This window comes from Pseudomonas sp. I2, from assembly GCF_040984075.1.
Taxonomy (GTDB): domain Bacteria; phylum Pseudomonadota; class Gammaproteobacteria; order Pseudomonadales; family Pseudomonadaceae; genus Aquipseudomonas; species Aquipseudomonas guariconensis_B.
In genome coordinates this window covers 1-55,874 of the sequence record NZ_JBCGFQ010000018.1, presented here as the reverse complement: position 1 = coordinate 55,874, position 55,874 = coordinate 1, and the positions used below count along the sequence as shown (strand labels likewise).

Annotated in this window: 51 protein-coding genes (1 of these 51 running past the window's edge); 34 read left to right on the top strand and 17 right to left on the bottom strand. The window is 65.9% G+C overall.

Annotation, left to right across the window (positions count from 1 at the left end):
* On the bottom strand, positions 1-91 hold the 5' portion of the coding sequence (locus tag WCE05_RS11490; protein WP_368815951.1) for an aldehyde dehydrogenase family protein. 1,295 nt of this gene lie to the left of the window's left edge; the window shows 91 of its 1,386 coding nt (coding positions 1-91); it begins with the start codon at positions 89-91; its stop codon lies beyond the left edge, outside the window.
* A gap of 106 nt (positions 92-197) precedes the next feature.
* On the opposite strand from WCE05_RS11490, the gene WCE05_RS11485 reads away from it, so the two are divergent.
* The 3 genes from WCE05_RS11485 to WCE05_RS11475 all read left to right on the top strand — a co-directional run bounded on the left by WCE05_RS11485 (position 198) and on the right by WCE05_RS11475 (position 2,666).
* On the top strand, positions 198-1,064 hold the full coding sequence (locus WCE05_RS11485) for a LysR family transcriptional regulator (RefSeq protein WP_225787931.1): 867 nt from the start codon (positions 198-200) through the stop codon (positions 1,062-1,064).
* A gap of 79 nt (positions 1,065-1,143) precedes the next feature.
* Positions 1,144-1,890 carry a phytanoyl-CoA dioxygenase family protein gene (locus WCE05_RS11480; RefSeq protein WP_368815950.1) on the top strand — a complete coding sequence of 249 codons (747 nt, stop codon included), beginning with the start codon at positions 1,144-1,146 and terminating at the stop codon, positions 1,888-1,890.
* A gap of 254 nt (positions 1,891-2,144) precedes the next feature.
* Positions 2,145-2,666, top strand: coding sequence for an acyloxyacyl hydrolase (locus WCE05_RS11475; protein ID WP_368815949.1), 522 nt, complete (start codon positions 2,145-2,147; stop codon positions 2,664-2,666).
* A 174-nt stretch (positions 2,667-2,840) separates the two neighbouring features.
* Here the strand turns inward: WCE05_RS11475 and WCE05_RS11470 are convergent, their stop codons facing one another.
* Both WCE05_RS11470 and WCE05_RS11465 read right to left on the bottom strand, forming a co-directional pair.
* Positions 2,841-3,731, bottom strand: coding sequence for a universal stress protein (locus WCE05_RS11470; protein WP_225787928.1), 891 nt, complete (start codon positions 3,729-3,731; stop codon positions 2,841-2,843).
* A gap of 78 nt (positions 3,732-3,809) precedes the next feature.
* Complete coding sequence (locus WCE05_RS11465; RefSeq protein WP_253167760.1) at positions 3,810-4,400, bottom strand: NTP transferase domain-containing protein; 591 nt, start codon at positions 4,398-4,400, stop codon at positions 3,810-3,812.
* Positions 4,401-4,638: 238 nt separating this feature from the next.
* Here WCE05_RS11465 and WCE05_RS11460 point away from each other — a divergent pair, with 238 nt between their 5' ends.
* Positions 4,639-5,103, top strand: coding sequence for a (2Fe-2S)-binding protein (locus tag WCE05_RS11460; protein ID WP_225787926.1), 465 nt, complete (start codon positions 4,639-4,641; stop codon positions 5,101-5,103).
* A 1-nt stretch (position 5,104) separates the two neighbouring features.
* Positions 5,105-7,267 carry a molybdopterin cofactor-binding domain-containing protein gene (locus WCE05_RS11455; protein WP_368815948.1) on the top strand — a complete coding sequence of 721 codons (2,163 nt, stop codon included), beginning with the start codon at positions 5,105-5,107 and terminating at the stop codon, positions 7,265-7,267.
* A gap of 3 nt (positions 7,268-7,270) precedes the next feature.
* On the opposite strand, the gene WCE05_RS11450 is transcribed toward WCE05_RS11455, so the two are convergent.
* The 3 genes from WCE05_RS11450 to WCE05_RS11440 form a co-directional block, all read right to left on the bottom strand.
* Entirely contained in the window at positions 7,271-8,410 is a 1,140-nt protein-coding gene (locus WCE05_RS11450; protein WP_368815947.1) for an XdhC family protein, read from the bottom strand.
* A 167-nt stretch (positions 8,411-8,577) separates the two neighbouring features.
* Positions 8,578-9,504, bottom strand: coding sequence for a LysR family transcriptional regulator (locus WCE05_RS11445; RefSeq protein WP_225787923.1), 927 nt, complete (start codon positions 9,502-9,504; stop codon positions 8,578-8,580).
* Positions 9,505-9,612: 108 nt separating this feature from the next.
* Positions 9,613-10,515 carry a LysR family transcriptional regulator gene (locus WCE05_RS11440; protein ID WP_368815946.1) on the bottom strand — a complete coding sequence of 301 codons (903 nt, stop codon included), beginning with the start codon at positions 10,513-10,515 and terminating at the stop codon, positions 9,613-9,615.
* Positions 10,516-10,642: 127 nt separating this feature from the next.
* Between WCE05_RS11440 and WCE05_RS11435 the strand changes: the two genes are divergently transcribed.
* The 3 genes from WCE05_RS11435 (at position 10,643) to WCE05_RS11425 (ending at position 13,202) form a co-directional block, all read left to right on the top strand.
* Positions 10,643-11,473 carry an oxidoreductase gene (locus WCE05_RS11435; protein ID WP_225787921.1) on the top strand — a complete coding sequence of 277 codons (831 nt, stop codon included), beginning with the start codon at positions 10,643-10,645 and terminating at the stop codon, positions 11,471-11,473.
* Positions 11,474-11,565: 92 nt separating this feature from the next.
* A complete protein-coding gene (gene hisN, locus WCE05_RS11430; protein WP_225787920.1) occupies positions 11,566-12,357 on the top strand; it encodes a histidinol-phosphatase in 792 nt (263 codons plus the stop codon).
* A 113-nt stretch (positions 12,358-12,470) separates the two neighbouring features.
* A complete protein-coding gene (locus WCE05_RS11425; RefSeq protein ID WP_225787919.1) occupies positions 12,471-13,202 on the top strand; it encodes a hypothetical protein in 732 nt (243 codons plus the stop codon).
* 197 nt (positions 13,203-13,399) lie between these two features.
* On the opposite strand, the gene WCE05_RS11420 is transcribed toward WCE05_RS11425, so the two are convergent.
* A complete protein-coding gene (locus WCE05_RS11420; protein ID WP_225787918.1) occupies positions 13,400-14,407 on the bottom strand; it encodes a LysR family transcriptional regulator in 1,008 nt (335 codons plus the stop codon).
* Between the two features lie 452 nt (positions 14,408-14,859).
* Here WCE05_RS11420 and WCE05_RS11415 point away from each other — a divergent pair, with 452 nt between their 5' ends.
* The 17 genes from WCE05_RS11415 to WCE05_RS11335 all read left to right on the top strand — a co-directional run bounded on the left by WCE05_RS11415 (position 14,860) and on the right by WCE05_RS11335 (position 33,013).
* A complete protein-coding gene (locus WCE05_RS11415; protein WP_225787917.1) occupies positions 14,860-16,020 on the top strand; it encodes a glycine betaine/L-proline ABC transporter ATP-binding protein in 1,161 nt (386 codons plus the stop codon).
* A gap of 55 nt (positions 16,021-16,075) precedes the next feature.
* On the top strand, positions 16,076-17,026 hold the full coding sequence (gene proW, locus WCE05_RS11410; protein WP_225787916.1) for a glycine betaine/L-proline ABC transporter permease ProW: 951 nt from the start codon (positions 16,076-16,078) through the stop codon (positions 17,024-17,026).
* 57 nt (positions 17,027-17,083) lie between these two features.
* Entirely contained in the window at positions 17,084-18,103 is a 1,020-nt protein-coding gene (gene proX / locus WCE05_RS11405; RefSeq protein WP_368815945.1) for a glycine betaine/L-proline ABC transporter substrate-binding protein ProX, read from the top strand.
* A gap of 59 nt (positions 18,104-18,162) precedes the next feature.
* A complete protein-coding gene (locus tag WCE05_RS11400; protein ID WP_225787914.1) occupies positions 18,163-19,218 on the top strand; it encodes a GlxA family transcriptional regulator in 1,056 nt (351 codons plus the stop codon).
* Between the two features lie 275 nt (positions 19,219-19,493).
* Positions 19,494-20,456 carry an AraC family transcriptional regulator gene (locus tag WCE05_RS11395; protein WP_225787913.1) on the top strand — a complete coding sequence of 321 codons (963 nt, stop codon included), beginning with the start codon at positions 19,494-19,496 and terminating at the stop codon, positions 20,454-20,456.
* A 147-nt stretch (positions 20,457-20,603) separates the two neighbouring features.
* Positions 20,604-21,962, top strand: a complete 1,359-nt coding sequence (gene benA / locus WCE05_RS11390; RefSeq protein ID WP_253167755.1) for a benzoate 1,2-dioxygenase large subunit — start codon at positions 20,604-20,606, stop codon at positions 21,960-21,962.
* Positions 21,959-22,447: a benzoate 1,2-dioxygenase small subunit gene (gene benB, locus WCE05_RS11385; RefSeq protein WP_225787911.1), complete on the top strand. Its 489-nt coding sequence runs from the start codon at positions 21,959-21,961 to the stop codon at positions 22,445-22,447. The genes benA and benB overlap by 4 nt, the downstream gene beginning before the upstream one ends.
* A 73-nt stretch (positions 22,448-22,520) precedes the next feature.
* Complete coding sequence (benC, locus tag WCE05_RS11380; RefSeq protein ID WP_368815944.1) at positions 22,521-23,534, top strand: benzoate 1,2-dioxygenase electron transfer component BenC; 1,014 nt, start codon at positions 22,521-22,523, stop codon at positions 23,532-23,534.
* Positions 23,535-23,764: 230 nt separating this feature from the next.
* A complete protein-coding gene (locus WCE05_RS11375) occupies positions 23,765-24,526 on the top strand; it encodes a 1,6-dihydroxycyclohexa-2,4-diene-1-carboxylate dehydrogenase (RefSeq protein ID WP_368815943.1) in 762 nt (253 codons plus the stop codon).
* A 56-nt stretch (positions 24,527-24,582) separates the two neighbouring features.
* Complete coding sequence (locus WCE05_RS11370) at positions 24,583-25,911, top strand: aromatic acid/H+ symport family MFS transporter (protein WP_225787908.1); 1,329 nt, start codon at positions 24,583-24,585, stop codon at positions 25,909-25,911.
* Between the two features lie 28 nt (positions 25,912-25,939).
* Positions 25,940-27,061, top strand: coding sequence for a muconate cycloisomerase family protein (locus WCE05_RS11365; RefSeq protein ID WP_368815942.1), 1,122 nt, complete (start codon positions 25,940-25,942; stop codon positions 27,059-27,061).
* 28 nt (positions 27,062-27,089) lie between these two features.
* Positions 27,090-27,380 (top strand): muconolactone Delta-isomerase, encoded by a 291-nt coding sequence (gene catC, locus WCE05_RS11360; protein WP_225787906.1) that lies wholly within the window; start codon positions 27,090-27,092, stop codon positions 27,378-27,380.
* Positions 27,381-27,420: 40 nt separating this feature from the next.
* Complete coding sequence (gene catA / locus WCE05_RS11355; protein WP_253090829.1) at positions 27,421-28,347, top strand: catechol 1,2-dioxygenase; 927 nt, start codon at positions 27,421-27,423, stop codon at positions 28,345-28,347.
* A gap of 185 nt (positions 28,348-28,532) precedes the next feature.
* Positions 28,533-29,732 carry a benzoate/H(+) symporter BenE family transporter gene (locus WCE05_RS11350; RefSeq protein WP_368815941.1) on the top strand — a complete coding sequence of 400 codons (1,200 nt, stop codon included), beginning with the start codon at positions 28,533-28,535 and terminating at the stop codon, positions 29,730-29,732.
* Positions 29,733-29,807: 75 nt separating this feature from the next.
* On the top strand, positions 29,808-31,058 hold the full coding sequence (locus WCE05_RS11345; protein WP_253101398.1) for an OprD family porin: 1,251 nt from the start codon (positions 29,808-29,810) through the stop codon (positions 31,056-31,058).
* 165 nt (positions 31,059-31,223) lie between these two features.
* Positions 31,224-32,306 (top strand): metal-dependent hydrolase, encoded by a 1,083-nt coding sequence (locus WCE05_RS11340; RefSeq protein ID WP_225787902.1) that lies wholly within the window; start codon positions 31,224-31,226, stop codon positions 32,304-32,306.
* The gene (locus WCE05_RS11335; RefSeq protein WP_368815940.1) at positions 32,306-33,013 is read left to right on the top strand and encodes a TraX family protein; all 708 of its coding nucleotides are present in this window, start codon (positions 32,306-32,308) and stop codon (positions 33,011-33,013) included. The genes WCE05_RS11340 and WCE05_RS11335 overlap by 1 nt, the downstream gene beginning before the upstream one ends.
* Before the next feature lie 53 nt (positions 33,014-33,066).
* Here WCE05_RS11335 and WCE05_RS11330 read toward each other — a convergent pair whose 3' ends face one another.
* Complete coding sequence (locus tag WCE05_RS11330) at positions 33,067-34,077, bottom strand: aldo/keto reductase (protein WP_225787900.1); 1,011 nt, start codon at positions 34,075-34,077, stop codon at positions 33,067-33,069.
* Between the two features lie 354 nt (positions 34,078-34,431).
* Between WCE05_RS11330 and WCE05_RS11325 the strand changes: the two genes are divergently transcribed.
* The 4 genes from WCE05_RS11325 (at position 34,432) to WCE05_RS11310 (ending at position 37,762) form a co-directional block, all read left to right on the top strand.
* Complete coding sequence (locus tag WCE05_RS11325; protein ID WP_368815939.1) at positions 34,432-34,578, top strand: hypothetical protein; 147 nt, start codon at positions 34,432-34,434, stop codon at positions 34,576-34,578.
* A gap of 70 nt (positions 34,579-34,648) precedes the next feature.
* Positions 34,649-35,641 (top strand): SagB/ThcOx family dehydrogenase, encoded by a 993-nt coding sequence (locus WCE05_RS11320; protein WP_368815938.1) that lies wholly within the window; start codon positions 34,649-34,651, stop codon positions 35,639-35,641.
* A complete protein-coding gene (locus WCE05_RS11315) occupies positions 35,641-36,348 on the top strand; it encodes a diiron oxygenase (RefSeq protein WP_368815937.1) in 708 nt (235 codons plus the stop codon). Before WCE05_RS11320 ends, WCE05_RS11315 begins: the two co-directional genes overlap by 1 nt.
* A 220-nt stretch (positions 36,349-36,568) precedes the next feature.
* Complete coding sequence (locus tag WCE05_RS11310; RefSeq protein ID WP_368815936.1) at positions 36,569-37,762, top strand: MFS transporter; 1,194 nt, start codon at positions 36,569-36,571, stop codon at positions 37,760-37,762.
* A 24-nt stretch (positions 37,763-37,786) separates the two neighbouring features.
* Here WCE05_RS11310 and WCE05_RS11305 read toward each other — a convergent pair whose 3' ends face one another.
* Together WCE05_RS11305 and WCE05_RS11300 are read right to left on the bottom strand one after the other, a co-directional pair.
* Positions 37,787-39,319: an FAD-dependent oxidoreductase gene (locus WCE05_RS11305; protein WP_368815935.1), complete on the bottom strand. Its 1,533-nt coding sequence runs from the start codon at positions 39,317-39,319 to the stop codon at positions 37,787-37,789.
* Positions 39,320-39,488: 169 nt separating this feature from the next.
* Positions 39,489-40,817, bottom strand: a complete 1,329-nt coding sequence (locus WCE05_RS11300) for an MFS transporter (protein WP_225787898.1) — start codon at positions 40,815-40,817, stop codon at positions 39,489-39,491.
* A 158-nt stretch (positions 40,818-40,975) separates the two neighbouring features.
* Between WCE05_RS11300 and WCE05_RS11295 the strand changes: the two genes are divergently transcribed.
* Together WCE05_RS11295 and WCE05_RS11290 are read left to right on the top strand one after the other, a co-directional pair.
* Positions 40,976-42,073 (top strand): sugar diacid recognition domain-containing protein, encoded by a 1,098-nt coding sequence (locus WCE05_RS11295; RefSeq protein WP_253090825.1) that lies wholly within the window; start codon positions 40,976-40,978, stop codon positions 42,071-42,073.
* A 168-nt stretch (positions 42,074-42,241) separates the two neighbouring features.
* Positions 42,242-43,384 (top strand): glycerate kinase, encoded by a 1,143-nt coding sequence (locus tag WCE05_RS11290; protein ID WP_253090824.1) that lies wholly within the window; start codon positions 42,242-42,244, stop codon positions 43,382-43,384.
* Positions 43,385-43,489: 105 nt separating this feature from the next.
* Here WCE05_RS11290 and WCE05_RS11285 read toward each other — a convergent pair whose 3' ends face one another.
* The 5 genes from WCE05_RS11285 to WCE05_RS11265 form a co-directional block, all read right to left on the bottom strand.
* Positions 43,490-44,698, bottom strand: coding sequence for an MFS transporter (locus tag WCE05_RS11285; RefSeq protein WP_225787895.1), 1,209 nt, complete (start codon positions 44,696-44,698; stop codon positions 43,490-43,492).
* Positions 44,699-44,767: 69 nt separating this feature from the next.
* On the bottom strand, positions 44,768-45,814 hold the full coding sequence (locus tag WCE05_RS11280) for a DUF3445 domain-containing protein (RefSeq protein ID WP_225787894.1): 1,047 nt from the start codon (positions 45,812-45,814) through the stop codon (positions 44,768-44,770).
* A 17-nt stretch (positions 45,815-45,831) separates the two neighbouring features.
* On the bottom strand, positions 45,832-46,800 hold the full coding sequence (locus WCE05_RS11275; protein ID WP_253080153.1) for a PDR/VanB family oxidoreductase: 969 nt from the start codon (positions 46,798-46,800) through the stop codon (positions 45,832-45,834).
* Positions 46,797-47,402: a dimethylamine monooxygenase subunit DmmA family protein gene (locus tag WCE05_RS11270; RefSeq protein ID WP_225787892.1), complete on the bottom strand. Its 606-nt coding sequence runs from the start codon at positions 47,400-47,402 to the stop codon at positions 46,797-46,799. The genes WCE05_RS11275 and WCE05_RS11270 overlap by 4 nt, the downstream gene beginning before the upstream one ends.
* A gap of 235 nt (positions 47,403-47,637) precedes the next feature.
* Positions 47,638-49,062 (bottom strand): gamma-aminobutyraldehyde dehydrogenase, encoded by a 1,425-nt coding sequence (locus tag WCE05_RS11265; RefSeq protein ID WP_253101407.1) that lies wholly within the window; start codon positions 49,060-49,062, stop codon positions 47,638-47,640.
* 262 nt (positions 49,063-49,324) lie between these two features.
* On the opposite strand from WCE05_RS11265, the gene WCE05_RS11260 reads away from it, so the two are divergent.
* Positions 49,325-50,077, top strand: coding sequence for a FadR/GntR family transcriptional regulator (locus tag WCE05_RS11260; RefSeq protein WP_368815934.1), 753 nt, complete (start codon positions 49,325-49,327; stop codon positions 50,075-50,077).
* Positions 50,078-50,186: 109 nt separating this feature from the next.
* The gene (locus WCE05_RS11255; RefSeq protein WP_253101409.1) at positions 50,187-50,936 is read left to right on the top strand and encodes a cache domain-containing protein; all 750 of its coding nucleotides are present in this window, start codon (positions 50,187-50,189) and stop codon (positions 50,934-50,936) included.
* A gap of 143 nt (positions 50,937-51,079) precedes the next feature.
* Here WCE05_RS11255 and WCE05_RS11250 read toward each other — a convergent pair whose 3' ends face one another.
* A complete protein-coding gene (locus WCE05_RS11250) occupies positions 51,080-53,824 on the bottom strand; it encodes a cation-transporting P-type ATPase (RefSeq protein WP_368815933.1) in 2,745 nt (914 codons plus the stop codon).
* Positions 53,825-53,884: 60 nt separating this feature from the next.
* Positions 53,885-54,760, bottom strand: coding sequence for a universal stress protein (locus tag WCE05_RS11245; RefSeq protein ID WP_368815932.1), 876 nt, complete (start codon positions 54,758-54,760; stop codon positions 53,885-53,887).
* A 217-nt stretch (positions 54,761-54,977) separates the two neighbouring features.
* On the opposite strand from WCE05_RS11245, the gene WCE05_RS11240 reads away from it, so the two are divergent.
* Positions 54,978-55,820 (top strand): DNA-binding protein, encoded by an 843-nt coding sequence (locus WCE05_RS11240; protein ID WP_225787886.1) that lies wholly within the window; start codon positions 54,978-54,980, stop codon positions 55,818-55,820.
* Positions 55,821-55,874 lie beyond the last annotated feature (54 nt).

Sequence of the window (55,874 nt, the reverse complement as noted above, 5' to 3'; positions counted from 1 at the left end):
CGGCGTCGGTGTCGAAGGGATAGTGGCCGATCCGTTCGCCGCTGTACGGGTCGACGGAAATGGCATGGGTCAGGCTGCTGATCTCGCTCATGGCGGGCTCCTCGTTGTTGTATCCGACTGGCGCCCAGACTAGTGGTGTGCGGCTTTAATGAAAACTGAATAATAATGAGCGAAACATTCACGATTGGAGAAAGACCGTGGACCTGGTGCAACTGGAGATCTTCAAGGCCGTGGCCGAGCATGGCAGCATCAGCGCCGCTGCCCAGCATATCCATCGGGTGCCGTCGAACCTGACCACCCGTATCAAGCAGTTGGAAGAAGACCTGGGCGTGGCGTTGTTCATCCGCGAGAAGAGCCGTCTGCGCCTGTCGCCGGCTGGCTGGAACTTCCTCGAATACACCCGGCGCATCCTCGACCTGGTGCACGAGGCGCGGCTGACCGTGGCGGGGGAGGATCCCCAGGGCACCTTCGCCCTCGGCTCGCTGGAGAGTACCGCGGCAGTGCGCATCCCGGGCCTGCTGGCGGCCTACAACCAGCGCTACCCCAAGGTCGACCTGGACCTGTCCACCGGCCCCTCGGGGACCATGCTCGAAGGCGTGCTGTCGGGGCGCCTGGTGGCGGCCTTCGTGGATGGCCCGGTGCTGCATCCGACCCTCGAGGGCATGCCGGTGTTCGAGGAGGAGATGGTCATCATCGCGCCGCTCAACCACGCCCCGGTGGGCCGCGCCCGTGACGTCAACGGCGAGAACATCTATGCCTTTCGCGCCAACTGCTCGTACCGCCATCACTTCGAGAACTGGTTCGTCCAGGACAACGCCGTGCCGGGCAAAATCCACGAGATGGAGTCCTATCACGGCATGCTCGCCTGCGTCAGCGCCGGTGCGGGCCTGGCACTGATGCCACGCAGCATGCTCGACAGCATGCCCGGCTGCAGCACGGTGAGCGTCTGGCCGTTGTCGGAGGACTTCCGCTACCTCAAGACCTGGCTGGTATGGCGGCGGGGCACGGTGTCGCGCAGCCTGAGCATGTTCGTCAAGCTGCTGGAGGAGCGCCGGGCCGCCTGACCGACGGCCCGCCATGGTTCGAACGCAGCGGCCCTGGGGGCGTCGAACAGGGTGTAGGCGATTTTCCGGGAGCCCCCTCATGAGCCTGGATGTCCAGCTGCAAGCGTTGCACGACCGTGGCTATGTGCTGCTGCCCCGCGTCCTCGAACCCTTGCAGATCGCCTTGCTGCGTTGCGCCATCGATGACCTGCAACCGATCCATTGGGACTACCAGGGCCTGCTGGAACACTACAAGTGCGTGTTCAACCGCGACCCACTGTGGTTGCCGTTTCTCGACCTGCCGCCGGTGATCGCGCTGGCCGAGGCTGCGCTGGGCCAGGACTGCCATGTGATCGGCCAGACCGCCTGGCGCAGCCATCCCGGCTACCCGGGCATGGGCCTGCACCTGGACCACCTGCCCATGGCGCTGCCGGACTGGGTCCGCGCGCGGCAGGACTTCAGCCTGCCGATGCAGATCCTCACCGCCCACCTGTACCTGTGTGACATCGACGAGGCCATCGGCCCGACCTGGATCGTGCCCGGCAGCCATCGCGCCGGGCGCCCGCCGCAGGCAGGCGAGGACAGTTGGCAGGGGCAGGGCGCGCGCCCGGTCCTGTGCCAGGCGGGCGATGCATTGGTATTTCGCAGTGACGTCTGGCACAGCGGCGGCGCCAACAGCAGCGCCGGGCAGGTACGCGACATGCTCCAGGTGCACTACGGCCGGCGCATGGTGGCGCAGAAGTTCTCGCCGTACCTGGCATGGCAGTTCAATCCCGAGGTGCTGGCGGCGGCCACGCCACGGCAGCGGCGCCTGCTAGGGGAACATGAGGAGGCGGAGTACGACTGAGCGGGTCGGGAACTGTCATGCGCAAAAAGCGAAACTACTTACACAAATGGAACAGTGTGTCTTAGCCAATAGTGGCATATGCCTTTCAACTTTCCGTTTATCTGGTCGATAATCCGAAAAGTATTACGCCTTGTTACCTGGTTGGATGCGCCGGGTTAAACAAGCGAGAACGAGGGGCACGAGCCCCCGATTGCCAACAGGCCGCAAGCCGTGGGGGCCGGCCTGTCCGTGAAGACCATCAGGAGATGTCATTGATGAAAACCCGTCTCGCCGCTTCGTTGGCCGCCGCTGTGCTGGCTTTCGCCGGCGCCAGCCTGGCGCAGGCCGCCCAGGTTTCCGGTGCCATTGGTGCCACCGGCCAGGGCGACATGACCTACCGTGCCGGCCTGTCGTTCGACTGGGACAAGAAGTGGTTCGAAAGCAGCACCGGCCACCTGACCGGCTACTGGGATGCGGCCTACACCTATTGGGAAGGTGGCGAGGCCAGCGGCGCCCATTCGCTGTCGTTCAGCCCGGTGTTCGTCTATGAGTTCAGCGGTTTCACCTACACCCCGTTCATCGAGGCCGGTATCGGCCTGGCGGCATTCTCCAAGACCGACGTCGGCGACCAGCGCCTGGGCTCATCGGTCAACTTCGAGGACCGCCTCGGCTTCGGCCTGAAGCTGCCGGGCGAGCAGAAGGTCGGCTTGCGTGCGATCCACTATTCCAACGCTGGCCTCAAGCAGCCGAACGACGGCATCGAGTCGTACTCGCTGTACTACAGCAAGGGCTTCTGATCGGCGTTGCTCCCCAGGATGGGAGCGTTGGGGCCGCTTCGCGCCCCATCGCTGGCAAGCCCCACAAATTTGGCGCCGACCTCAAGAACGGCGCGGCCCTGGGAGCCGGCTCGCCGGCGATGGGCTGCACAGCAGCCCCCTATCGTTTGCTGACCGGCATGGGGACCAGCCGCCTCAGCGCACCGCTTTGATCGCCAATACGTTGCACAGCGAATGCTCGATCACATGGGCCGTGGTCCCGCCGAGGAAGGTCTGCATGGCATCGTGGCGGTGGTTGCCCATGACGATCACATCCATCCGGCTCTGGCCGACGAACTGGGCGATCGCCCGGATGGCCGGCCCTTCGAGGAAATGCCGGCGCTCCAGGTCGATCTGGTGATGATCGCCCAGGCGGTTGAAGGCTGTGCGCTGCGCTGTGCGTACGCTGGCGTCGAAACCGGGCATGGTCACCGTGCCGGCACCGAAATCGGCGATATGGGTCTTGGCCGCGTCGCACACGTGCAGCAGGTGCAGCTCGGCGTTGCATTGCAAGGCCAGGGCATGGGCACTGCGGATCACCTGCTCGTCCAGGTGCTCGCCGGCGCCATGGCTGTTGAGGTCGACAGCAGCGGCGATCTGCCGGGGCAAGGGCAGGCGGATCTCGCTGACCAGGTGCACGGCGACCGGGCTGTCCTTGAGCAGTTGCCAGTCCAGCGGCGTGACCAGCAAGCGCTTGAGCACCGGTTCGTGCTGCACGTCCTTGACCAGCAGGTCGCATCCCAGCCGCTCGACCTGTTCCAGCACGCTGGCCAACGGGTCGCGGGTCAGCAGCAGTTCGGTGGACACGTCCAGGCCGGCGGTGCGCAGCTGTTCGGCCTCGTCGGCCAGCCATTGGCGATTGTGCTCGAGCAGTCGCTCGCGCTCGCGGCCATCGCTCATCAAGCCGAAGGTGTCGACATCGTCGACGAAGACGTTGATATCCAGCAACGCCCCGCTGGATTCGGCCAGCGCCGCCGCCCGCTGCAGGGCGGGTGTGTGGCGCATCTGCGGGCCAAGCATGACGAACAATCGCTTGAACTGGCTCATCTCACACCTCCACGTACGGCAGCCCCCCGTTCATGCCGGTGCTGGTTGTCCGGGCCAAGTGGCGCGGGAATTCCTTCTTCAGTCTAGACGCTGGCCGCTACTCGGCAGGTCGGCAGGGCGGTCGATGTCCAGCAGCACACCTGGGTCGGCCACGTCCACCGTGCGTACCGCCCCAGGGTGGGCCTGCAGCACGGCGCGGGCGCCGTTGTCGCCCTCGAGCTGGCACAGCGCGGGCCAGAAGGCGCGGCCGAACAGCACCGGATGCCCTGGGCGGCCCTGGTAGGCGGGGCGGCAGATGTGCGCGGCATCGGCACAGGCGAGCAGGGCCTCGAAGGTGGCCGGGCGGATGAAGGGCATGTCGGCGAGGAACAGGGCCAGTACCTGTGCATCGCTGGCCTGGGCGATGCGCTCGACGCTCGCGGCGATGCTGTGCCCCAGGCCCAGGCGGCTGGCGCCGGACTGCAGCACGCGCACTTTGGCCGGCAGCGTGGCCGGGGCGCGGTCGTCATCGCGCAAGGCCAGCCAGACCTCGGCCAGCCGCGCGCAGGGCAGGGCCAGGCTGGCTTCGAGCAGGGTCTGGCCGGTGTCCAGGCGCTGCTGGCGCTTGTCGCTGCCGAAGCGTTGGCTGTGGCCGGCGGCCAGGACGAGGGCGACAGCGGTGGTGGTCATGCGGGGCTCCTTGGGTGTGGGCATCACCGTACTGTGCAGGGCACGCCGATGCAATCGCGGGCTGGCAGCGTTGCCGTGATCATTAAGTTTGCCTTCATGCCGCTTGCAGCCTTGCGCGGTTTTTCCCTCGCGCTCCAGTCACTACCCTTTACAGGTTACCCGCCCGAGGCCGCGAAGGCCGGGCCCAGAACGATAACGACAAGCCGTGAGCGCCCAACACCCCCGAGGAGATCGTCCAATGGTCCACACCCTGAAGATCAACGGCCATGAGCATCAGGTGGAGGTCGAGGACGACACGCCGCTGCTCTGGGTCTTGCGCGACGTGCTGGGCATGACCGGCACCAAGTTCGGCTGCGGCCTGTCCCTGTGCGGGGCCTGCACGGTGCACATGAACGGCTCGGCGGTGCGCGCCTGCATGATGCCGGTCGGCGCCCTGGCCGGTGCGGACATCACCACCATCGAAGGCATTGGCCAGACCGAGCTGGGCAAGCGCGTGCAGGCCGCCTGGCTCAAGCACGAAGTGGTCCAGTGCGGCTATTGCCAAACCGGCCAGATCATGTCGGCGACCGCGCTGCTGGCCAGCAACCCCACGCCGGACGATGCCGCGATCGACGGCGCCATGTCCGGCAACATCTGTCGCTGCGGCACCTATGTGCGTATCCGCCAGGCGATCAAGACCGCCTCCGGCCAGGTGGAGGTGTGACATGACCCGCCATGAACCTGCCCCAGGCCTCAGCCGGCGTGGTTTCCTCAAGGCCAGCGCCGCTGTCGGCGGCGGGCTGCTGATCAGCTTCGCCTTGCCGCTGGGCGTGCGTGCCGTGCAGGCCGAAGCGGCAGCATTCGCGCCCAACGCCTACGTGCGCATCGATCGCCAGGGCCATGTCTACCTGACCATCCAACCGGTGGAGATGGGCCAGGGCACCTACACCTCGATGCCGGCGTTGATCGCCGAAGAGCTGGAAGTCGGCCTCGACCAGGTCACCGTCGAGCATGCTCCGGCCGACGACAAACGCTACGCCAACCCGGTGCTGGGCTTCCAGGTCACGGGGGGCTCGACCTCGGTGCCGGGCAACTGGAAGCCGCTGCGCGAGGCGGGCGCGGCGGCGCGTATCCTGCTGGTAGCCGCAGCGGCCTCGCAGTGGAAGGTCGACCCAGCCAGTTGCCGGGCCGAGCAGGGCAAGGTGCTGCACCCAGGCAGTGGCCGCCAGCTGGCCTACGGCGAGTTGGTGGATGCCGCCGCCGGCCTGCCGCTGCCGGAGCAGATCCCGCTGAAGGACCCGAAGGACTTCAAGCTGATCGGCACGCCGGCGCCGCGTACCGATTCGCCAGACAAGATCAACGGCCAGGCGGTGTTCGGCATCGACGCCCACCCGGACGGCATGAAGGTGGCGGCGATCCAGTTGTGCCCGGTGGTCGGCGGTACCCTGGCCGAGGTCGACCCGGCGCCGGCCATGGCGGTCGCGGGTGTGCGCCAGGTATTGCACAGCGACAACGCCGTGGCGGTGGTGGCCGATCACATGGGGGCGGCGCGCAAGGGCATGGCGCTGCTCCAGCCGAAGTGGAACGAAGGTGCCAACGCCGGGATGTCCAGCGCGCAGATGCTCGAAGCCATGCGCAAGGCGGCCGAACAGCCGGGGGTGCAGGTGCGGGTCGAGGGGGATGCCGCCTCAGCCCTGGCCAAGGCCAGCAAGCGTATCGACGCGGTGTACCAGGTGCCCTGGCTGGCCCATGCTTGCCTGGAGCCGGTCAACTGCACCGTGCATGTGCGCAAGGACGCCTGCGAACTATGGCTGGGGAGCCAGGTGCCCGCCCGGGCCAAGGCCGTGGCGGCGCAGATCACCGGCCTGCCGGAAGAGGCCGTGACGGTCCACAACCACTTGCTCGGCGGTGGTTTCGGTCGCCGCCTGGACGTGGATTTCGTCAGCGACGCGGTGAAGCTGGCCAAGCAGGTGGACTATCCGCTGAAGGTCATCTGGTCGCGTGAGGAAGACACGCGCCACAGCACCCTGCGGCCCTATCACTACAACCACCTCAGCGCGGCGTTGGACGAAGAGGGCAGGCCGGTGGCCTGGACCCACAAGATCACCGGCGGCTCGATCCTCGCCCGCTGGTTGCCGGCGGCCTTCGTCAATGGCGTCGACCGTGATGCCGTGCGCGATGCCTGCGGCCCCTATGCCTTCCCCAACCTGGCGGTGCACTACGTGCGTCACGAGCCGCCGGCGGGGATCCTGCCGGCGTTCTGGCGCGGGGTCGGGCATACCCAGAACGCCTTCATGGTCGAGGGCCTGATGGACGAGCTGGCGCACCTGGCCGGGCGCGACCCGTTCGACTTCCGCTACCCGTTGCTCGAGGCCCACCCACGGGCACTGAAGGTGTTGGAAACGCTCAAGGACAAGTCCGGCTGGGCCGATCCCTTGCCCGCCGGCAGGGGCCGTGGCCTGGCTCTGACCTACTGTTTCAGCACCTACTCGGCGCAGGTGGCCGAGGTGAGCGTGGACGATGCCGGCAACGTTACCGTCGAACGCATCACCACCGTGGTCGACTGCGGCATCGCCATCAACCCTGACAGCGTGGTGGCACAGGTCCAGGGCGGCACCCTGTTCGGCCTGACGGCGGCGCTGTTCGGCAATATCACTTTCAAGGACGGCCGGGTCGAGCAGGGCAACTTCGACAGCTACCGGATGCTGCGCCTGAACGAGACACCAACGCTCGATACCTTCCGCATCGACAGCCCCGAGGCGCCGGGCGGCCTGGGCGAGGTGGCCACGGTGACGGTGGCGCCGGCGGTGGTCAACGCGGTGTTCGCCGCCACCGGCAAGCGCCTGCGCAGCCTGCCCATCGATCCCCAGGCGCTGCGCAAGGCCTGAGGCTCAGCCGTGCAACGCCCCCAGGCCATCGTGGATGGGGGCGTTGCGCAGGCGCAGCGGGCGGCCGTCGCGGCCGTTGAAGTGCCCGGCGATCTCCGCCAGCACCGACAAGGCCACGGCTTCCGGGCCCTCGGCGCCGATATCCAGGCCCATGGGGTAGTGCAGGCGTTGGCGGGCGTCGCTGCCGGCGCCGATCTCGTCGAGCAGGCGTTCGGTGCGCTCCCGTGGGCCGAGCTGGCCGATATAGGCGCTGCGATGAGCCAGGGCCTGGGCCAGCCAGTGACGGTCCTGGGCCAGGCTGTGGCTCATCACCACCACGGCGGCATCGTCGAGCAGGGCCGCTAGGTTGACGGGGCGCTGCAGTTCCAGGTGCAGCACTTGCTCGGCCTCGGGGAAACGCTCGCGCCGGGCGAAGTGGCGGCGCGCATCCACCACGCAGACCTGCCAACCCTGCTGCGCGGCCATGTTCGCCAGGGGTTGTGCATCGTGGCCTGCGCCGAACAGCACCAGCCGGCGCGGTGCCGCCAGGTACTCGAACAGCACTTCGCAGCGCTGCTCTTGCCACAGGTAGGCCTGGCTGGCATTGCGGCGCTGCGCGGCCACCTGGTGCAGGTCGAGGGCCAGCCGCTCGACCAGCGCGTCAGGCAGGCCGGGCGGCAGTTGCACGCCCCGTGCGTCGAGGCAGGCCCGTGCACCCAGGCCCAGGCCGGCGAAGGTGCTGTCGATCACCGTGGCCAGCACCGCAGGGGTGCGGCTGGCACGGACCTCGCGCAACAGGCATGCCGGCAGGTAACGGTCGAACTCGCGGACACGTTCGAGCAGGATATCCACCGTGCCGTTGCAGCCCAGGCCAAAGGCCAGGGCCTCCTGTTCATCGGCATCGCCGTCCCGGACGCCGGTGCTGTAGGTACGCAGCACCGGTTCTGCGCCCTCGGTCAGCCACCAGGCGCGGCGGGCCAGCTCGCCTTCCAGGCAGCCGCCGCTGACCATGCCGACGGTGCCGCCGTGGCGAGCGATCAGCATGCGCGCACCGGGGCGCCGGTAGGCCGAACCCTGGACCCTGACCACCGTGGCCATGACGCTTTCTTCGCCATCCCTGGCCTGGCTGGCCAGGGCGGCCAGCAGCCTGCCGATCTCGCTCATGCGCGTGCTTTCCGCTTCGTTGCCCGAATGCAGATTATTCAACAGGATCGGCGAAGCATTGACGGGGGCTTGCTGCAAGGGGCTTGAAGCAGGGCTTCATAGTGTTCGGCCCTAGCAAATACTGGGGCGCGAGGCGGCCCTGGACGATCACTGAATGAAGGTCCGCATCACGACAGCAACTCCTCCACCAATGGCGCCTGCGCCCATTCCGCGCGCAGGAAGTCGATCAATGCCCGCAGCTTGGCCGGCACCCGGCGGCGATCCGGGTAGTACAGCTGCAAGCCGGGAAAGCACGGGCTCCAGTCCTCCAGCAGGCGCACCAGGCGCCCTTGCGCGAGAAAGGGCTCGATATAGCCATTGATCATGTAGGCGATGCCCAGCCCATCGAGGGCCGAGCGTACGAGGATCTCCGAGTCGTTGAGCACCAGGCGCCCACGCACCTGCAACTCGAAGTGCTCGTTGCCGCGGCTGAAGGCCCAGCGTTCGATCTGCCCGCTGCTGCTGTGGCGAAAACCGATGCAGTCGTGCTCGAGCAACGCCCGTGGATGCTGGGGGCGGCCATGGCGGGCCAGGTAGTCGGGGGCGGCGATGACCTGCGCCTGCAGCGGCGGGCCGACCGTCAGGGCGACCATGTCCTTGTCGACCGCCGCACCGAAGCGGATACCGGCGTCGAACCCCTGGGCGACGATGTCTACCAGTTGGTTCTCCACCCGCAGCTCCAGGCTGATCTCCGGGTAGGTGGCGAGAAAGCGCCGCAGGATCGGTTGCAGCACGATCAGGTAGCTGGCCCGCAGCACGTTCAGGCGCAACAGCCCACTGGGGTGGTCGGCCTCGCGGCCCAGTTCGCGGGAGGCATTGGTCAAGGCCTCCAGGGCCGGCTGGACCCGCTCCAGGAAGCGCTCGCCGACCTCGGTCAAGGCCACGCTGCGGGTGGTGCGGTTGAACAGCACCAGCCCCAGGCGATGCTCCAGGCTGCGAATGCTCTGGCTGACCGCCGAGGGCGAGACGCCCAGGCGCACGGCGGCCGTGGAGAAGCCTTTCTCCTCGGCCACTGCAAGAAAGGTGACCAGGCCATCGAGGTGGTCTTGGCGCATGGCGGGATCTCCAGCCGTCGGCAGCCCAGCCACGCGCCAGGCACTCTGCAAGTAAAAACCGCATGGGGGCAAAACGCCAGTGGCCGCAGGAGGGCCTGCAACCTGGCGTTACAAATCGGCGTCGCGCTGGCTGCGCACGAACTCGATGAAGGCCTTCAGGGTTGCCGGTACATGGCGTCGGCTCGGGTAGTACAGGTGCAAGCCCGGGTAGTAGGGCGTCCAGTCCTCCAGTACCTGCACCAGCCGGCCGCTGGCCAGGTGCTCGCGGACCATGTCCTCGAACACATAGGCCAGGCCCACGCGCTCCAGGGCGGCGTCGGGCATCAGGCTGACATCGCCGAGCACCAGTGGCCCCTGCACGTCCACCTCCAGGCGCATGCCACCCCGTTCGAACTCCCAGCGGTACAGCGCACCGCTGGGGAAACGGTGGCCGATGCAGGGCAGGGTGCGCAGGTCGTGGGGTTGCCGGGGGCGCGGATGGCGCTCGAAGAACGCCGGCGCGCCCACCACCACCGAGCGCAGGTAGGGGCCGATGGGCAGCGACACCATGTCCGCCTGCAGGCGCTCGCCCAGGCGTACGCCGGCATCGAAGCCGGCACCGACCATGTCCACCAGGGCATCGTCGCTGGCGATCTCCAGGCGCACGTCCGGGTAGGCGGCCAAAAAACGGCTGGCCAGCGGCAGCAAGGCCAGCTCCACGGCGGCCCGGCCGGCGGTGATGCGCAGCTTGCCAGAGGGGCTGTCGCGCATGCTGTCGAGATCTTCCAGGGCATCGGCGATATCGCGGAAGGCCGGTTGCAGGCGCTGGTACAGGCGCTCGCCGGCCTCGGTCAGGGCCACGCTGCGCGTGGTGCGGTTGAACAGGCGCACGCCCAGGCGGGTTTCCAGGGTGCGCAGGGCATGGCTCAGGGCCGAGGGCGTGAGCCCCAGTTCGACGGCGGCGCGGCTGAAGTTCAGGTGCCGGGCGATGCACAGGAACAGCGACAGGTCGGCGGTGCTGGGCGATTTCATTGTTGAATGCACCTCACAAGAGCATGCGAAATTCATGGGATTATCACATCAACCGCCCAGACGTACAGTGACCTCACTCATCGACAAGGCCCTGCGCGGTGCAGGGTCGTCTACAGGAGGAATTGACATGCGTACCTGGCTCATCACTGGCGCTTCCCGCGGATTCGGTGCACTGATCGCCCAACAGGCCCTGGCGGCCGGCGATGCGGTCATCGCCACCGCACGCAAGCCCGAGGACATCGAGGCCCGCCTGGGCCAGCAGCCGAACCTGCTGGCCGTGCGCCTGGACGTCACCTGCGAAGAACAGGCCCACCAGGCCGTGGCTGCAGGCATCAAGCGCTTCGGCCGTATCGATGTCCTGGTCAACAATGCCGGTTTCGGGGTGCTGGGGGCGGTGGAGGAAACCAGCGCCAGCGAGACCGAGCGGCTGTTCGCCACCAACGTGTTCGGCGTGCTCAACGTCAGCCGCGCGGTGCTGCCGCACATGCGCCGCCAGCGCAGCGGCCACCTCATCAACATCTCTTCGCTGGGTGGCTACCAGGCTTACATGGGCTGGGGCGTGTACGGCTCGACCAAGTTCGCCGTGGAGGGCATCAGCGAGGCCATGCACCAGGAGCTGGCGCCATTGGGCATCAAGGTGACCGTGGTCGAGCCGGGGTTCTTCCGCACCGATTTTCTCGACGACCAGTCGCTGGTCAAGACCGCCCTGGAACTGCCCGACTATGACCAGACGGTCGGCCAGATGCGCACCTTCGCCGCTTCGGCCAACCATGCCCAGCCGGGCGACCCGCAACGATTCGCCGAAGCCATGCTGGCCCTGGCCAACGCCGAGCAGCCACCGCTGCGCCTGCCGCTGGGCAGCGATGCGGTCGCGCGGGTCGAGGCCAAGCATGCCCTGGTCGAGCGGGAACTGGCGCACTGGCGGGAATGGTCGCTGTCCACCGACTTCGCCGATTGAATGGGCGCGCTCCACCCTGGGTTCGACACAGGCTTCGATCCCGGGTGGAGTCGGGTATGATGCGAGCCCTTTCCCTGAACGAGGCCTGACCCATGTCCCTGAGTGCTGAGCAGATTGGCGAATTCCGCGTCTTCGCCGAGCAGTTGGCCGATGCCGCCGCGGCGGCGATCCAGCCGTATTTCCGGGCGAGCCTGGAGGTCGAGGACAAGGGCGGGCGCCTGTACGACCCGGTCACCGTGGCCGACAAGGCCGCCGAGGATGCCATGCGTGCGCAGATCCAGGCCCGCTACCCGGAGCACGGTATCCTCGGCGAGGAGCAAGGCGTGGCCGCTGGCAGCAGCCCGCTGACCTGGGTGCTCGACCCGATCGACGGCACCCGCGCCTTCATCACCGGCCTGCCATTGTGGGGCACGCTGATTGCCCTGAACGACGGTACGCGCCCGGTCCTCGGGGTGATGAACCAGCCGTTCACCGGCGAGCGTTTCGTCGGCACGCCCGAGGGCGCCTGGCGCAGCGGCACACCCTTGAAGACCCGCGCCTGCGCCGACCTGGCCGCGGCGACCTTGATGTGCACCACCCCGGACATGTTCGACACGCCCGCGCGCAAGGCGGCCTTCGAGGCCGTGGCCGGCCGTGCCCGGTTGATGCGCTACGGTGGCGACTGCTATGCCTACTGCATGCTGGCGTCCGGCTTCGTCGACGTGATCGTCGAGGCCAGCCTGCAGCCCTACGACGTACAGGCGCTGATCCCGATCATCGAGGGCGCGGGCGGGGTGATCACCGCCTGGGACGGCGGCCCGGCGCAGCACGGCGGCTGCGTGGTGGCCTGTGGCGATCCGGCGCTGCATGCACAGGTGGTGCAGATGCTGCGCCAAGCGATGTGAGCCAAGGGGCGGCGTTGCAACCGCCCGCCGCACTTTTTCCCGTTTGCGCGCTCTATGTCTGGTCAGGTTGGGCCGATTCCCGGCCCAGCCGTTGATTCCAGACCCCGGTGCCGATGGTTGCTCCACACCTCAGACTCTCCCTGCGCCTGCTCCTGGCAGGTGCGTTGACCGCCCTGTGCGCCTGCACCCAGCAGCAGGGCCGTGACATCATCAGCCAGTTCGGCGACGGTCAGCCCAGCGAGCTGTTCCAGACCAGCGTCGACCGCATGGCCACCCTGTCCATGCGTGACAACCTGCAGAGCCTGTACCTGCTGATGAACAAGCTGTACCTGCGCAACCCCAGCCAGTGGAAGCAGTCCGGCTACCTCGATGCCGCCACCGCCGAGCGGCAGATCCGCCTGGCCATCGAACAGCGCCAGCCGTTGCCGCAACTGGGCAACCGCCGCGACCTGGCAGCGCTGAGCTATGCCTTGAGCCCGGAGTTTCGTGGCGACCGGGTCGGTGCCTTCATCTACGCCATCGGCAGCATGCTGATCACCGCCCATGGCGGGCGCACCGAGTTCTACATGACCGATACCATCGACCCGCTGTTCGTCAACAACGCTGCGCGCAATATCGAGAAGGCCACCTGGATGCTCAGCCAGCGCCAGGATGCCAATGGTGTGCTGTTGCTGTTCTCCAACGAGATTTCCGAGGAGGGCAGCAACCTGAGTTTCGCGGTGGAGTTCGGCAAGATCGTGGCGAGGCTGGACCTGCTGGCGCAGATGCTCGACGAGCGCTACCGGAGGATCGGGCTGAACTATGCGCAGAGCCTGTTGCTGATGAACTTCCTGCCGGTGCAGTAGCCTATGGGCCGGTCGTGATACCAGCGGTACAGGGCAAGGGTTGCGCCTTGTTCGCGGGCAAGCCCGCTCCCACACGGCCCTGCAAGCCACCCTCATGTGTGATCGGCTTGGCGCCTGTGGGGCTGCTTCGCAGCCCATCGCCGGCTCTGACAGCATCGGTGTATGGCAAGAACTGCGGCCTTGCTCACGGCTCGTCGCTAGCGGAGCGATCGATGAGCTGGCGTTATGGCGCCGGGATCGTCCCGTTGCAGTGGCTCGTATTGTGCCAGCAACCAGTCACGCAGACGGCGGCAGCTGGAGTCGTGCTCCTTGTCTTCGTTGAACGACAGGTAGTGGAAGGTGTCCTTGAGCACCACCTCCTGGGGCACCGGCCGCACCAGCAGGCCCTGGGCGACCAGCGGCGCCACCAGGATATGCCAGCCGAGCACCACGCCCTGGTGGCTCTGGGCGAGCTGCACCAGCAGGTTGTAGTCGTTGGCGTTGAAGAAGTGCGGTGCCTGGCTGGCCCGGCTCTTCAGGTCGATGTCATGGAAGGCCAGCCAAACGTTCCAGTCCACGTGCTCGGCGACCTGGGAGCGGCCATAAGGGCTGAGGTTGAGCAGGGCCCCATCCCGGATGCCTTCCAGGGTGCGCAGCTCCGGATGCTGCTCCAGGTACTGGGGCGAGCACACCGGGTAGATGATGTCGTGGTTCAGCGGCTGGCAGCGGTAGCCTTCGTGGATCCTGCCCAGCTTGGAGATGAAGATGTCCGGCCGCGCCCCCGGCTCCATGGACAGGAAGTTCTGGGTGGTGATGAGGTTGATGTCGATGTCCGGGTTCTCCTCGAAGAACCGCGGCAGCCGAGGCCCGAGCCAGAGCGCGGAGAACGCTGGCGAGCAGCACAGGGTGACCACGTGCTTGGTGTTGGTGTTGCTGCGGATGCGCTCGGCGGCCTGGGAAATGTTGACGAACGACAACTGCACGGCATCGAAGAAGATCGAGCCGGCCACGGTCAGCTCCACCGCACGCCCGGCGCGGGTGAACAGTTCGGCGCCCAGGTGCGCCTCGAGCTCGCGGATCTGCCGGCTAACCGCCGCCTGGGTCACGCACAGGGCCTCGGCGGCGCGGGTGAAGTTCTGATACTTGGCGGCGGCGACGAAGACCTTGACCGCACGCAGGGAGGGCATCTTGATCAGGGTCTGATCGGGTTCGGTGTGTCTGGCCATGGGGCTGGGCGTCGAGGTCCTTCGTGGGGCTGGGGAGGGCGCGGTGTGCCTCACTCTAGCGTGGGAGCGCCCAGGCGGTAAACCGCTGCGTCGGGGCGCGGGGCACGGCCATGCGGCCCTTCGCGGCGGTATGCGCTTGCCCTGGGGAAGCCGTGGCCCCGCTGGAACCTGCAGGACAGTGCGCTCGCCAGGGCATTGATAACCCCAGGTAATGGTTAGCGCGCCCTAAATGTCGTTGGACCCCGCTCCCCCCCTGGGCCTAACGTGAAAGCAACGGCGCGGCATCGAAGACATCGATGTCGAGAATTTTTCCAAGCAGGGCCGCCTGCGTGCCGGTTTGACTCGCGTTCGAACTTGAACGGACTGCCAAGCGTACTCGCACTGATCCGAACCCGCCTTACCCGAGAAGTGCGATGTTTGAAGATTGGTTATAAGCATAAGAAGAGGGTCGTATGAGCCATGCCGATGAAATTCTTTCGGTGAACAATATTTTCAAGGTGTTTGGTCCGAACCCGGACATGGCCATGGAGATGTTGCGCAAGGGTGCCGACAAGAATGAGATTTTCAGCAAGACCGGCCACGTCGTCGGCGTGTTCGATGCAAGCTTTTCCGTCAAGCGTGGCGAGATCTTCGTCATCATGGGCCTGTCCGGGTCGGGCAAGTCGACCATGGTGCGCTTGTTCAACCGCCTGATCGAACCCACCGCCGGCAGTATCCACCTCAACGGCAGAGAGATCACCGGTCTGTCCGACAAGGACTTGCTCGACGTGCGGCGCAAGGAAATGGGCATGGTGTTCCAGTCCTTCGCCCTGATGCCCCACATGAGCGTGCTGGAGAACACCGCCTTCGGCCTGGAGATCGCCGGCGTCCCGGAGCAGGAGCGCCACGCCAGGGCCCGCGAAGCCTTGAGCCAGGTTGGCCTCGCTGGCCACGAGCACAGTTACCCGCACCAGCTCTCCGGTGGCATGCAGCAGCGCGTGGGCCTAGCCCGCGCGCTGGCCAACGACCCGGCGATCCTGCTGATGGACGAGGCCTTCTCGGCCCTCGACCCACTGATCCGCAGCGAGATGCAGGGCGAGCTGATCCGCCTGCAGGCCGAGCAGCAACGCACCATCATCTTCATTTCCCACGACATCGAGGAAGCCATCCGCATCGGCCATCGCATCGCGATCATGGAAGGCGGCCGGGTGGTGCAGATCGGCACGCCCCAGGAGCTGATCAACCAGCCGGCCAACGAGTACGTGCGCACCTTCTTCAAAGGCTTCGACAGCTCGCGGGTGCTCAAGGCAGGGGATGTCGCCCAGTTCGATCCAGAGACGGTGTGCCGGGTCAACGGCAAGGCGCCACGCTTCAAGCCCGGGGTGCCGTACGGCTACCTGGTCGACGAGCATGGCCAGTTGCTTGGTGTGGTCGACACCGACGTCAACGGCGCCTCGGCCAGCGATCGCTACAGCCTGCACGAGCAGCAGCCGGTGTACATCGACACGCCCCTGCATGACGTGCTGGGTATCGTTGCCAGCCTGCCTTACCCGGTACCCGTGCTCGACCGCGCCGGCGCCCTCAAAGGCACCATTTCCAAGAACGAGCTGCTGCAGACCCTGAGCCGCCACTGAGCGCCCGTCGCGGGTGCCGATGAGCGCCTGCGGCCACAAGAAGAGGTAAGCCCCGATGTCCGAGTTCAGTCTTCTCGACCCGTTCCAGTCCGCCACCCTGCCGCTGGGTGACTGGGTGGAAGCCACCCTGAATTTTCTGGTGCACAACTTCCGCGACGTATTCCGTGCCATCCGCTGGCCGATCGACCAGGTGCTCAACGGTATCGAGTTCGTGCTGCAGAGCATCCCGCCGAGCATCGGCATCATCCTTTCGTCGTTGCTCGGTTGGCAGTTGGCCGGCCGGCGCATGGCGCTGCTGTGCTTCGTCACCCTGACCCTGCTGGGGCTGATCGGCGTGTGGTCGGAATCCATGACCACCCTGGCGCTGGTGCTGACCTCGGTGTTCTTCTGCGCGGTGATCGGCATCCCGCTGGGCATCCTCTGCGCCCGCAGCGATCACCTGGAGCGGGTGGTGCGCCCGGTGCTCGATGCCATGCAAACCTTGCCGGCGTTCGTCTACCTGGTGCCGGTGGTGATGCTGTTTGGCATCGGCAACGTGCCGGGCGTGCTGGTGACCATCGTCTTCGCCCTGCCGCCGCTGGTGCGCCTGACCAACCTGGGGATCCGCCAGGTGCCGGAAGACAAGATCGAGGCGGCGCGCGCCTTCGGTTGCACGCCGCGGCAGATGCTGACCCGGGTGCAACTGCCCCTGGCCACCTCGACCATCATGGCGGGCATGAACCAGACCCTGATGCTGTCGCTGTCGATGGTGGTGATCGCTTCGATGATTTCGGTGGGTGGCCTGGGGCAGATGGTGCTGCGCGGTATCGGCCGCCTGGACATGGGCCTGGCCACGGTCGGCGGGGTAGGGCTGGTGCTGCTGGCGATCTTCCTCGACCGCCTGACCCAGGCCATGGGCGCGCGCAGCAGCGCCGACCCGAGCCTGCGCTGGTACCACACCGGCCCCGTGGGCCTGCTGCTGCGCCTGTGTGGTTCAGGGCAGGGCGCACCACGCAAGGCCGCCTGAGCCCACCGACCCCATCTGCCCTACCTGTAAAGAACAACCAGAAGAAGGTAAGTGACAATGCATCGATCCAAGTTCTCCCGTAGCGTCCTGCAATGCGCCACCGCCTTGTCGCTGGTGGCCGCCTCCCTGTGCGCCAGCGCCTCGGCCGAAAAGCCGGGCGAGGGCGTCAAGGTCACGCCGATCTTCCCCTCCATCGCCGAGGAGCGCTTCCGTGGCGAGGTGGCCATGGAAGGCTTGCGTGAACTGGGCTACAAGGTTCAGGAACCGAAGGAGACCGAGTACGGCGTGATGATGGTGGCCTTGGCCAATGGCGACGCCGACTTCACCGTGCACCTGTGGGAGAAGCTGCACGACAAGTTCTACCAGCAGGCCGGCGGTGACAGCGCGATGGTCAAGACCGGCAACATCCTGCCCGGGGTGAGTCAGGGCTACCTGATCGACAAGAAGACCGCCGATGCGCACGGCATCAAGTACATCACCGACCTGAAGAAGCCAGAGATCGCCAAGCTGTTCGACACCGACGGCGATGGCAAGGCCGATCTGACCGGCTGCAACCCGGGCTGGGGCTGCGAATTGGTGATCGCCCACCACATGAAGGCCTACGACCTGGAGAAGACCGTGCACGTCAACCAAGGCTCGTACTTCGCACTGATGGCCGACACCATCACCCGCTACAAGGATGGCAAGCCGATCCTGTATTTCACCTGGGTGCCGCAGTGGATCGCCAGCGTGCTGGTCGAGGGCAAGGACGTGGTCTGGCTGGAAGTGCCCAAGACCGACCTGCCTGACGGCAACAACGATGTCGACACCCTGTACAAGGGCAAGAACCTGGGCTTTGCCGTGGACAAGGTGGTGGCCGTGCTGAACAAGGACTTCGCCGACAAGAACCCGGCGGCGCTGAAGTTCCTCTCGCTGGTGCAGATCAGCACCGACGACGAGAGCGCGCAGAACCTGAAGATGCAGCAGGGCGAGAAGAAGCCTGCCGATATCCAGCGCCACGCCAAGGAATGGGTCGCCGCCCACCGCCAGCAGTTCGACGAGTGGCTGCAGGCGTCCCGCGACGCCGCCGGTAAGTAAACGTTTTTCTCCCACCCGCCCTGGCCTGGCCGGGGCACCGGCTGCCTGTGAGTCGAGCCATGAGTCATTTCGAAAGCGTCCTGAAGAACACCAACCTGGCCCACCTGGATCCGTCTGGCCGCACGGCGCTGTCGCAGCCGTGCCGGCGGGTGGCCTTCGTCCTGCGCGAGCACTTCTCCATGATGGCCTTCACCGCCGCCATGGACACCCTGGTGACCGCCAACCTGATGAGCGCCACGCCGTTGTTCCAGATCCAGGTGGTGGGCGAGGGCAGCCAGGTCATGAGCGACCTGGGGCTGGCCTTGCCGGTCAACACGCCGCTGGCCGAGCTCGATGTGCAGGGGCTGGACATCCTGCTGGTGTGCGGTGGTTTCCGGGTGCGCCTGGAGAACGATCCGTTGTTGCGTGGCAAGCTACGCCAGGCCGACCAGCAAGGCTGCCTGCTCGGTGGCCTGTGGAACGGGGCCTACTTCCTGGCCGAGGCCGGCCTGCTCAATGACCATGAATGCGCCTTCCACCCCGATGGCCGGGCGATGATGAACGAGCTGTTCCCGCATGTGCGGGTCAGCCGGCTGGCCCATGTGCTGGATCGCAAGCGCATGAGTTGTGCCGGCGCCAGCAGTGCCCTGGACATGATGCTCGGGCTGCTCGAACACAGCGGGGGCGAGCTGCTGCGCCGGGCCGTGGAGCAGATGCTGGCCTGCGACCGTTCACGGGTGCAGGCCAGCCTGCCGGCGGCCGCGCCGGACATCGACCCGACCTTGCCGCGCGGTGTGCGCCTGGCCCTGGAACTGATGCATGCCAATATCGAGGACCCTATCTGCATCGACGAGATCGCCCGCCATGCCGGGCTTTCCCGGCGTCACCTGGAGCGCCTGTTCCGCCGCCATGTCCAGGCCACGCCGCCGCGCTACTACCTGGAGCTGCGCCTGACCCATGCGCGGCAGTTGCTGCAGCACACCAGCAAGTCGCTGACCGAAGTGGCGGTGGCCAGCGGGTTCGTCAGCTTCCCGCATTTCTACCGGCGTTTTCGTGAGTTGTTCTCCATCGCGCCACGGCAGTTCCGGGCTCGCAGCCAGGGTTGGGCGGTTCGTCAGGACATGGCGGCGCATTGAGCTTGTTGGGGTCAGCTTGCCCATCTGGATTCAAAATTTGTCCGATAATCGCCCGGCTACCCGTCCAGCCCTGTCCGCTATCCGCACGACCTTTCCTTGGTCGCATTGCCTGGCTCTCGGCTTTTTGCTTAGTGTGTGCAAGCATCGCCGGTGGTCGCCTGAGCCCTGAATTCCCCCGCCGGCCCGATAGAATGACCGTGAACGACCGCGACCACAGGCCCTCGCGCCCGTAGGAAGCGGCGACCAGAACAATAACGAAGCCGAGTGCCTTGCCTATGGAAAGCCGCCTGTTGAGCGAGCGCAGCAGCGTGTTCCATCACGCCGACCCCTATGCCGTTTCCGACTACGTCAACCGGCATGTGGGCCAGCATTGCATCGGCCTGTCCCGAAGCACCCACCCCCAGGCCAGCCTGAGCCATCGCAAGTTCGCCGACCTCGACCTGTGCCGCATCAGCTACGGCGGCAGCGTGCGCGTCACCTCGCCGGCGTTGGAGACCATCTACCACCTGCAGGTGCTGCTCAACGGCAATTGCCTGTGGCGCGGGCACCAGCGCGAGCACCACCTGGTGCCGGGCGAACTGCTGCTGATCAACCCGGACGACCCGGTCGACCTGACCTACTCGGAAGATTGCGAGAAGTTCATCCTCAAGGTGCCGACCCGCCTGCTCGAATCGATCTGCGACGAGCAGCGCTGGCAGCGACCCAGCGCAGGCGTACGCTTCTTGCGCAATCACTACCGGCTGGAGGAGCTGGACGGTTTCGTCAGCCTGCTGGCGATGATCTGCCACGAGGCCGAGGTGAGCGATTCGCTGCCGCGGGTGCAGGGGCACTACAGCCAGATCGTCGCCAGCAAGCTGCTGACCCTGCTGACCACCAACGTCCGCCGTGAATGCCTCGGTACGCCGGGGGCCAGCCTGGAGCGAATCCTCGAGCACATCGAGCACAACCTGAAGCTGGAGATGTCCGCCGAAGGCTTGGCCGAGCAGGCGTGCATGAGCGTGCGCTCGTTGTACGCGCTGTTCGACCGGCACCTGGGGACCACCCCCAGGCAGTACATTCGCCAGCGCAAGCTGGAGCAGGTGCACGCCTGCCTGAGCGATGCCAGCTGCGCGGTGCGCAGCGTGACCGAGTTGGCGATGGACTATGGCTTCCTGCACCTGGGGCGGTTTTCCGAGAGCTACCGGCAGCAGTTCGGCGAGTTGCCCTCCGAGACCTTGCGGCGTCGCACGGGCGCCTGATCCAGGGGCTGCAAGGCAGCCCCGATACACCCAGGTGCCCAACCTGCCTGCACAAATCGGATAGCACTCTGCACGATCCGGATATTGCCCCATCCCGGCACACCCTAACCTGACCTGGCCTGAACAATAACAATGGAGACCCTGGCCATGTCCCTGGGATTCGATTACCTCAATGCCTTGCTCGAGGATGACCGGGAAAAAGGTGTCTATCGCTGCAAGCGAGAGATGTTCACCGACCCGCGCCTGTTCGAACTCGAGATGAAGCACATCTTCGAGGGCAACTGGATCTACCTGGCCCACGAAAGCCAGATCCCCGAGAAGAACGACTTCCTCACCCTGACCATGGGGCGCCAGCCGATCTTCATCGCGCGCAACAAGGACGGGGAGCTCAATGCCTTCCTCAATGCCTGCAGCCACCGCGGCGCCATGCTGTGCCGGCACAAGCGCGGCAACCGTTCGAGCTATACCTGCCCGTTCCATGGCTGGACCTTCAACAACAGCGGCAAGCTGCTCAAGGTCAAGGACCCGAGCAACGCCGGCTACCCCGACAGCTTCAACTGCGACGGCTCCCACGACCTGACCAAGGTCGCCCGCTTCGAGTCCTATCGCGGCTTCCTGTTCGCCAGCCTCAACCCCGATGTCAAACCCCTGGTCGAACACCTGGGCGAGTCGGCGAAGATCATCGACATGATCGTCGACCAGTCGCCGGAAGGCCTGGAAGTGCTGCGCGGCGCCAGCTCCTACATCTACGAAGGCAACTGGAAGCTCACCGCCGAGAACGGCGCCGATGGCTACCACGTCAGTTCCGTGCACTGGAACTACGCCGCCACCCAGAACCAGCGCAAGCAGCGCGAGGCTGGGGAACAGATCAAGACCATGAGTGCCGGCGCCTGGGCCAAGCAGGGTGGCGGCTTCTATTCCTTCGACCATGGCCACCTGCTGCTGTGGACCCGCTGGGCCAACCCCGAGGACCGTCCGGCGTATGAGCGACGTGATGAGCTAGCCGCCGATTTCGGCCAGGCCCGCGCCGACTGGATGATCGAGAATTCGCGCAACCTGTGCCTGTACCCCAACGTCTACCTGATGGATCAGTTCAGCTCGCAGATCCGCATCGCCCGGCCCATTTCGGTGAACAAGACCGAGATCACCATCTACTGCATCGCCCCCAAGGGCGAGAGTGCCGAGGCCCGGGCCAGGCGTATCCGCCAGTACGAGGACTTCTTCAACGTCAGCGGCATGGCCACCCCGGATGACCTGGAGGAGTTCCGCTCCTGCCAGACCGGCTATGGCGCCGGTGCCGGCTGGAACGACATGTCCCGTGGCGCGGCCCACTGGGTCGAAGGCGCCGACGAGGCCGCCCGCGAGATCGAGCTCAAGCCGCTGCTGTCGGGCGTACGCACCGAGGACGAGGGCCTGTTCGTGCTGCAGCACAAGTACTGGCAGGAGACCATGATCAAGGCCCTTGAGCAGGAACAGCGCCTGATCCCCGTGGAGGCCGTGCAATGACCAGCACCTATGAAACCGTGCGCGACTTCCTCTACCGCGAGGCGCGCTACCTGGACGATGCCCAGTGGGACCTGTGGCTGGAGCTGTACGCTGCCGACGCGACCTTCTGGATGCCGTCCTGGGACGATGACGACCGCCTCACCGAAGACCCGCAGAGCGAGATCTCGCTGATCTGGTACGGCAACCGTGGCGGCCTGGAGGACCGGGTGTTCCGCATCAAGACCGAGCGCTCCAGCGCCACTGTCCCGGACACCCGCACCTCCCACAACATCAGCAACATCGAGATCGTCGAGCAGCGCGACGGCCAGTGCCAGGTGCGGTTCAACTGGCACACCCTGAGCTTTCGCTACAAGACCACCGACAGCTACTTCGGCACCAGCTTCTACACCCTCGACCTGCGGGGCGAAGACCCGCGGATCCTGGCCAAGAAGGTGGTCCTGAAGAACGACTACGTGCGTCAGGTCATCGACATCTACCACATCTGACACCAGGCCAAGGCGAGGGTCGCCCGGTGTGCCGCATGGCGCACCGTGGCCAGGCTCGCCCCGGAGGTACGCCATGAGCTTCCAGATCGCATTGAATTTCGAAGACGGGGTGACCCGTTTCATCCAGGCCGAAGGCCACGAGAGCGTGGCCGACGCCGCCTACCGCCAGGGCATCAACATCCCCCTGGACTGCCGCGACGGCGCCTGCGGCACCTGCAAGTGCCAGGCCGAGGCCGGGCGCTATGACCTGGGCGACAACTTCATCGAGGACGCCTTGAGCGAGCAAGAGATCGCCCAGGGCTACGTGCTGACCTGCCAGATGCGCGCGATGAGCGACTGCGTGGTGCGCATTCCGGCCTCGTCGCAGCTGTGCAAGGCCGAGCAGGCCAGCTTCGAGGCGGCCATCAGCGAGGTACGCCAGTTGTCCGAGAGCACTATCGCCCTGTCGATCAAGGGCGAGTCCCTGAGCCGCCTGGTGTTCCTGCCGGGCCAGTACGTCAACCTGCAGGTGCCGGGCAGCGACCAGAGCCGTGCTTATTCCTTCAGCTCGCTGCAGAAGGACGGCGAGGTCAGCTTCCTGATCCGCAACGTGCCCGGCGGCTTGATGAGCCACTTCCTCACCAGCCTGGCCAAGGCCGGCGACAGCCTGACCCTGGCAGGGCCGCTGGGCAGCTTCTACCTGCGCCCGATCCAGCGGCCGCTGTTGCTGCTGGCCGGCGGCACGGGCCTGGCGCCGTTCACGGCGATGCTGGAGAAGATCGCCGAGCAGGGCTCGGAGCATCCCCTGCACCTGATCTACGGCGTCACCAACGACTTCGACCTGGTCGAGATGGAGCGCCTCCAGGCCCTGGCCGCGCGCATCCCCAACTTCACCTTCAGCGCCTGCGTGGCCAACCCGGACAGCCAGTACCCGCAGAAGGGCTACGTGACCCAGCACATCGAGCCGCGCCACCTCAACGACGGCGATGTCGACGTGTACCTGTGCGGGCCACCGCCGATGGTCGAGGCGGTCAGCCAGTACATCCGCGAACAGGGCATCACCCCGGCCAACTTCTACTACGAAAAGTTCGCCGCCGCGGCAGCCTGAGACTTCACGGGGCTGCCCGCATCGTGCGGGTGAGGGCGGCCTCCTTTTTATTCCTGGCGACTGGCGAGGGCGTTGCCCTCGATCGCAGGCAGCCAGCTCCCACATTTCGAGGCATGCGCTGTACCTGTGGGAGCAACTGCTTGCGGCGAATGGGCCGGTAGCCGCAACCCAAGCCCACGGGCCTGAAGGGGCTCGTGGCGGGTTCGACAACCCAATGGTGGGAGAGAACGATGGATAGCAGATTCCAAGGCAAGGTCGCCCTGGTCACCGGCGCCGCGCAGGGTATCGGCCGAGGCGTGTGCTGGCGCCTCAAGGCCGAGGGCGCGCAGGTGGTGGCGGTGGACCGCTCCGAACTGGTCCACGAGCTGGCCGGGGAAGGCGTGCTGACCCTTACCGCCGACCTCGAGCAATACGCCGACTGCACCCGGGTCATGGCCACGGCCGTGGCGACCTTCGGCCGCCTCGACATCCTGGTCAACAACGTCGGCGGCACGATCTGGGCCAAGCCCTTCGAGCATTACGAGGTGGCGCAGATCGAGGCCGAAGTGCGCCGCTCGCTGTTCCCCACCCTGTGGTGCTGCCACGCGGCGCTGCCCTACATGCTCGAGCGCGGCAGCGGCGCCATCGTCAACGTCTCGTCCATCGCCACCCGAGGGGTCAACCGCGTGCCCTACGGTGCGGCCAAGGGTGGGGTCAACGCGCTCACCGCGTGCCTGGCCTTCGAGACGGCCGGCCGTGGCATCCGGGTCAATGCCACCGCCCCAGGCGGCACCGAGGCACCGCCCCGGCGCATTCCGCGCAACAGCAGCGAGCAGAGCGAGCAGGAAAAGGGCTGGTACCAGCAGATCGTCGACCAGACCGTCTCCAGCAGCCTGATGAAACGCTACGGGAGCATCGACGAACAGGTCGGCGCGATCCTCTTCCTGGCCTCCGACGAGGCCTCCTACATCACCGGCGTGACCCTGCCGGTAGGCGGCGGCGACCTCGGCTGAGCGCCGCCTTCGGGCAAGGTTTTCCTCACACAACAAAAACAAGAGAGACAGATGCCATGCGAACCCTCGACGTCCACCCGATCATCGACAATGCCCGCTTCACCCCGTTTCACTGGATGGTCATGGCCTGGTGCGGCCTGCTGCTGGTCTTCGACGGCTACGACCTGTTCATCTACGGCGTGGTGCTGCCGGTGATCATGAAGGAATGGGGCCTGACCCCGCTGCAGGCCGGCGCCCTGGGCAGCTACGCGCTGTTCGGCATGATGTTCGGCGCCCTGGTCTTCGGCAGCCTGGCCGACCGCATCGGGCGCAAGAAGGGCATCGCCATCTGCTTCGCCCTGTTCTCCGGGGCGACCATCCTCAACGGCTTCGCCAGCACCCCCGGTGAGTTCGGCGTGTACCGCTTCTTCGCCGGGCTCGGCTGCGGCGGGCTGATGCCCAACGCCGTGGCGCTGATGAACGAGTACGCGCCCAAGCGCCTGCGCAGCACCCTGGTGGCCATCATGTTCAGCGGCTACTCGTTGGGCGGCATGCTCTCGGCGGGCATCGGGATCTACCTGCTGCCACGCTTCGGTTGGGAGTCGATGTTCTTCGCCGCCGCGCTGCCACTGCTGCTGTTGCCGGTGATCCTCTACTACCTGCCGGAATCCATCGGCTTCCTGGTGCGCCAGGGCCGTACGGAGCAAGCGCGTGCACTGCTCAAGCGCCTGGACCCCGACTGCGACGTGCGGCCCGATGACGTGCTGCAGGCACCGGAGCGCAAGGGCAAGGGTGCCTCGGTGCTGGCGCTGTTGCGCGACGGCCTGGCGGTGCGCACCCTGGCCCTGTGGCTGGCGTTTTTCTGCTGCCTGCTGATGGTCTATGCGCTCAGCTCCTGGCTGCCCAAGCTGATGGCCAACGCCGGCTACAGCCTGGGGTCGAGCCTGTCGTTCCTGCTGGCGCTGAACTTCGGCGGCATGGCCGGGGCGATCCTCGGTGGCTGGCTGGGCGACCGCTACAACCTGGTCAAGGTCAAGGTGGCGTTCTTCCTCGGCGCGGCGCTGTCGATCAGCCTGCTGGGCGTCAACAGCCCGATGCCGGTGCTGTACCTGCTGATCTTCGTCGCCGGGGCCACCACCATCGGCACGCAGATCCTGCTCTATGCCGGCGCCGCCCAGCTCTATGGCCTGTCGGTACGCTCCACCGGCCTTGGCTGGGCCTCCGGCATCGGCCGCAACGGCGCCATCGTCGGCCCGCTGCTCGGTGGCGCGCTGATGGGCATCAACCTGCCGCTGCAACTGAACTTCATCGCCTTCGCCATCCCTGGCGCGGTCGCCGCGCTGGCCATGGCCGTGCACCTGGCCAGCGGCCGGCGCCAAGGCCTGCTGGCCGCCGGCCAAGCGTGACCCTCAACTGACTGAACTGGAGCCTTGCATGACAAGCCCGACCATCGACCGGCTGGAGGCGATCATCGTCGACCTGCCGACCATCCGCCCCCACAAGCTGGCCATGCACACGATGCAGCAGCAGACCCTGGTGATCCTGCGCCTGCGCTGCAGCGACGGCGTCGAGGGCATCGGCGAGGCCACTACCATTGGCGGGCTGGCCTACGGTTACGAAAGCCCCGAGGGGATCAAGGCCAATATCGATGCCCACCTGGCGCCCGCGCTGCTGGGCATGGCGGCGGACAACATCAACGCCGCGATGCTCAAGCTGGACAAGATCGCCAAGGGCAACACGTTCGCCAAGTCTGGCATCGAGAGCGCCTTGCTCGATGCCCAGGGCAAGCGCCTGGGCCTGCCGGTCAGCGAACTGCTCGGTGGCCGGGTGCGCGACAGCCTGGACGTGGCCTGGACCCTGGCCAGCGGCGACACCACCCGGGACATCGCCGAGGCCGAGCAGATGCTCGAGGCACGCCGCCATCGCATCTTCAAGCTGAAGATCGGCGCCAACCCGCTGGATCACGACCTCAAGCACGTGGTGGCGATCAAGCGCGCCCTGGGCGAGCGGGCCAGCGTGCGGGTCGACGTCAACCAGTACTGGGACGAGTCCCAGGCGATCCGCGCCTGCCAGGTGCTGGGCGACAACGGCATCGACCTGGTCGAGCAACCCATCTCGCGCATCAATCGCGCCGGCCAGGTGCGCCTGAACCAGCGCAGCCCGGCGCCGATCATGGCCGACGAGTCGATCGAGAGCGTCGAGGATGCCTTCAGCCTGGCGGCCGACGGCGCGGCGAGCATCTTCGCCTTGAAGATCGCCAAGAACGGCGGCCCGCGTGCCGTGCTGCGCACCGCGCAGATCGCCGAGGCGGCCGGCATCGCCCTGTACGGCGGGACCATGCTCGAAGGCTCGATCGGCACCCTGGCCTCGGCCCATGCCTTCCTCACCCTGCGCCAGCTGACCTGGGGCACCGAGCTGTTCGGGCCGTTGCTGCTGACCGAGGAAATCGTCAGCCAGGCGCCGCTCTACCGCGACTTCCAGCTCCACGTGCCACGCACGCCGGGCCTGGGCCTGGCCCTGGACGAAGCGCGCCTGGTCCGTTTCGCCCGGCGCTGAACCTGACTTGCCTAGAAGGAGAAGCACCATGCTGTTCCACGTGAAGATGACCGTGAGACTGCCGGTCGACATGGACCCGGCCAAGGCCGCGCAACTGAAGGCCGACGAGAAGGCGCTGGCCCAGCGCCTGCAGCGCGAGGGCACCTGGCGCCACCTGTGGCGCATCGCCGGGCACTACGCCAACTACAGCGTGTTCGACCTGCCCAGCGTCGAGGCCCTGCACGACACCCTGATGCAGTTGCCGCTGTTCCCCTACATGGATATCGAGGTGCACGGCCTGTGCCGCCACCCCTCGTCGATCCACGCCGACGACCGCTGACCCACCCGCTACGCACAAGAACAACACGAGGTACGCCATCATGACCGTGAAGATTTCCCACACTGCCGAGGTCCAGAAGTTCTTCGAAGAAGTCGCCGGCTTCGGCAACGACGACGGCAACCCGCGCCTCAAGCGCATCATCCAGCGCGTGCTGCAGGACACCGCCCGCCTGATCGAGGACCTGGAGGTCAGCGAGGACGAGTTCTGGCATGCCGTCGACTACCTCAACCGTCTGGGCGGGCGCGGCGAGGCCGGGCTGCTGGTGGCTGGCCTTGGTATCGAGCACTTCCTCGACCTGCTGCAGGATGCCAAGGATGCCCAGGCCGGCCTCACCGGCGGCACCCCGCGCACCATCGAAGGCCCACTGTACGTGGCCGGCGCGCCGATTGCCCAAGGCGAGGTGCGCATGGACGACGGCAGCGAGGAGGGCGTGGCCACGGTGATGTTCCTCGAAGGCCAGGTGCTCGATCCCCAGGGCCAGCCGCTGGCCGGGGCCACGGTCGATTTGTGGCATGCCAACACCCGTGGCACCTACTCGTTCTTCGACCAGAGCCAGTCCGAGTACAACCTGCGCCGGCGCATCGTCACCGATGCCGAGGGCCGCTACCGTGCGCGCACCATCGTGCCCTCGGGCTACGGCTGCGACCCGCAGGGCCCGACCCAGGAGTGCCTGGACCTGCTCGGCCGCCACGGCCAGCGCCCGGCCCATGTGCACTTCTTCATCTCGGCGCCGGGGCACCGGCACCTGACCACCCAGATCAACCTGTCTGGCGACAAGTACCTGTGGGACGACTTCGCCTACGCCACCCGCGATGGCTTGGTGGGCGAGGTGGTGTTCCGCGAGGACGGGGCGCGGGGGATCGCCGGGCGCTATGCCGAGCTGACGTTCGACTTCCAGCTGCAGAAGGCGCCCGACAGCGATGCCGAGCAGCGCAGCAACCGGCCGCGAGCGTTGCAAGAGGGCTGAGGGCGCAGGGGCTGCCTCGCAGCCCCTTCACGGCGGCGCTCCCACACGGCCTTGCCGTGGTCGACTCGGGCCCTGTGGGAGCGGGCTTGCCCGCGAATCGAGGGCCAAGCCCTCGCCATGCCGGCCCCCCTGACAACAAGCGCCCGCCACCCAAGGCCGGGCCCCGATGTCTCACGCGAGGTCCCATGAAAGACCTGTTCAAGGACTGCTCCCTGTCCGCCATCGTCGCCGGCATGATCGCCACGATGATCTCCTACGCCGGCCCCCTGGTGATCATTTTCCACGCTGCCGAGGCCGCGGGCCTGTCCCAGGGGCTGCTGTCGTCCTGGGTGTGGGCGGTGTCGATGGGCAGCGCCGTGCTCGGCGCACTGCTCAGCCTGCGCTACCGGGTGCCGGTGGTGATCGCCTGGTCGATCCCCGGCTCCGCGCTGCTGGTCACGGCCTTGCCCCAGCTTGGCCTGGAGCAGGCCATCGGCGCTTATCTGGCGGCCAACCTGGTGCTGCTGCTGATCGGCATCAGCGGCGCCTTCGACCGCATCATCGCCCGCCTGCCGGGCTCCATTGCCGCCGGCATGCAGGCCGGCATCCTGTTCAGCTTCGGCAGTGAGGTGTTCCGGGCCTTGCCGGCACAGCCGGCGCTGGTGCTGGCGATGTTCGTCACCTACGTGCTGATGCGCAGGCTCCGGCCGCGCTACGCGGTGGCCGCTGTGCTGCTGGTCGGTGCGGCGGTCACCCTGGCCAGCGGGCAACTGCGCAGCGAAGCCCTGGTGCTGGAATTGGCCTCGCCGCAATTCATCGCCCCGCAGTTCAGCCTGTCGGCGCTGTTCAGCCTGGGCCTGCCCCTGGTGCTGGTCGCCCTGACCGGGCAGTTCATGCCGGGCATGGCGGTGCTGCGCAACGCCGGCTACCAGACCTCGGCCAGCCCGCTGATCAGCGCCAGCGCCGTGGGCGGCGCCTTGCTCGCGCCGTTCGGCTGCCATGGGCTGAACCTCGCGGCGGTCACCGCCAGCCTGTGCACCGGCCGCGAGGCCCACGAGGACCCGCGGCGGCGCTATGTCGCGGCCGTCGCCGGCAGTGTGCTGTACCTGTTGCTGGGCATTGCCGGGGCCACCTTGATGTCGTTGTTCGCCGCATTCCCCGCCGCCTTGGTCGCCGCCCTGGCCGGCCTTGCCTTGTACGGCGCCATCAGCGAGGCCCTGGCCCGCAGCCTGGCCGAACCGCAAGAGCGCGATGCGGGCCTATTCACCTTCCTGGTGACGGCCTCGGGCGTCTCCTTCCTTGGCCTGTCGGCAGCATTCTGGGGCTTGCTGTTCGGCCTGGCGGCCCATGCGCTGCTGCGCCTGCGCCGCCCCCAACCCCAGGCGGCCTTGCGCCGTAGCCCTTAGGAGGAACCCACCAACCGCCACCTTCGCGTTCCCAGCACCTTACTCACAATAACAAGATCCAAAGAGAGCTTCGGAATGAACCACACCCCTTGCGTCGCCCTGGGCGTCACCTTGCTCAGCCAACCCCTGCTGGCCGCCGAAGGCGGCTTCTTCGAGGATGCCAAGGCCAGCCTGAGCGCCCGTCACTACTACTTCAGCCGTGACTATTCCGACATCGTCGGGGCCAATCCGCAGTCGAAGACCGAGGAGTGGGCCCAGGGCTTCATCCTCGACTTCAAGTCCGGCTACACCCCGGGCACCCTGGGCGTCGGCGTGGATGCCCTGGGCCTTCTGGGCATCAAGCTCGACAGCAGCCCCGACCGGGCCAACAGCGGCCTGTTGCCGGTGCATGGCGATGGCCGCGCCGCCGACGAGTACAGCCGCCTGGCACCGACTTTCAAGGCGCGGCTGTCGAAGACCGAACTGCGCATCGGCGAGCTGCAGCCCAACCTGCCGGTACTGACCTTCAGCGACATCCGCCTGCTGCCGCCGACCTACCAGGGGGCGAGCATCCGTTCCACCGAGCTGGACGGCCTGACCGTGCAGGCTGGCCACCTGAAGTCCTCGCACCTGCGCAACGAGGGGGGCGACGGCAAGATGAGCGCCATGCTCGGCCATGTCCCCATGCGCCAGGCCGAGAGTGACGCCTTCAACTATGCGGGCGGCGACTATGCCTTCAATGGCGAGCGGAGCAGCGTCAGCCTGTGGTACGGGCAATTGGAGGATATCTACCGGCAGGGCTTCGTCGGCTTCAAGCACAGCGAGCCTGTGGGGGATTGGCTGCTCAGCGCCAATCTGGGGTACTTCACCGCGCGCGAAGAGGGCGATGCCCTGCTGGGCGACATCGACAACCAGGCGTTCTTCTCGCTGTTCACGGCCAAGCACGGCGGGCACAGCTTCCATGTCGGCTACCAGGGCATGTATGGCGACAGCCCGTTCCCGCGAGTGTTCGCCAACATCACGCCGCTGGGCAACGAGGTGCCGACCTATGAATTCGCCTATACCGACGAACGCTCGTACCAGGTGCGCTATGACTACAACTTCGCAGCCCTGGGTATCCCCGGGCTGACTGCGACCGTGCGCTACATCACCGGCGACAATGTCGACACCGGGCTGGGCTACGAAGGCAAGGACCGGGAGCGGGACATCGACATCGGCTATGCGGTACAGGATGGGATGTTCAAGGGGCTCGGCATTCGGGTTAGAAATGCCATGGCGCGGTCGAACTACCGCACCGACATCGACGAGAACCGCTTGATCCTGGTCTATACCTGGCAGCTGTTCTGAGGGGGCGGCGCAGCTTCAAGCTTCAAGCTACAAGCGGCAAGAAAAGCGGGATCTGCGCGGGCCAGCTTTTTTCTTGCAGCTTGAAGCTTGCCAGGCGATTGGATTTGCACTGCCCACCGCGATGCAGGTAGGTTCCCGAAAACATCTGCTTCAGGGACCTGAACCGTGGACTCACTGACTCAAGCCGTACTCGGCGCCGCCCTGCAGGGCTCGGTCCTGGGCCGTATCCAGGGCCGCCGTTCGCTGCTCTACGGCGCTGCCCTGGGCACGTTGCCCGACCTCGACGTAGTGATCCGCTATGCCGACCCCGTGTCGCAGATGACCTACCACCGGGGTTTCTCCCATTCGGTCTTCGTCCTCACCGCCCTGGCCCTGTTGCTGGCCTGGCTGGTCGAGCGGATCGGGCGCAGGCGCTGGCCGCACAAGGGCTACACCTTGCCCAGGCTGTTCCTGGCGTTCTGGCTGGTGCTGGTCACCCACCCGATCCTCGACGCCTTCACCGTCTACGGCACCCAGTTGTTCTGGCCGCTGCACTCGATCCCCGAGAGCTGGGCCGCGGTGTTCATCATCGACCCGCTGTACACCGTGCCGCTGCTGGCCGCCGTCGCCTATGCCGGCATCAGGGGCATGGCGGGGAGGGCGATCCCGCTGCTGACGGCGGCCTTGCTGTTCAGTACCGCCTACCTGGGCTTCGGCCTGGCCGGGCGCATGGCCGCCGAGCAACGCTTCGAACTCGCGCTCGAACAGCGTGGGATCGCCATCACCGAGCTGCGCGCCGTGCCCATCGCCTTCAACAGCCTGGTCTGGCGGGTGCTGGCCAAGACCCCGGACGGCGACTACTACGAAGGCGTGAGCAGCTGGTTCGACCGCGAGCCGCCGGAAATGCAGCGCCAGCCGCTCAACCTGGCGCTGGCCAAGGCGCTGCAGGGTGAGCCCCTGCACGAGCGCCTGCGCTGGTTCACCGGCGACTGGCTGCGCTACGACGTGGTCGGCGACGCCCTGGTGGTGAGCGACCTGCGCATGGGCATCCCCGGCAACTACACCTTCCGCTTCGACATGGCCCACCGCGATGGGCAAGGGCGCTGGGCAGCCGTCACGCCGTCGCTGTGGCTCGGCGCCGGGGCCGGCTCGATGCTCAATGCCCACGACCTGGCGCTGATCTGGCGACGCATCCTCGAGCAGCAACCGCCGCTGCCCCTGGCCGCCTGGAGCGACAAATACCTGGGGCAGGGGGCGGACGCCCATTGATGCGCTCGGCAGGGCTGGACCTGGTCAAGTGGACGGCGATCCTGACCATGGTCGCCGACCACCTGCGCTTTCTCTGGCCGGCCGCCGAGGGCCTGTTCGTCCTCGGGCGGCTGGCCTTTCCGCTGTTCTGCCTGGCCATCGCCGTCAATGTCGGGCGCAGCCGCAGCGGGGCCTTGTTCTCCCGTGGCAATGCTCGCTACCTGGGCTGGCTGCTGGTGTTCGCGGTGCTCTGCGAAGGCCCCTACCGCTGGCTGGACAACGGCTCGCAGACCTTCAGCGTGATCCCCACCCTGGCGCTGGGCCTGCTGGTCGCCTGGGGCGTGCACCATCCCCAGGCGTTGGCGCGCCTGGGCGGGATCGCCGCGGCGTTGCTCGCCGCCCTGGCCAGCGAGCGCCTGATGTACGGTGTGCCCGGTGTGCTATTGCCGGGCGCCTGCCTGATCGCGCGTAGCCGGGGTGGGGCGAGCTGGCTGTTGCCCTGCCTGCTGGCCATGGCTGGCAACCTGACCAACAGCTGGTTGCGCGACCACCTCCTGCACCCCACGACCTTGCTGGTCTTGGCCACCGCCGCCGTGGCGCTCCCGCTGGGGGGCTGGCTACTGCGCCGTGACGACTGGCGTATCGTGCCGGTGGGGCGCTGGGGCTATGCCTTCTACCCGCTGCACCTGCTGGCGATCAAAGGCTTGCAGGGGCTGATCCAGGCATAAACGCTTGCAATCGGTCGATGCCAGGTTGGGGCCGCTTCGCGGCCCCGAGCGACTCACTGGCGCGGCAGTCGCCCTGTCACGAAATGCGCCACGTCGTTGAAACCTGGCGTGGAGGCATGCCCCGGCGTCACCAGCGAATCGATGAAGGCCTCGTCCTCGGCGGTGATCGCCACGTCCAGCGCGCCTGCGTAGGTGTTCCATTGCGCTTCGGTACGCGGCCCGACGATGGCCGAGCTGACCAGTTGGTTGTTCAGCACCCAGGCGATGGCGAACTCGACGATGCCAACCCCCTTGGCCTGGGTGTAGGCCTGGATCTTCTGGGCGATGGCCAGCGATTCCTGGCGCCACTCCACCTCCATGATGCGCTTGTCCTGGCGGCCGGCGCGGCTGCTGGCGTCCGGCACCGCCCCGGGGGCGTACTTGCCGCTGAGCACGCCGCGGGCCAACGGGCTGAACGGCACCACGCCGAGGCCGTGGTATGCGGCTGCGGTCAACTGTTCTGGTTCTGCCTGGCGGTTGACGATGTTGTACAGCGGCTGGCTCACCACCGGCTTGGCCACGCCCAGGCGCTCGGCCAGGTTGCACAGTTCGGCGATGCGCCAGCCCCGGAAGTTGGACACGCCCCAATAGCGGATCTTGCCTTGCTGCAGCAAGTCGCCCATGGCCCGCACGGTTTCCTCCAGCGGCACCTTGTGGTCTTCGCGGTGCAGGTAGTAGATGTCCAGGTAGTCCAGGCCCATGCGTGTCAACGACGCCTCGATGGCGTTGAACAGGTGCTTGCGCGAAAGGCCGCTGCGGTTGGGTATCCCTTCCACCGGGCCATAGCCGGCCTTGGACGCCACGATCCAGTCCTGGCGGTGACGGGCCACCGCCTCGCCGACGATCTCCTCGGAGCGGCCACCGTTGTATACGTCGGCGGTGTCGATGAAGTTGATGCCCTGGTCCCAGGCCTTGTCGATGATGCGCAGGGCGTCCTCGGTGCTGGTCTGCTCGCCGAACATCATGCTGCCGAGGGTGAGGGCCGAGACCTGGAGGCCACTTTGGCCGAGGGGGCGGTAGATCATGGAGAGGGTCCTTTTCTTGCCGTGAGGGATCTGGACTGTTTTACACAGGTCCCCCACGGTTTGAAAGGGTATGGGGCGTGGGCTGCTGTGTATCGAGTCTGCGTAGCGGCGGGATAGCGCCTGGCTTTTGATATGGAGTAAGGGGGAGCGGCACATATTGATTGGTTAATTTTCTGTCAGTTTGTGAGACTCAAGAGGGTAGATGGCTGAGAGATTTCGAATGAGTTGTGCTTCTTGTTGAAAAGGACTTCAGCTGTCTGGGAATATTCCTACTGCATATTTTATTGCCTTCGAGGTGTGCTTGGCTAATATTGTTTGTGTCGCAATAAGGCGGCATTTAAAGGAGATGTGGAAATGAAAGAGGTCAAACTTGAGTCCGATAAGCTGGCCAATCTTGCTCATTTGGTTTTGGGTAAGTGGATCCTATCAATAAATGATGCTAAGGCGCAGAGCCGGCCTGCGCCTTGGCGGATGTCGAGTAAGAGCCATGATAATAAATAGGGATTGCTTTTTTATTGCGGCGGCGTCAGGTCTCATCTGCTGGGATTTTAAGCGGCACAGGCAGTTCGAAATGGATCAAGAGCATGCTGCACGCTTGATTGAGCTGGCTTACGCATCGGTAGGCGTCGAGCCTCGCAGCACCGTTGATCAAAATTTAATTGATTGCAATGTTCTTGTTTCGGAATGCCCTGTGGATAATCATTGGGGGTGGGACGTACTGTCGGAGATCTTTCATTATGGTACACGAAGCATACCGCTTGCGGCACTTCCAGGAAACGAACGGGCGTGGGCCGAATTCTACCTGGAGCACTGTCATCATGTGCTGGCCTCTCCCAAACCGTCTGAAAACATTGAACAGTACGCAAGCGGGGGTATTGAACTGCCATCGTTCGGCGATAACACACAGTTTGAACATGTTCTGGAAAGGCGTCAGACCGTCAGGTCATTTCTCGATAAGCCTGTGCCCTTGGAGGTAGTGAGTCATTTGCTGCAGTTTTCACTGGGCTTCATGCCGTCTCGGGAAGTCAATGCTCCTGACGATTTATCTATGACGCTCTGCAGACGCCGCTGTAGCCCTTCTGGTGGAGGCTTGAATGCAACGGAAGGCTATTTATATGTTAATAATGTAATGGGTCTGGCGCCGGGTATTTATTATTATGACTCCAGCCGCCATGCACTGCATTTATGCACGGATTGTCTTCCTTCATTAGGAACAGTGCTGGCGGGGCAGCATTTCGCCAATAATCTGCCTGTGGGACTATTTCTTACCTCGCGCTTCGACAAGTACTGGTGGAAATACCCCCACTCACGTGCTTATCGCATGGCACTGATTGAAGTAGGCCACATAGCTCAGACATTTCAGTTTATTGCGACTGACCAAGGGCTGGGTACTTGGTTGACCGGGGCAATGGATGAAGATGCAATTGAACCGTTACTCAAACTCGGCAATTCAGCCGAGCAGCTTCTGTTCTTTGTAGGCGCCGGGTTCAGCGATGGTTCACACACTCCCAAATCGCTTCGGGACTTGATGAGTGCAAGGACCAGTCATGAGGTGATGTCCTGATGACAAAGATCTATGCTCAGGATCGGGGTGAGAGAGCTTTTCATGACTGGCATCAAAACAGTGCTGTCCGTTCTCGACCTTACGCTTATCTATTGACCCCCCAAGACCTGGCCGATACGGACCCGGAACGTTGGTACCCAACGAGCTTGAACCCAGTACTCAGTTTATCAGAGGTCACTAAACTACCTTCGTCCACACGTCTGAATGCTCATGTCGCTCACCTTGTTCATTTTCTTGATTATACGACCACTCTTGAACTCACCGTTGTCAACGATGCTGTAGCCTCCATGACTCTTGGGGCTTTGAAGCAAAATTTCGATGCAGTCGATCAGCGCGCCGCACTGAAGCTTTATACTGACGAAGGTTATCATGCATTGTTTTCTCGGCAAATAGCCGACCAGTTAGTCGAGCATTTCGACATTGCCCGGCATCCCGCCATGCGCTTGCTCCTGCTGAATCAATACATTGAGCAGACCCCGTCCACCTACAAATCCCTCGCGGTTTTTATGATCGCTTTCGTTTCCGAGACCATCATAACCCGAGAGTTGCTGGACCTCTCGCGTGAGCAATTGGTTGAGCCTGTTTTTCACATGCTACGTGACCATTTGCATGACGAGGCCAGGCATTCGGTATTTTTTCTGATTGTTTTTGCAAACTACTGCCACAGTTGTCGCGAGCCGAGGAGGCGTTCGTGGCTAGTGCGCTGACAGATATTATCTGGATGTTTTGCCGGCCTGATCGTGATTTTCTGAAAATTTTGTTCGGTAGCGACCAGCAAAATTTTAGCCTAATCCTTGAGAGGCTCGATAGCACGGTAAGCACCCGTATTGCCTGGATTGCCGCTCCTACGATCTGGGCAATACAACGAACCAATCTTTTGAAACACAAGGAGCATCGGAATCTGTTCAGAACCCGAGGGCTTTTAGCATGACTGATCCCGCGTTCTCGACAGCAGGTGGACTTCTCATCTTCCTGTTGCTCCTGATGAGCTTGCTGGGCGTGTTTCCTTTAGACGTAATCCTTCCTTCCTTTCCGGCGCTGGCCAGTGAGTTTTCTGTGCAGACTGCCGATATCGCCTGGTCGGTAAGCCTTTTCGCAGTGGGCGTAGCCGTTTCGCAGAGCCTGATCGGCCCGCTGTCGGATCGCATGGGCCGCAAGCGGCTTTTATTGGCGGGATTATTGTTGGCTGTGGTAGGTGCCGCAGGTTGTATCGCAGCTGATCAATACTGGGTATTCATGGCCTTTCGTGTACTGCAGGCAGCAGGCTGTGGGTGTTTCGTGCTAACCCAGGCTCTGGTGCAGGACATTTATACAGGGCATCGTCGCAACACCCTGCGTATCTATCTGACCAGTGCCAGCGGAGTGTTCATTTCGCTGTCTCCGTTGATTGGAAGCGCGTTGCAGCAATTCTTCGGCTGGGCTGGGAGTTTTCAGGCTTTTATCGGCTTGGCGGCTATCGTCGTGGTTCTTTCAGCGATGTTGCTGGAAGAGCAGCCGAACGTCGGCTCTTCAACGAGCCTGATCCGAAGCTATGTGAAGCTGTTGCGAGATTCGAACTTTTTCATCTTTGCAACATGCGCTGCATTGGCGTTCGCTTGCCATTTCGCTTTCATCGTCGTTTCGCCCTTGCTGTTCATGGACAGGATGGCGCTGTCCGAATATGTCTTCTCTACTGTATTCCTCGGCTATGGCGCGGCTTATATCATAGGGGGCTTCATTGCCCATGCGCTAAACGGAAAGGTTGCTCCCCACATACAGGTCGCTTTGGGGCTTGGGCTGATTGGTTGTGCGGGCGTGGTATTACTGGGTTGGTTCCTTCTGGGAGGATTGTCGGTGACGGGGATTCTGCTACCCATGGTCATCTGTACCGTCGGCACCACCATCACTCGGCCTGCCGCTACAACATGTGCGCTGAATCTACACCCGGAGCTCGCTGGCGCAGGCGCTGCGCTCAGCAACACCCTGTTGTTCGCCATTGGTGGACTGGCCAGTGCGCTTGTGGCCGTGGTCGAAGACACCTTGCCGGTCGGCTTGGCCGTCGGGTTCATCGCAACAGCTATGGGCGGCGGTTGGTTGTTGAGGCGCTTGGCGCATGAAGCGGGCGTTGTTACCAGCGACTGAGGGGACGCTCTTGGGGGCCAGGCCTCAGTCCGGCCAGGTATCGATCAACTCCCGCGCCTCCCGGCTGCTCAACGGGCTTTTCATCCGCTGCGACAGCACCGCCATGGCCCGCGAGTGGCCCTTGGCGATCACCGCCTCGACCTGGTCGTCGAGGCACTGCAGGGCGATGAAGTCGCCTTTCTCCGGTTCGCCCACGTACTCGATGCGGTTCCAGCCCTGGCCATGCCCGAGCACCTCATAGGTGCGCCCGTGCTGGTAGGTCCAGAAGAAGGGCACATCGTCGTAGCGGCGCTGTTCGCCGAGCATGTTGGCGGCGGCGATCACGCCTTGCTGCTGGGCCAGGCGCCAGTGCTCGATGCGCACTGGATGGCCGGCGAGGGGGAAGGTGGCGATGTCGCCGGCAGCCCACAGGCCTTCGGCTGCGTGCATCTGGGCGTCGACCTGCAAGGACTGGTCCTCGGCCAGGCGCAGGCCCTGGACGAACGATGTGGCGGGCCGCACGCCGGTGCCGAGCAATACCAGCGATGTTTCCAGGCGCTCGCCGTTGGCCAGTTGCACGGCTTCGACCTTGTCCTGGCCTTCGAAGCGTTCCACCTCGGTGGGGCCATGGAACACCACGCCCTTGCGCTCGTGCAGTTCCCGCAGGGTGCGGCCGATGCGTTCGCCGAGCTGCCGGGCCAAGGGGATCTCGTGACGGGTCACCACATGCACCTGCAGGCCGTACTTGCGCAGCGCCGAGGCGGCCTCCAGGCCGATGAAACCATCGCCGACGATCACCACCGGCTGGCCCGGCTCGGCGGCATCGAGCAGGTGCGCGGCGTCTTCCCGGGAACGCAGTACGTAGATGCCGGGCAATTGTACGCCGGGCAGGTCGGGGCGCCGGGGCTTGCCGCCGGTGGCCAACAGGGCGGCGTCGTAGGCCAGGCGCTGGCCGTCGGCCAGGATGACCTCGCGCTTCTCGGTGTCCAGCACGCGCACCTTGCCATGCAGGCGTTGTAGCTGGCCGCGGTGCAGGTCGTCGGGCTCCAGTAGCGCGGGCACCTCATCGGCTGGCATCTGCCCGGCGATGACGAACTTGCTCAGGGCGGTGCGGTCGTAGGCCGGCCGTTGCTCCTGGTCGATCCACACCAGGCGGCCGCCGAAACCGTGGTCCAGCAGGGTGGCCACCGCCGCCGAGCCTGCGGCGCCGGCGCCGATCACCACGAAGCAGCGGGCATCGCTGTGGCGGGGTGGTTCGCTCGCGGGGCAGGGCTGGTCGTCGACCCAGACCTCGCCGTCCTTCACTTGGGTCGGGTAGCGGCGCAGGCCCGTCAGGGCCGGCGGCTCGCAGACCGCGCCCTCGTCGAGGCCGAAGGCGGCCTTGTGCCAGGGGCAGACCAGCAGGCCGCCGCATACGGCGCCTTCTTCCAGGGGCGCGCCAGCGTGGGGGCAGTTGGCCTGGTAGGCGTGCACCAGGTCACCCCGGCGGACCAGGATGACTTCCTCGCTGCCGGCCTGGACGCGCAGGGGGTGGTGTTCGTCGAGTTGTTCGAGGCGTGCCACGGCGTGCTGGGTCATGGGAGCTCTCCATAGGACCGTTCAGCTTCATTTGACGCCTTTGGCGGTGCAGCGATGCAATGATCTGACGATCGGAGGCGAGCCCTCGGTCAAGCGGTAGCTCTGGTGCTTGGGGCCGCGAAGCGGCCCCAAATGGCGGCTGCAAGTCTTGGCAGTCCCTCCTCGCGGCTCAACTGGCCCGCGCGGCCGCCAGCGCTCCAGCCCGGGATACCCGCAGAGCGACCAGGCTGCCGAGCACGATCAGCGCCGCCAGCGAATACAGCGCGGCATCGGTCGAACCGGTCTGGTCCTTGATGAAGCCGACCAGGTACGGGCTGAGGAAACCGGCCATCTGCCCGACCGAGTTGATGATCGCCAGGCCCGCCACGGCGGCGCTGGCGCTGAGCAGGGCGGTGGGCATCGGCCAGAACATCGGCAGGCCGGTGAGGGCGCCCATGGTGGCGATCGACAGGCCGAGCAGGGCGATGGTCGGGTTCTGCGCGAAGTTCACCGCGATCAGCAGGCCGACGGCGCCCATCAGCATCGGCACGACGAGGTGCCAGCGCCGCTCGTTGCGCAGGTCCGCCGAGCGCCCGACGACGATCATGAACACCCCGGCCAGCAGGTACGGGATGGCGCTCAGCCAGCCGATCAGCAAGGGATTGTCGAAGCCCAGGTTCTTGATGATCGACGGCAGCCAGAAGTTGATGGCGTACACGCCGCTCTGGATGCAGAAGTAGACGAAGCCGAAGGTCCAGATCAGCGGGTTGGTCAGTACGGCCAGCACGCTGTCGCTGTGGGTGGTGGGCTTGGTGGCGGCGTCGGCCTTGAGGTCGGCCTCAATCACCTGGCGCTCGGCGGGGCTCAGCCAGGCGGCCTTCTGGTAGCCGTCGCTGAGCAGCAGCACCGCGAGGATGCCCAGGGCGACGGTGGGCAGGCCCTGGATCAGGAACATCCACTGCCAGCCGGCCAGGCCATGCTGGCCGGCGGCGAAGTGCTCGAGGATCCAGCCGGAGAACGGCCCGCCGAGCAGGCCCGAGACCGGGATCGCCGACATGAACAAGGCCATGATCCGGCCACGGCGGTCCGCCGGGAACCAGCGCGAGAGGTACAGCACCACGCCGGGGAAGAAGCCGGCTTCCGCCGCGCCGGTGAGCAGGCGCAGCACATAGAACTCCATGGGTGTGGTGACGAACAGCAGGCAGGTCGACAGGCTGCCCCAGGCGATCATCATCACCGCGATCCAGCGGCGCGGGCCGAAGCGGTTGAGTGCCAGGTTACTGGGCAGGCCGCACAGCACGTAGCCGATGAAGAAGATACCGGCGCCAAGGCCGTAGACGGTTTCGCTGAACTGCAGGGCGTCGAGCATCTGCAGCTTGGCGAAGCCGACGTTGACGCGGTCCAGGTAGTTGAACAGGTAGCAGATGAAGATGAACGGGATCAGCCGCAGGGTGATGCGCCGGTACAGCGCGTCGCGGCTGAGGTCTTTGCCTTGGTCAGGGGCAGGGCTGTGTGCCATGATCGGAATCTCTTTGTTATGGTTGTCGCCGTGCCGTGTGCGGCGCCGGCCCTGACGAGTCTCGGCGAGCGCGGCACGGCTGTCTTTGTGCTTTTGCACAGCCGTGGGCACGGGCTGCTGTGCCGCGGACCAAAGCCTACCACCGCAAGGACCCTGGAATGTTCGAACTGGACCACGACCTGGCGCAGGACATCGTCGATCGGGCGATGGCCATCCTGCCGTGCAATGTCAACGTCATGGACAGCCAGGGCTTGATCCTGGGCAGCGGCGAGCCGGAGCGCATCAATACCCGCCACGAGGGCGCGCAACTGGTGCTGGCCAACGGCCGGATCGTCGAGCTGGACGCCGAGGCGGCCAAGTGCCTCAAGGGCGTGCAGCCGGGCGTCAACCTGCCGCTGATGCTCGATGACCGGCTGATCGGCGTGCTGGGCCTGACGGGCGACCCGCAGCAATTGCGCACCTATGGCGAACTGGTGCGCATGACCGCCGAGATGCTTCTGGCCCAGCGTCACCTGCAGGTGGAACAGCAGTGGCGGCGCCAGCGCTGCGACGACCTGCTGGCCCTGCTGCTCGGCGGCAGCGGCGACTCCCCGCGCTTGCTCGACGAAGCCCGGCAATTGGGCCTCAAGCCGCAGTTGGCGCGGGTGCCATGCCTGTTCGAACTCGACGCCGGGTCGTCGGCCGAGGCGCTGTCCGGCTGGTTGATGAGCCGCTACCCCGACAGCTGGTGCGTGAGCCCTGCGCGGCAGTCGCTGCTGTGGTGCCGCCCGGCGGCCGTGGCGCTGGACGAGCCGCGCCTGCTGGAGCGCCTGCAGCGCCATGGCTGGCAGGTGCAGCGCCTGGCCTTGGGCAACCCGGCGCAGAGCCTTGAGCAGTTGCGCCGGGGGTACCGGCGGGTACGCGACCTGCTGGCCTACGGCCGCGAGGTGGTGCCGGGCGAACGCCTGCTGAGCCTTGCCCGCTACCGATTGCCGACATTGCTCTGGCGACATCGCAACGACGATGCCCTGGATGAATTGCTCGAGCCGCTGCAGCGCATCCGCGCCAAGGATGCCAGCGGGCAACTGCTGGCTACCCTGCGTGCCTGGTGCGCCCATGATGGGCAGAGCCAGGCGTGCGCCGATGCCCTGGGGATCCACCGCAACAGCCTGAGGTATCGGCTGGAGCGGATCGCCGAAGTGGCGGAGGTGGACCCTTTGCGGCTGGAAGGTTTGCTGAGCCTTTACCTGGGGTTGCAGTTGCTGCCGGCGCAGTGAGGTGTTGGCAGGGTTGGCCCATGCCATGCGCGCTGAACCGCCGCGAAGCGGCCTGCGCGGTGCAAAGGCATTTGCCCAAACAATGCCGTCGCGTCTTTGTGCATCCGACCGAGGCCGCATCGCCGCGCAGCTGTCAGCATGCGGGTCATCTGGATCAGGAGAATCCCCATGAAAGTCGTCATCGCCCCCGATTCGTTCAAGGACAGCCTCGATGCCGCCGGTGTCGCCCGGGCCATCGGCAAAGGCCTGGCCGAGGTCTGGCCGGGTGCGCAACTGGTCGAATGCCCGATGGCCGACGGCGGCGAGGGCACCATGGAGGCGATCCTGGCCGCCAGCCATGGCCAGTTGCGCCACCAGGTGGTACGCGGGCCGTTGGGGCAGGCCGTGGATGCCGGCTGGGGCTGGCTGCCTGAGAGCCGCACGGCGATCATCGAGATGGCCCAGGCCAGCGGCCTGCAACGGGTTCCGCTCGGCCAGCGCGATGCCTGCCGCAGCAGCACCTGGGGCACCGGCGAGCTGGTCGCCGCCGCCTTGGCGGCCGGCGCGCAGCGCATCGTCCTGGCCATCGGCGGCAGTGCTACCAACGATGGCGGTGCCGGCATGCTGCGCGCCCTGGGCTTGCGCCTGCTGGACGTCGACGGGCAGCCGCTGGAGGAGGGTGGCCTGGCCCTGGAAAGGCTGGCGCGTCTCGACGCCAGCGGCCTCGACCCTCGCCTGGCCGAGGTGCAGGTGGAGGTGGCGGCCGATGTCGACAACCCCTTGTGCGGCCCCCATGGCGCTTCGGCGGTGTTCGGCCCGCAGAAGGGGGCCAGCCCCGCGCAGGTGCAGGCCCTGGACCGGGCCTTGGGCCATTTCGCCGACCATTGCGCCCGCCTGCTGGGCGAAGACGTGCGCGATTTCCCTGGTTGTGGCGCGGCGGGCGGCATGGGCTTCGCCGCCAAGGCGTTCATGGGCGCGCGCTTTCGCCCTGGGGTCGAGGTGGTGGCCGAGCTGGTGGGCCTCGATGCCCTGGTGCGGGACGCCGACCTGGTGATCACCGGCGAAGGGCGTTTCGATGCCCAGACCCTGCGCGGCAAGACGCCCATGGGTGTGGCGCGGGTCGCCAAGTGTCATGGCGTGCCGGTGGTGGTGCTCGCCGGTACGCTTGGGGCGGGTTACCAGCAGCTCTATGACCACGGTGTCGATGCCGCCTTCGCGTTGGCCAGCGGGCCGATGAGCCTGGAGCAGGCCTGTGCCGAAGCCGGGGATTTGCTCGAGGCACGAGCCCGGGATATCGCCCGACTGTGGCAGGTGGCTGGGCGGGGGCGTTGAGTCGGTTGCTGGGTTCGGTCCGCGGCGAATAGACCGGTCCTGACACCACCGGTGTTCTGTCAGATCAATGGCCCTTATCCGAGGACAAGGGCCGATGCCCGCTGGCTAGAGCGCCGCGACTGGCGTGTAGGCCGTATGCTCGCGGCGAATGCTGGCCAACGGCACGGTCACCAGCAGCAAGGTCAGCACCACGGTGACGCCAATCCCCCAGGCCGCCAGGGTGAAACCACCCAGGGAAATCAGCCCGCCGGAAATCGCCGGCCCCACCGCCAGCCCCAGGCTCAGGAAGCTGCTGGCCGCCGCCACGACGCGGCCTTCGCGGTCCAGCGCCGCCGCCAGGCCGGTGAGGTAGCTCAGGGCGTAGAAGTAGGTGACGCAGATGGTCATCACGCCCGCCGTGTACAGGGCCTTGGAGTGCTCGCCCAGCACGTAGCTCAGGCTGGTGCCGCCGGTCAGGAGGATGGCCAGGATCACCGGGGTGCTCATGCCGAAGCGCTTGCCGACCATCGCCGCGATCAGCGGGCCGATCAGGCCGACCACGGACTGGACCGACAGCAACACGCCCAGTTCGTCGCCACTGTAGCCGACCAGGGTGCCGATACGCTCGACGAAGGCCCAGCCCATGGTGTCGCGGGCCTGGAACACGAACATCGCCAGCATCATGCAGATCGCCGGCAGGCTCAGCAGGATGTTGCCCGAACCTTTGCTCGCCCCAGGGGCCGCCGGCGCGGGGGCGACGGTCGCTGCACGCTGCTCCATCGCCGCAATGGCCGGGAGCATCACCGCCATGGTCGCGGCCATCGCGTAGTACAGCCCCGAGAGGCCGAACAGCGCCATGACCTTGGCATAACCCAGCATCACCACGATCATCAGCAGCACCGACAGCACGTTCATGTGCCCGGCGATGCGGTCCGGATGCCGCGCGCTGGACACCGCGGCGTTGCCGCAGGCCAGGGCCAGGCCCGCGCCGAGGCCAGCGATGCAGCGTACCGCGGCCAGGGCCTGGATGCTCTCGATGTGGGCGCTGACCAGGTTGGCGGCGATGGCCAGCAAGGTCCCGAGCAGGGCCAGGGTGCGCCGTGGCGCACGCCCCATGAAGGGCGCGACCAGCAGCGAGGCGAGCATGGTGAAGCCGAACTCCGCGGACATCAACAGCCCGGCCTGGGCCTCGTTGAGCTGCAGGTCGTTGATGATGGCGCTGATCAGGAAGGGCAAGGCCCACAGGCCGAGCAGGCCGACACCATAGGCCGAACCTGCGGCGGAGAACACCAGGCTCCAGCTCTCGGGCAAGACATTGCGTATTGTTGTTTTCATGGGTGAACCCTGGGAGGCAAGCACATCAAGGAAGGAAGCGCGCCGGTAGCGGCGCGCTGTGGGGTGGAACTACTGCAGGTTCTCGTCGACCGGAGTGCCGTCATCGTATTGCGACAGCCAGGCGACCATGGCGTCGCGGTAGCGGGTGAAACCCTTGTAGTCGACCAGCTCCTGGTCCAGGTCGCGGATCACCCGGTGCATGCGCTTGGCCCACTGCGGGGCGAACTCGGCCAGTTGCTTGAGGCTGACCAGGTAGGTCCGCACCGGGAACAGCACCGCATTGCTGCGCGGCAGGCGGTGCAGGGGCTGCAGCTCGATGCGCAGGTTGACCAGTTCGCCGGCGTTCTCCGGGGTGACGATGGTGCGGTCGGGCGCCCAGTTCGGCAGGGTCTCGGCGGAGGTTTCCAGGCGCGGGTTGACGGTGATCGACCAGTTGGTGCGGCGTACCGGGTGCCCCGGACGCAGGCGCAGCAGGAACTTCAGGGCGCGCTGCAGGATACCCATCTCGTGCAGCTTGGGTACCGGGCCGTGGAACTCCATGAAGCTCATGCCGAGGTTGAAGCGCAGCGAGTAATCCGCACGCTGGGTGGCCATGCCGGCGCCCATCACCAGGGTCTCGTCACGCTCTTCGAGCAGGATGAACTCGCCTTGGGCCTGGCGGGTGATGTATTCCATCGGCTCCATCGGCAAGGTGCTGGCATCGCCGAAGGTGAAGGTGTCGTCGATCTGCAGCGGGCGGTTGATCCAGCGCCACTGGCTGCCTTTCTTCTCCAGGGTGAAATGCTCGGGGAAGTCGCGGGAGTAGGACTCCATCAGCAATTCCAGCAGGTCCCACTGGGCTTCCATCATGTGCGGCAGGGCGGCGTAGTGCACGCCCGGCTGGCTGTCGAGGGTCTGCGCACGGTGGTGGCACTCGGAGATGTAGTGCTCGTCGATGTCGAACTGGGCGCGCAGGGCACCGTTGCCGAAGGGCACATGGGGTTCGACGTTCATCGAGTACATGTACTGGTCTTCCGGGTACGGGAAGGGCAGGCGCAGCACCGCCTCGCGGCTGTTGCTGTAGGTGTGCTCGCCGCCGGCGTCGGCGTAGGTTTCGATTGGCTTGAATACGGTCATCTTGTTGTTTTCCTGTCTCAGAGGTCTACGACCAGGCGGCTGCAGTTGGCACGTGATACGCAAGGCATGAATTTGCGCTTGCTCAGCTTGTCTTCCTCGCTGAGCCAGTCATCGCGATGGTCGAGTTCGCCATCGACTTCCAGTACTTCGGCCTCGCAATAGCCACAGGCGCCGCCCCGGCACAGGTAGGGCAGCTTGTAGCCGGCTTGTTCGGCGGCTTCGAGCAGTGACTGTTCGGCGGGTACCTCGATGGTCACGCCCTGGCGCGCCAGGGTGACGCTGAACGGTTGGCCGCTGGAGCCTTGCTCGACGAAGCGTTCGTAGTGGATGTGGCTGTCGGTCCAGCCCAGGGCGCGGGCGCTGTCGAGGGTGTCGTCGATCATGCTGTCCGGGCCGCAGACATAGACATGGCTGCCCAACGGCCGGGCCTGGAGGATGCGGCGGATGTCCATGCGCGCGTCCTGGCCTTGCACGTAGAGGTGCACCCGCTCGCCGTACCGGGCTTGCAGCTCCAGGCCCAGGGCGGTGTGCTCGGGGCCGCGCACGGCCAGGTGCAGCTCGAAGGTGGACTGCTTGGACTGCAGCTCTTCGAGTTGCGAATACACCGGTGTGATGCCCACGCCACCGGCGATGAACAGGTGCTGGCGGGCATGCTTGGCCAGCGGGAACAGGTTGGCCGGCTGCAGGATCTGCAACAGGTCGCCTTCGCTGACCTTGTCGTGCAGGTGGCGCGAGCCGCCACGGCCGTCGCTGACTCGGCGCACGGCGATCTGGTAGGCGCTGGAGTCATAGGGCGAGCTCATCAGCGAGTAGGCGTTGCGGTGGGTCTTGTCGCCATCCTCGAGGACCACCACCACATGGCTGCCGCCAGAGAAGGCAGGCAGATGCTTGCCGTCGGGAGAGGTCAGGGTGAAACGCTTGATCTCTGGCGTCATCTGCTCGATCCGGGCAACACGCACGCTCAGGGTGCCGTTATGGGTATTCATGTGTCGAGCTCCTCGGCAGGTGGCAGTTCGCCTGGGACTTCGCCATCGGCCTTGATGCCCTGGAAGGCGGCCAGGCGGCGGGAATAGTGGTCGCGCACCACCAGGTTGAGCTGGCAACCGGGGCAGGTGAACACGCGCTGGGTGACGTTCTCGGTGTAGGTGTCGCAATGGGCGCACCACACGCGGCGTACCAGGGTACCGCTGTGTTCGCGAAGCACTTCGTCGCGATTCAGGTCGACGGCATTGGCCGCTTGCATGGCGGTACCGATGAAGCTTTCCGAGCCACTGAGGTACAGGCGCGTGCCCATGTAGGCGTCGCTGAGCCTGTCGCGCAGGGCCTCGATCAAGGCCTGGTTGCTGCTGAACGCTTCGAGTTCGCCCACCTGCGCCGCTTGCAAGGCCTGCAGGTGGTTGTGCCCAGAGAAGGACTCGGTGGAGTAGAGCAGGGTGCTGTCGCGGCGTTGCGCAGGCGACATGTCCGCGATCAGGCGCAGCATGGCCGCGCCGCCGCTGCCCTGGCCCGCGATCAAGTGGCGCAGGCCACCTGCCATGGGGTGCAGCCGGTCGTAGACCGGACGGCTCTTGATGCCAGTGATAAGCATGGTGACACACCTCGTAAGCCATTACCCCGGCTGTGCCGGAAAGTAACGATGACGGCTGGTTTCGGGCTCAGGCAGGAGAGAAAGCAGAACTCATGCCATATTACCTATTGTTTTATATGTTTTATGTCGAAGGCCCATGCTGGGCGTTTTTCATCAGGTTGCTACTCGGGAAGGCATCGCTGGCGATGCCTCGTCAGGGCGCGCGGCGCACTTTTCGGGTGCGCCGCGCAGGTGCTCAGTGCTTGAACATGACGTGGCGCACGCAGGTGTAGTCTTCCAGGCCGTACATGGACATGTCCTTGCCGTAGCCCGACTGCTTCATGCCGCCGTGGGGCATTTCGCTGACCAGCATGAAGTGCGTGTTGACCCAGGTGCAGCCGTACTGCAGGCGCGCGGCCAGGCGGCTGGCGCGGCCGAGGTCGCGGGTCCACACCGAAGAGGCCAGGCCGTAGTCGGAGTCGTTGGCATAGGCCAGCGCCTGCGCTTCGTCGCTGAAGGGGGTGATGCTGACCACTGGGCCGAAGACTTCGCGCTGGACGATCTCGTCGTCCTGGCGGGCGTCGGCCAGCACCGTCGGCTCGAAGAAGAAGCCCGGCCCGTCGACACGCTTGCCACCGGTGACCACGCGGATGTGTGGCTGGGCCTTGGCGCGCTCGACGAAGCCTTCGACGCGCTCCAGGTGGTCGCGGGTGATCAATGGCCCCAGTTCGGTCTGTGGGTCGTCCTGCAGGCCCATGCGCAAGCTCGCCACCGCTTCGCCAAGCTTGCTGACGAAGCGGTCGTAGACGCCTTGCTGGACGTACAGTCGGCAGGCGGCGGTGCAGTCCTGGCCGGCGTTGTAGAAGCCGAAGGCGCGGATGCCCTCGACGGCTGCGTCGATGTCGGCGTCATCGAAGATCAACACCGGGGCCTTGCCGCCCAGCTCCATGTGGGTGCGCTTCACGCTGCTGGCGGTGCTGGAGATGATGCGTGCGCCGGTGGCGACGGAGCCGGTGAGGGACACCAGGCGAACCTTGGGATGGTTGACCAGCGGCTCGCCCACGCTCGGACCGCGGCCGAAGAGAATGTTGACGACGCCGGCGGGGAACAGCTCGGCCATGATCCGGGCCAGCGCCAGGGCGGTGAGCGGGGTCTGCTCGGAGGGCTTGAGCACCACGCAGTTGCCGGCAGCCAGGGCGGGGGCGAGCTTCCAGGCGACCATCATCAGCGGGTAGTTCCACGGCGCGATGGAGGCGACCACGCCGAGGGGGTCACGGCGGATCATCGAGGTATGCCCGGGCAGGTATTCGCCAGCGGCGGACCCCGACAGGCAGCGGCTGGCGCCGGCGAAGAAGCGGAAAACGTCGGCGATGGCCGGGATCTCGTCGTTCAGGGCGGCCTGGTAGGGCTTGCCGCAGTTCTGCGACTCCAGGCGGGCCAGCAGCTCGGCCTCGGCCTCGATACGCTCGGCCAGCTTGAGCAGCAGCAGCGCGCGTTCCTTGGGCGGGGTCTGCGACCAGCTGTCGAACGCCTGGTCGGCCGCCTGCACGGCAGCATCGACCTGGGCGCCGCTGGCCTCGGGGATGGTCACCAGCACCGTGCCCTCGGCGGGGTTGTACACGGGATAGGGGCTGCCTTGCCCATCGACCAACTGGCCGTTGATCAGGAGTTTGGTTTGCATGGCGTATTCCTTGGTCGGTCTCGTTGGTGGAAATCGCTGGACGCAGGCACAGCAGAAGCCACGGTGGCCTGTCGACACTGTAAACATATGAAACCATATCTTAAATTTAGAAGGTTGCCAACAGTACCCTGAAACGCCTTGTCGAGAGGTAGAATGGGCGATCAATCGGTATCGGAGGCCTTGCGCTTGGTTATAAGATACGGAACTGAACCTTTTGGCCGAGGCTCGCGCCACGCCAGGCAATGCTCGATAGGGAGAGGCAATGACTGCCCTGAATACTGCTCGTAATACCGCATTCATCCGGTTGCGCCAGGAAGGGCGTACCGATGAAGTGGCGCGCAAGTTGATGGAAGCCATCGAGCTCGGGTTGTTTGCCGAAGGGCAGCAACTGCCCAGCGAATCGGAATTGGCCCTGCAGCTCGGGGTCGCCACCGTCACGCTGCGCGAGGCCTTGGTGGTGCTGCGCCAGCGGGGGCTGATCGAAACGCGCCGCGGCCGCAACGGCGGCAGTTTCGTCTGCGCGCCGGTGGAGCTGCCCGAGGCGCTGCTGTTGCAGCGCCTGCGCGACATGAGCGGCCCGGACCTGCGTGACCTGGGCGACGAACAGACCGCCATCTCGGGCACCGCTGCGCGCCTTGCGGCCAAGCGCAGTTCGCCCGAGCAGCACGCGCGCATCGCCCAGCACATCGACATGCTCAGCCAGGCCGGCTCGCGGTTGGCACGCCATCGGGCCGATGCACGCTTCCACATCGAGGTGGCCGCCGCCGCCCAGTCGCTGCGCCTGACCAACGCCGAGATGCGCCTGCAGTCGGAGGTGGGCGAGCTGCTGTGGATGGAGGCGGCCGGCGGTGGCGATGTGACGGTGGTGGAGCAGGAGCACCGGGCGATCCTGCAGGCGCTGGTGGCGGGCGATGCGGTGTTGGCCGGGGCACTGGCCGAGGCGCATGTGAGCCGCGGCATCAAGCGCCTGATCAGCCTGCGCCTGGAGTTGCTGGCCGAGGCGGACGGGGGCTGAACGCCGCCGACCGGAAGCAGCGCGCCAGGCCTGGCGTGGTAATTGCGTCACAATGCCTTGACCCGAGGCGACCCATAACAAGAAAGCCGAACCTGCGTGAGGTAATACCATGTTTGCCCTGAGCGACAACGACCCCCTGGCCGCCTGCGCCCAGCAGTTGGACAGCACGCTGGAGACCATCTTCAGCCAGGTCCGCCAGTTGGTGGAGGAAACCCGCGAGCTCTGGGAGCGTGTCCTGGCCGAGGGGCGCCAGCCCGCCGCCAGGGACCTGGCCTCCCTGCGGCCGGCGATCGACCGGCAGTTGCTGGTCACCGGTGCCTTTGGCTGTGGCGGCGGGATCATCGTGGAACCCAATTGCCTGGCCGACCGGGAGATGCACCTGGAGTGGTGGTACCTGGCCGATGCCGGCAAGACCCTCCCGCTGCGGCCCAACTTCGACCGGCGCCGGGAAAACTACTACGACTACACCGCGATGCCCTGGTACAGCCGGCCGCGCGACACCGGCAAGAGCGTGGTGGAGGGGCCCTACGTGGACCTCTACGGCACCAACATGTACGTGCTGACGTTCACCATGCCGATTCTGGTGCAGGGCCGCTTCATCGGCGTGGCCGGGCTGGACCTGTCGCTGCACAACGTCGAGCGCCTGCTGGTGCGCAGCCTGATGCGCCTGGAACACGAGGCCGTGCTGATTTCCGCCGATGGCCGGGTGATTGCGTCCAACACCGCCAACTGGATGGTCGGCGACCTGGCCCTGACGCTGTTGAACACCATGCCCCTGGACGGGATTCGCCTGGCGTTGGCGGAATCCGAGGCGGGGTGGTCGCTGGTCCGGTTGCCGGCGTTGCGCAAGGTGGTGTGAGCATCGAGTGGTTTTGTCGCCCCCTCCCAGCGGGAGATCACCCAGTCTTAGGTTGACGCGGAGCCCTGTGGGGGTCGGCTTGCCGGCGATGGGGCGCGAAGCGGCCCCAAATGTCGGCTAAACAGCTTTAACTGACTGTACCCCTAGCGCCCCGGCGGATCGTACGCCGCCATGGCCAGCCTCGCCGCCAGGCGGGTGCGGCGGATCATGGACTTCTCGAGCTCCACGACGAGGTACACGAGCAACCCGGCGCCCACGACTTTCCCCCATTCCAGCAGCGTCAGGTCGGTAGAACCGAAGATCTCCTGCATGACCGGCGCATGGGTGAAGAACAGCTGCAACGGCACGCAGGCTGCGATGGCCAGCAGCAGGTAAGGGTTGCCGAGCAGGCCTTCGCGGTTGGTGACCGGCGCGATCAGGGCACGGGTATTGACCAGGTAGAACATTTCCGCGACGACCACGGCATTGACCGCCATGGTGCGGGCGGTCTCGACGCTGGCGCCTTCGCTCATCTGCCAGAGGAAAAGCCCCATCGCCCCGCACATCATCAGCACCGAGACCATCAGGATCCGCCACACGAAGAACCCCGACAGCAAAGGCTCCCTGGGCGCGCGCGGCGGGCGGGTCATGATGTCCCGCTCGGCCGGCTCGAAGGCCAGGGCCAGCCCCAGCGTGCTGGAGGTGACCATGTTGATCCACAGCACCTGCGCGGGCGTCAGCGGCAGGGCGAGTTCGAACAGGATGGCGGCGATCACCACCAGCGCTTCGCCGCCATTGGTGGGCAGCATGAACAGGATGAATTTCTTCAGGTTGTCGTAGACTGCCCGGCCCTCGCGCACGGCCGTGGCGAGGGTGGCGAAGTTGTCGTCGGCCAGCACCATGTCGGCGGCCTCCTTGGCCGCCTCGGAGCCCTTCAGGCCCATGGCGATGCCGACATCCGCGCGCTTGAGCGCAGGCGCATCGTTCACCCCGTCGCCGGTCATGGCGACGATCTGACCGTTGTCCTGCAGCGCGTTCACCAGGCGCAGCTTGTGCTCGGGGCTGGCGCGCGCGAACACGTCCACCTCCGTCACGACCTGGCGCAAGGTTTCGTCGCTCATCATCGCCACTTCGGCGCCGGTGAGGGTGGGCTTGCCGACGCCGATGGCCAGCTGGGCACCGATGGCTCGGGCGGTTTCGGCATGATCGCCGGTGATCATCTTCACCCGGATACCGGCGTGGTGGCATTCGCCGACTGCCCTGATCGCCTCCTCGCGCGGTGGGTCGACGATCCCGACCAGGGCCAGCAACGTGTACCCCGAGGCCATGTCCTGGTGGCCCAGGCTGCCCTCCTGCGGCGCCGAGCGTTTGCAGGCCAGGGCCAGCAGACGCAGGCCCTGGGCCGCCGTGCCGGTGGTCATGCGCCGCCAGTAGTCGACATCCAGCGGGTGCTCGCCATCGTGGTCGCGTTGCCGGTGACACATCTCGAGGATGCGCTCCGGGGCGCCCTTGACGAAGATCCAGGAGTGGCCCTCGCCGTCGAGGTGGTGGGTGGCCATGAAGCGGTGCTGCGATTCGAAGGGAATGGAATCCAGGCGGGTCCAGGCCGAGGGCTCGAAACCGGTCTTGCCGCCGAGCACCAGCAGGGCGCCTTCGGTGGGGTCGCCCTCGACCCGCCAGCAGTCGTCTTCATTGCGCAGGTGGGCGTCGTTGCACAGCACCCCGGCGCGGATCGCCAGGCCCAGGGCCGGGTAATCGCCAGGATCGACGATGCGCCCATCGATGCTGCAATCGCCGACCGGGGCATAGCCCACGCCGCCGACATCGAACACGTGGCCGGCGCACACGACGCGCTGCACGGTCATCTCGTTGCGGGTCAGCGTGCCGGTCTTGTCGGAACAGATCACGGTCACCGAGCCCAGGGTTTCCACGGCCGGCAGGTGGCGGATGATCGCCTTGCGCCGGGCCATGCGCTGTACCCCGAGGGCGAGCGTCACGGTCATGATCGCCGGCAGGCCCTCGGGGATCGCCGAAGCCGCCAGCGCCACGACCATCATGAACATTTCCGCCGGTGGATGGCCGCGCCATAGCGTGCCGATGACGAAGGTCGCGGCGGAGATGGCCAGGATGGTCACGGCCAGCACGCGCCCGAAGCGATCGACCTTGCGTAGCAGCGGGGTGGCCAGGCCGCGGATGTCGGCGAGCATCTGGTTGATCCGGCCCAGCTCCGTCGCCGCGCCGGTGCCGACGACGATCCCCCTGGCCTGGCCGTACACCACCACGGTGCCCGAATAGGCCATGCCGTGGCGGTCGCCCAGTGGCGCGTCGGCCTGGGCCACCTCGGTGTCCTTCTCCACCGGCAGGGACTCGCCCGTCAGCGCGGCTTCCTCGACGCGCAGTTCCTTGACCGCCACCAGGCGCAGGTCGGCGGGCACCCGGTCGCCGGAGGCCAGTACGACCAGGTCGCCCGGCACCAGCTCGGCGGCATCGATCTCTTGGGGGATGCCGTTGCGAATCACCATCGCATGCGGCGCGAGCATCGCCCTGATCGCCTGCAGGGCGCTTTCCGCCTTGCCTTCCTGGATGAAGCCGATGATGGCATTGATCACTACCGCGGCGAGCAGGACGCAGGTATCGACCCAGTGCTCGAGCAAGGCGGTGATCACCGCCGCAGCGATCATGACGTACAGCAAAACATTGTGGAATTGCGCCAGCAAGCGCAGCAATGGCCCGCGGCGCTTGGGTGGCAGCAGCCGGTTGGGCCCGTACAGCTCCAGGCGCCTGGCGACCTCGACGTCCTGCAAGCCCTCCGGCCCGGTGCGCAGCATCTGCTCGACCTCCGCGACCGAGAGTGCCTGCCAGGCAGGGGTAGCGTGGGCTGCGCAGGGATCGGAGGAGGGAAGATTCATAGGCTCGGGCCTTCTATGGGCTTCGGTAGCGGTGGCGGCATCCTGCCGCCAGGGCATGGCTTACAGGGTCACCAGCACATCGCACTGGGACGCGTTCAGGACATGCTTGGTGATGCTCCCGACCAAGAGTTCTTCCAGGGCGCTCTCGCCTTGCTTGCCCATCACGATGAGGTCGCAGTCCAGCTCCTGTTCCTGTTCGACGATACGCCAGGCCGGGTCGCCGTGCACGGCGACCTGGCGCGCCATGGGCAGGCCCGAGGCTTCGGCCAGGGCGGCGAGCTGTTCCTGGGCGTCCTTCCTGATCACGTTGCGGTAGTGGCTGAGGGTGTCGTTGTCGAGGTTGGCGAAGCGCATGCTGCCTTCGAACGGGGCCTCGTACACGTGCAGGAGGATGATCTCGGCCTGCGGGGCAATGGCCTTGGCCAGGGCGATCGAGCGCCGGGACGAAGGCGAGAAATCGACCGGCACCAGCAGGGTGCGGTAGTCGCGGCGCGGCAGTTGCTTGACCACCAGCATGGGGCAGGGCATGTGGCTGAGCAGCCGCTGTGCGGTCGAGCCCAGGAGCAGGCGGCGGGCCGTGCTCTCGCCTTTCGCTCCGCAGACCAGCAGGCTCGCCTGCTTTTCCTGCACGGCACGAATGATCTGGGGGATGACCGGGCCAGACATGACATGCGTGCCAGCGGCGACTTCATGTTGCTGGAACAGCCGCTCGCCCAGTTCGTGGAGCTTTTCCCTGCCGCTCTGGAGCACTTGCTCCAGCAGGTCGTCCTCTGGCGCGACCATCTGCCGGAGGCGCTCGAAGGGTGCGGGGTTCGCCACGAACAGCAGGTCCAGTGAGGCGTCCAGTGCCTTGCTCAGCAGTGCGGCGCGTTCTGCGCCATGGCGGGCAGGTGCGGACAGGTCGGTGGCGACTAGGATGTGGCTCAGCGACGACATAGCGATCTCCTTTGGCAGTGCGGGGCACCCGCCCGACCATCGTCTCGCGAACCCTGTCCGGCGTATTGACCTGTATCAAGAGACGCCCCCGTGGACGCGACCTTGTGTCGCGGTTGAATGGTCGCTCGTAGAAGGGCTTGAAAGGTGCTCCGACAATCCGCAGAATTCGATACGTAATTACATGGTACATACCACGGTACGAATCACAGGAGCGAACATGGCCCGGGGCGGGATCGACAAGGCAGCGGTACAGCAGGCACGGGAGGCGCTGCTGGCCCGGGGTGAGCACCCGAGCATCGATGCGGTGCGTATCGAGCTGGGCAATACCGGCTCGAAGACCACCATCCACCGCTACCTCAAGGAGCTGGACAGCCAGTCGCCATCGGCCCCGCTGGGCATGGCGGGCCTGAACGAGCAACTGGGGCGCCTGGTCGAGCAACTGGCTGAACAACTGCATGAACAAGCGCAGGCGCGCATCCACGAGGCCGAGGCGGTGTTCGCCGAACAACGGCAGCAGCTCGAGGCACAGTTACAGCTTGCCCAGCAGGCATTGGTGGCGGCGCACCAGCAGCAGCGGGTCCAGGCCAGTGCGCTGGCGGCCGAGTCCGAGAAGCTGGCGGCCACCCAGAGCACTCTGCAGCGCGAGCAATTGCGCAGCGCCAGCCTCAACCAGTCGCTGGGCGAGCTGCAGGTGCGCCTGGCCGACAAGGACGAGCAAGTTCGCTCGCTGGAAGAAAAGCACCGCCATGCCCGCGACGCCCAGGAGCAGTTGCAGCAGGGCATGCTCGCCAGGCAGGCCGAGCTGACCCAACTGCATCGCGACAATGAACGCCTGTTGGCCCAGACTCGCCAGCAGGCCACGCAGCGCACGCAGTTGGAGGAACAATTGGAGCAGCGCGACGCCCAGGTCCAGGGCTTGCGAGCGATCCTGGCCCAGGTCCAGGGCGCCAGCGAGCAGATGCGCCGGCAGTTGGAGCAGTTGCAAGGCATGCTGGATACCCGCACGGCGGCATTGGCAGCCTGCCAGGCGCGTCTTGACGCATTGCCAGGGGCGGGTTGATGCCGTCGGGCGTGGGGGCGGGCAGATGAATCAAACTTTGCACGGCCCAGGGGC

Excerpts from the sequence above, each read along its gene's own strand:
- WCE05_RS11320 (WP_368815938.1), top strand. The coding sequence starts at position 34,649 with ATGGATCAAGAGCATGCTGCACGCTTGATTGAGCTGGCTTACGCATCG.
- benA (WP_253167755.1), top strand. The coding sequence starts at position 20,604 with ATGTCCCTGGGATTCGATTACCTCAATGCCTTGCTCGAGGATGACCGG.
- WCE05_RS11425 (WP_225787919.1), top strand. The coding sequence starts at position 12,471 with ATGGTTGCTCCACACCTCAGACTCTCCCTGCGCCTGCTCCTGGCAGGT.
- WCE05_RS11470 (WP_225787928.1), bottom strand. The coding sequence starts at position 3,731 with ATGAGCCAGTTCAAGCGATTGTTCGTCATGCTTGGCCCGCAGATGCGC.
- proW (WP_225787916.1), top strand. The coding sequence starts at position 16,076 with ATGTCCGAGTTCAGTCTTCTCGACCCGTTCCAGTCCGCCACCCTGCCG.
- WCE05_RS11275 (WP_253080153.1), bottom strand. The coding sequence starts at position 46,800 with ATGAATACCCATAACGGCACCCTGAGCGTGCGTGTTGCCCGGATCGAG.
- WCE05_RS11265 (WP_253101407.1), bottom strand. The coding sequence starts at position 49,062 with ATGCAAACCAAACTCCTGATCAACGGCCAGTTGGTCGATGGGCAAGGC.
- WCE05_RS11270 (WP_225787892.1), bottom strand. The coding sequence starts at position 47,402 with ATGCTTATCACTGGCATCAAGAGCCGTCCGGTCTACGACCGGCTGCAC.
- WCE05_RS11305 (WP_368815935.1), bottom strand. The coding sequence starts at position 39,319 with ATGACCCAGCACGCCGTGGCACGCCTCGAACAACTCGACGAACACCAC.
- WCE05_RS11240 (WP_225787886.1), top strand. The coding sequence starts at position 54,978 with ATGGCCCGGGGCGGGATCGACAAGGCAGCGGTACAGCAGGCACGGGAG.
- catC (WP_225787906.1), top strand. The coding sequence starts at position 27,090 with ATGCTGTTCCACGTGAAGATGACCGTGAGACTGCCGGTCGACATGGAC.
- WCE05_RS11445 (WP_225787923.1), bottom strand. The coding sequence starts at position 9,504 with ATGCGCCAAGACCACCTCGATGGCCTGGTCACCTTTCTTGCAGTGGCC.
- WCE05_RS11315 (WP_368815937.1), top strand. The coding sequence starts at position 35,641 with ATGACAAAGATCTATGCTCAGGATCGGGGTGAGAGAGCTTTTCATGAC.
- WCE05_RS11395 (WP_225787913.1), top strand. The coding sequence starts at position 19,494 with ATGGAAAGCCGCCTGTTGAGCGAGCGCAGCAGCGTGTTCCATCACGCC.
- WCE05_RS11350 (WP_368815941.1), top strand. The coding sequence starts at position 28,533 with ATGAAAGACCTGTTCAAGGACTGCTCCCTGTCCGCCATCGTCGCCGGC.
- WCE05_RS11440 (WP_368815946.1), bottom strand. The coding sequence starts at position 10,515 with ATGAAATCGCCCAGCACCGCCGACCTGTCGCTGTTCCTGTGCATCGCC.
- WCE05_RS11335 (WP_368815940.1), top strand. The coding sequence starts at position 32,306 with ATGCGCTCGGCAGGGCTGGACCTGGTCAAGTGGACGGCGATCCTGACC.
- WCE05_RS11245 (WP_368815932.1), bottom strand. The coding sequence starts at position 54,760 with ATGTCGTCGCTGAGCCACATCCTAGTCGCCACCGACCTGTCCGCACCT.
- benC (WP_368815944.1), top strand. The coding sequence starts at position 22,521 with ATGAGCTTCCAGATCGCATTGAATTTCGAAGACGGGGTGACCCGTTTC.
- WCE05_RS11295 (WP_253090825.1), top strand. The coding sequence starts at position 40,976 with ATGTTCGAACTGGACCACGACCTGGCGCAGGACATCGTCGATCGGGCG.
- WCE05_RS11325 (WP_368815939.1), top strand. The coding sequence starts at position 34,432 with ATGAAAGAGGTCAAACTTGAGTCCGATAAGCTGGCCAATCTTGCTCAT.
- WCE05_RS11480 (WP_368815950.1), top strand. The coding sequence starts at position 1,144 with ATGAGCCTGGATGTCCAGCTGCAAGCGTTGCACGACCGTGGCTATGTG.
- WCE05_RS11330 (WP_225787900.1), bottom strand. The coding sequence starts at position 34,077 with ATGATCTACCGCCCCCTCGGCCAAAGTGGCCTCCAGGTCTCGGCCCTC.
- WCE05_RS11285 (WP_225787895.1), bottom strand. The coding sequence starts at position 44,698 with ATGAAAACAACAATACGCAATGTCTTGCCCGAGAGCTGGAGCCTGGTG.
- WCE05_RS11415 (WP_225787917.1), top strand. The coding sequence starts at position 14,860 with ATGAGCCATGCCGATGAAATTCTTTCGGTGAACAATATTTTCAAGGTG.
- WCE05_RS11460 (WP_225787926.1), top strand. The coding sequence starts at position 4,639 with ATGGTCCACACCCTGAAGATCAACGGCCATGAGCATCAGGTGGAGGTC.
- WCE05_RS11375 (WP_368815943.1), top strand. The coding sequence starts at position 23,765 with ATGGATAGCAGATTCCAAGGCAAGGTCGCCCTGGTCACCGGCGCCGCG.
- benB (WP_225787911.1), top strand. The coding sequence starts at position 21,959 with ATGACCAGCACCTATGAAACCGTGCGCGACTTCCTCTACCGCGAGGCG.
- WCE05_RS11370 (WP_225787908.1), top strand. The coding sequence starts at position 24,583 with ATGCGAACCCTCGACGTCCACCCGATCATCGACAATGCCCGCTTCACC.
- WCE05_RS11455 (WP_368815948.1), top strand. The coding sequence starts at position 5,105 with ATGACCCGCCATGAACCTGCCCCAGGCCTCAGCCGGCGTGGTTTCCTC.
- WCE05_RS11420 (WP_225787918.1), bottom strand. The coding sequence starts at position 14,407 with ATGGCCAGACACACCGAACCCGATCAGACCCTGATCAAGATGCCCTCC.
- WCE05_RS11475 (WP_368815949.1), top strand. The coding sequence starts at position 2,145 with ATGAAAACCCGTCTCGCCGCTTCGTTGGCCGCCGCTGTGCTGGCTTTC.
- WCE05_RS11290 (WP_253090824.1), top strand. The coding sequence starts at position 42,242 with ATGAAAGTCGTCATCGCCCCCGATTCGTTCAAGGACAGCCTCGATGCC.
- WCE05_RS11310 (WP_368815936.1), top strand. The coding sequence starts at position 36,569 with ATGACTGATCCCGCGTTCTCGACAGCAGGTGGACTTCTCATCTTCCTG.
- WCE05_RS11250 (WP_368815933.1), bottom strand. The coding sequence starts at position 53,824 with ATGAATCTTCCCTCCTCCGATCCCTGCGCAGCCCACGCTACCCCTGCC.
- WCE05_RS11280 (WP_225787894.1), bottom strand. The coding sequence starts at position 45,814 with ATGACCGTATTCAAGCCAATCGAAACCTACGCCGACGCCGGCGGCGAG.
- WCE05_RS11300 (WP_225787898.1), bottom strand. The coding sequence starts at position 40,817 with ATGGCACACAGCCCTGCCCCTGACCAAGGCAAAGACCTCAGCCGCGAC.
- WCE05_RS11400 (WP_225787914.1), top strand. The coding sequence starts at position 18,163 with ATGAGTCATTTCGAAAGCGTCCTGAAGAACACCAACCTGGCCCACCTG.
- WCE05_RS11345 (WP_253101398.1), top strand. The coding sequence starts at position 29,808 with ATGAACCACACCCCTTGCGTCGCCCTGGGCGTCACCTTGCTCAGCCAA.
- WCE05_RS11435 (WP_225787921.1), top strand. The coding sequence starts at position 10,643 with ATGCGTACCTGGCTCATCACTGGCGCTTCCCGCGGATTCGGTGCACTG.
- WCE05_RS11465 (WP_253167760.1), bottom strand. The coding sequence starts at position 4,400 with ATGACCACCACCGCTGTCGCCCTCGTCCTGGCCGCCGGCCACAGCCAA.
- WCE05_RS11260 (WP_368815934.1), top strand. The coding sequence starts at position 49,325 with ATGACTGCCCTGAATACTGCTCGTAATACCGCATTCATCCGGTTGCGC.
- WCE05_RS11365 (WP_368815942.1), top strand. The coding sequence starts at position 25,940 with ATGACAAGCCCGACCATCGACCGGCTGGAGGCGATCATCGTCGACCTG.
- WCE05_RS11450 (WP_368815947.1), bottom strand. The coding sequence starts at position 8,410 with ATGAGCGAGATCGGCAGGCTGCTGGCCGCCCTGGCCAGCCAGGCCAGG.
- WCE05_RS11255 (WP_253101409.1), top strand. The coding sequence starts at position 50,187 with ATGTTTGCCCTGAGCGACAACGACCCCCTGGCCGCCTGCGCCCAGCAG.
- catA (WP_253090829.1), top strand. The coding sequence starts at position 27,421 with ATGACCGTGAAGATTTCCCACACTGCCGAGGTCCAGAAGTTCTTCGAA.
- hisN (WP_225787920.1), top strand. The coding sequence starts at position 11,566 with ATGTCCCTGAGTGCTGAGCAGATTGGCGAATTCCGCGTCTTCGCCGAG.
- proX (WP_368815945.1), top strand. The coding sequence starts at position 17,084 with ATGCATCGATCCAAGTTCTCCCGTAGCGTCCTGCAATGCGCCACCGCC.